This is a genomic window from Natrinema pellirubrum DSM 15624 (assembly GCF_000230735.2).
Lineage (GTDB): Archaea > Halobacteriota > Halobacteria > Halobacteriales > Natrialbaceae > Natrinema > Natrinema pellirubrum.
This window is the reverse complement of record NC_019967.1, coordinates 171,071-228,741: the sequence shown is the minus strand read 5'-3', so window position 1 is coordinate 228,741 and position 57,671 is coordinate 171,071. Positions and strand designations below refer to the sequence as shown.

The 57,671-nt window shown below is 54.3% G+C and carries 40 protein-coding genes and 7 pseudogenes; 30 read left to right on the top strand and 17 right to left on the bottom strand.

Translation table 11 applies throughout. The features are described from left to right. Positions 1 to 195: 195 nt before the first annotated feature. Complete coding sequence (locus tag NATPE_RS19410; RefSeq protein WP_015298633.1) at positions 196 to 1,011, bottom strand: IS5-like element ISNpe14 family transposase; 816 nt, start codon at positions 1,009 to 1,011, stop codon at positions 196 to 198. 508 nt (positions 1,012 to 1,519) lie between these two features. Between NATPE_RS19410 and NATPE_RS19405 the strand changes: the two genes are divergently transcribed. The 3 genes from NATPE_RS19405 (at position 1,520) to NATPE_RS19395 (ending at position 4,384) form a co-directional block, all read left to right on the top strand. Then, a complete protein-coding gene (locus tag NATPE_RS19405) occupies positions 1,520 to 2,785 on the top strand; it encodes a Cdc6/Cdc18 family protein (RefSeq protein ID WP_006180945.1) in 1,266 nt (421 codons plus the stop codon). A 244-nt stretch (positions 2,786 to 3,029) separates the two neighbouring features. Beyond that, positions 3,030 to 3,893, top strand: a complete 864-nt coding sequence (locus NATPE_RS19400) for a ParA family protein (RefSeq protein ID WP_006180944.1) — start codon at positions 3,030 to 3,032, stop codon at positions 3,891 to 3,893. Further along, positions 3,890 to 4,384 (top strand): hypothetical protein, encoded by a 495-nt coding sequence (locus NATPE_RS19395; protein ID WP_015310311.1) that lies wholly within the window; start codon positions 3,890 to 3,892, stop codon positions 4,382 to 4,384. Before NATPE_RS19400 ends, NATPE_RS19395 begins: the two co-directional genes overlap by 4 nt. A gap of 20 nt (positions 4,385 to 4,404) precedes the next feature. On the opposite strand, the gene NATPE_RS21775 is transcribed toward NATPE_RS19395, so the two are convergent. The 5 genes and pseudogenes from NATPE_RS21775 to NATPE_RS19370 form a co-directional block, all read right to left on the bottom strand. Then, positions 4,405 to 5,288 (bottom strand): IS1595-like element ISNpe28 family transposase gene (locus tag NATPE_RS21775; protein WP_015310310.1). Its coding sequence is split into 2 segments (ribosomal slippage): positions 4,405 to 4,826 and positions 4,826 to 5,288, totalling 885 coding nucleotides; the frame shifts between segments, so codons are not numbered across the junction. Between the two features lie 584 nt (positions 5,289 to 5,872). Continuing rightward, positions 5,873 to 6,224: pseudogene (locus NATPE_RS19380) on the bottom strand (helix-turn-helix transcriptional regulator). Between the two features lie 348 nt (positions 6,225 to 6,572). Then, a complete protein-coding gene (locus NATPE_RS21765; protein ID WP_006180942.1) occupies positions 6,573 to 7,550 on the bottom strand; it encodes a M48 family metallopeptidase in 978 nt (325 codons plus the stop codon). A gap of 5 nt (positions 7,551 to 7,555) precedes the next feature. Continuing rightward, on the bottom strand, positions 7,556 to 8,266 hold the full coding sequence (locus NATPE_RS19375; RefSeq protein ID WP_006180941.1) for a YIP1 family protein: 711 nt from the start codon (positions 8,264 to 8,266) through the stop codon (positions 7,556 to 7,558). Between the two features lie 270 nt (positions 8,267 to 8,536). Beyond that, on the bottom strand, positions 8,537 to 9,853 hold the full coding sequence (locus NATPE_RS19370; RefSeq protein ID WP_015310309.1) for an outer membrane protein assembly factor BamB family protein: 1,317 nt from the start codon (positions 9,851 to 9,853) through the stop codon (positions 8,537 to 8,539). A gap of 329 nt (positions 9,854 to 10,182) precedes the next feature. Here NATPE_RS19370 and NATPE_RS19365 point away from each other — a divergent pair, with 329 nt between their 5' ends. Further along, on the top strand, positions 10,183 to 11,661 hold the full coding sequence (locus NATPE_RS19365) for an IS66-like element ISNpe8 family transposase (protein ID WP_015298760.1): 1,479 nt from the start codon (positions 10,183 to 10,185) through the stop codon (positions 11,659 to 11,661). Between the two features lie 1,727 nt (positions 11,662 to 13,388). After that, complete coding sequence (locus NATPE_RS19355) at positions 13,389 to 15,119, top strand: M48 family metallopeptidase (RefSeq protein WP_006180939.1); 1,731 nt, start codon at positions 13,389 to 13,391, stop codon at positions 15,117 to 15,119. Between the two features lie 108 nt (positions 15,120 to 15,227). Here NATPE_RS19355 and NATPE_RS22475 read toward each other — a convergent pair whose 3' ends face one another. Next, a complete protein-coding gene (locus NATPE_RS22475) occupies positions 15,228 to 15,374 on the bottom strand; it encodes a hypothetical protein (RefSeq protein WP_015310307.1) in 147 nt (48 codons plus the stop codon). 185 nt (positions 15,375 to 15,559) lie between these two features. Here NATPE_RS22475 and NATPE_RS19350 point away from each other — a divergent pair, with 185 nt between their 5' ends. Then, complete coding sequence (locus NATPE_RS19350; RefSeq protein WP_015298760.1) at positions 15,560 to 17,038, top strand: IS66-like element ISNpe8 family transposase; 1,479 nt, start codon at positions 15,560 to 15,562, stop codon at positions 17,036 to 17,038. 332 nt (positions 17,039 to 17,370) lie between these two features. Next, a pseudogene (locus NATPE_RS19345) lies at positions 17,371 to 18,708 on the top strand (IS4-like element ISH32 family transposase). A gap of 454 nt (positions 18,709 to 19,162) precedes the next feature. On the opposite strand, the gene NATPE_RS19340 reads toward NATPE_RS19345, so the two are convergent. From NATPE_RS19340 to NATPE_RS19325, 4 genes and pseudogenes are all read right to left on the bottom strand, one after another. Continuing rightward, positions 19,163 to 20,641: an IS66-like element ISNpe8 family transposase gene (locus NATPE_RS19340; protein WP_015298760.1), complete on the bottom strand. Its 1,479-nt coding sequence runs from the start codon at positions 20,639 to 20,641 to the stop codon at positions 19,163 to 19,165. 141 nt (positions 20,642 to 20,782) lie between these two features. After that, a complete protein-coding gene (locus NATPE_RS19335) occupies positions 20,783 to 21,454 on the bottom strand; it encodes a hypothetical protein (protein ID WP_049804887.1) in 672 nt (223 codons plus the stop codon). Positions 21,455 to 21,604: 150 nt separating this feature from the next. Then, complete coding sequence (locus tag NATPE_RS19330) at positions 21,605 to 23,062, bottom strand: IS66-like element ISNpe25 family transposase (RefSeq protein WP_015310305.1); 1,458 nt, start codon at positions 23,060 to 23,062, stop codon at positions 21,605 to 21,607. Between the two features lie 159 nt (positions 23,063 to 23,221). After that, positions 23,222 to 23,764: pseudogene (locus NATPE_RS19325) on the bottom strand (transposase); the annotation flags it as partial. 55 nt (positions 23,765 to 23,819) lie between these two features. Here NATPE_RS19325 and NATPE_RS22855 point away from each other — a divergent pair. The 13 genes and pseudogenes from NATPE_RS22855 to NATPE_RS19265 all read left to right on the top strand — a co-directional run bounded on the left by NATPE_RS22855 (position 23,820) and on the right by NATPE_RS19265 (position 36,696). After that, positions 23,820 to 23,966, top strand: coding sequence for a hypothetical protein (locus tag NATPE_RS22855; RefSeq protein WP_006181042.1), 147 nt, complete (start codon positions 23,820 to 23,822; stop codon positions 23,964 to 23,966). 196 nt (positions 23,967 to 24,162) lie between these two features. Then, the gene (locus tag NATPE_RS19320; RefSeq protein WP_015298795.1) at positions 24,163 to 25,161 is read left to right on the top strand and encodes an IS5-like element ISNpe2 family transposase; all 999 of its coding nucleotides are present in this window, start codon (positions 24,163 to 24,165) and stop codon (positions 25,159 to 25,161) included. Between the two features lie 35 nt (positions 25,162 to 25,196). After that, positions 25,197 to 26,081 (top strand): IS1096 element passenger TnpR family protein, encoded by an 885-nt coding sequence (locus NATPE_RS19315; RefSeq protein WP_006183528.1) that lies wholly within the window; start codon positions 25,197 to 25,199, stop codon positions 26,079 to 26,081. 294 nt (positions 26,082 to 26,375) lie between these two features. Further along, on the top strand, positions 26,376 to 26,591 hold the full coding sequence (locus NATPE_RS19310; protein WP_049804984.1) for a hypothetical protein: 216 nt from the start codon (positions 26,376 to 26,378) through the stop codon (positions 26,589 to 26,591). A 61-nt stretch (positions 26,592 to 26,652) separates the two neighbouring features. Further along, complete coding sequence (locus NATPE_RS19305; protein ID WP_012289608.1) at positions 26,653 to 27,987, top strand: IS4-like element ISH32 family transposase; 1,335 nt, start codon at positions 26,653 to 26,655, stop codon at positions 27,985 to 27,987. 326 nt (positions 27,988 to 28,313) lie between these two features. Further along, positions 28,314 to 29,153: a tyrosine-type recombinase/integrase gene (locus NATPE_RS19300; protein WP_241432742.1), complete on the top strand. Its 840-nt coding sequence runs from the start codon at positions 28,314 to 28,316 to the stop codon at positions 29,151 to 29,153. Positions 29,154 to 29,642: 489 nt separating this feature from the next. After that, positions 29,643 to 30,386, top strand: a complete 744-nt coding sequence (locus NATPE_RS21755) for a hypothetical protein (RefSeq protein WP_015310304.1) — start codon at positions 29,643 to 29,645, stop codon at positions 30,384 to 30,386. An 83-nt stretch (positions 30,387 to 30,469) separates the two neighbouring features. Next, positions 30,470 to 30,694, top strand: a pseudogene (locus NATPE_RS19295) (hypothetical protein); the annotation flags it as partial. 292 nt (positions 30,695 to 30,986) lie between these two features. Then, positions 30,987 to 31,235 carry a hypothetical protein gene (locus tag NATPE_RS19290; RefSeq protein WP_152422574.1) on the top strand — a complete coding sequence of 83 codons (249 nt, stop codon included), beginning with the start codon at positions 30,987 to 30,989 and terminating at the stop codon, positions 31,233 to 31,235. Positions 31,236 to 31,774: 539 nt separating this feature from the next. Then, positions 31,775 to 32,773 carry an IS5-like element ISNpe2 family transposase gene (locus NATPE_RS19285; protein ID WP_015298795.1) on the top strand — a complete coding sequence of 333 codons (999 nt, stop codon included), beginning with the start codon at positions 31,775 to 31,777 and terminating at the stop codon, positions 32,771 to 32,773. A gap of 552 nt (positions 32,774 to 33,325) precedes the next feature. Next, the gene (locus NATPE_RS19280; protein WP_006181047.1) at positions 33,326 to 33,676 is read left to right on the top strand and encodes a calcium-binding protein; all 351 of its coding nucleotides are present in this window, start codon (positions 33,326 to 33,328) and stop codon (positions 33,674 to 33,676) included. 257 nt (positions 33,677 to 33,933) lie between these two features. Continuing rightward, positions 33,934 to 35,346 carry a DEAD/DEAH box helicase family protein gene (locus NATPE_RS19270; RefSeq protein ID WP_006181051.1) on the top strand — a complete coding sequence of 471 codons (1,413 nt, stop codon included), beginning with the start codon at positions 33,934 to 33,936 and terminating at the stop codon, positions 35,344 to 35,346. Next, positions 35,333 to 36,696 (top strand): annotated as a pseudogene (locus tag NATPE_RS19265) (DUF790 family protein). The gene NATPE_RS19270 and the pseudogene NATPE_RS19265 overlap by 14 nt, the downstream one beginning before the upstream one ends. A 49-nt stretch (positions 36,697 to 36,745) precedes the next feature. Here the strand turns inward: NATPE_RS19265 and NATPE_RS23345 are convergent. Next, on the bottom strand, positions 36,746 to 36,880 hold the full coding sequence (locus NATPE_RS23345; protein ID WP_280513032.1) for a hypothetical protein: 135 nt from the start codon (positions 36,878 to 36,880) through the stop codon (positions 36,746 to 36,748). Between the two features lie 505 nt (positions 36,881 to 37,385). Here NATPE_RS23345 and NATPE_RS19260 point away from each other — a divergent pair. From NATPE_RS19260 to NATPE_RS19240, 5 genes and pseudogenes are all read left to right on the top strand, one after another. After that, positions 37,386 to 37,841, top strand: coding sequence for a pilin (locus NATPE_RS19260; protein ID WP_015310299.1), 456 nt, complete (start codon positions 37,386 to 37,388; stop codon positions 37,839 to 37,841). A gap of 36 nt (positions 37,842 to 37,877) precedes the next feature. Continuing rightward, positions 37,878 to 39,638, top strand: a complete 1,761-nt coding sequence (locus NATPE_RS19255; protein WP_015310298.1) for a hypothetical protein — start codon at positions 37,878 to 37,880, stop codon at positions 39,636 to 39,638. Then, positions 39,635 to 40,504: a hypothetical protein gene (locus NATPE_RS19250; protein WP_015310297.1), complete on the top strand. Its 870-nt coding sequence runs from the start codon at positions 39,635 to 39,637 to the stop codon at positions 40,502 to 40,504. Before NATPE_RS19255 ends, NATPE_RS19250 begins: the two co-directional genes overlap by 4 nt. Continuing rightward, positions 40,505 to 41,713, top strand: coding sequence for a hypothetical protein (locus NATPE_RS19245; RefSeq protein WP_006181057.1), 1,209 nt, complete (start codon positions 40,505 to 40,507; stop codon positions 41,711 to 41,713). A gap of 5 nt (positions 41,714 to 41,718) precedes the next feature. Continuing rightward, positions 41,719 to 43,974, top strand: a pseudogene (locus NATPE_RS19240) (VirB4 family type IV secretion system protein); the annotation flags it as partial. Positions 43,975 to 44,190: 216 nt separating this feature from the next. Here the strand turns inward: NATPE_RS19240 and NATPE_RS19235 are convergent. Next, a complete protein-coding gene (locus NATPE_RS19235) occupies positions 44,191 to 45,525 on the bottom strand; it encodes an IS4-like element ISH32 family transposase (RefSeq protein WP_012289608.1) in 1,335 nt (444 codons plus the stop codon). A gap of 75 nt (positions 45,526 to 45,600) precedes the next feature. On the opposite strand from NATPE_RS19235, the pseudogene NATPE_RS19230 reads away from it, so the two are divergent. The 5 genes and pseudogenes from NATPE_RS19230 to NATPE_RS19210 form a co-directional block, all read left to right on the top strand. Then, positions 45,601 to 46,680, top strand: a pseudogene (locus NATPE_RS19230) (VirB4 family type IV secretion system protein); the annotation flags it as partial. Further along, positions 46,673 to 47,821, top strand: coding sequence for a hypothetical protein (locus NATPE_RS19225; protein WP_006181060.1), 1,149 nt, complete (start codon positions 46,673 to 46,675; stop codon positions 47,819 to 47,821). The pseudogene NATPE_RS19230 and the gene NATPE_RS19225, both read left to right, overlap by 8 nt. Continuing rightward, entirely contained in the window at positions 47,811 to 50,840 is a 3,030-nt protein-coding gene (locus NATPE_RS19220; RefSeq protein ID WP_015310295.1) for a TraM recognition domain-containing protein, read from the top strand. Before NATPE_RS19225 ends, NATPE_RS19220 begins: the two co-directional genes overlap by 11 nt. A gap of 354 nt (positions 50,841 to 51,194) precedes the next feature. Next, positions 51,195 to 52,457, top strand: a complete 1,263-nt coding sequence (locus NATPE_RS19215) for a phage NrS-1 polymerase family protein (RefSeq protein ID WP_015310294.1) — start codon at positions 51,195 to 51,197, stop codon at positions 52,455 to 52,457. Between the two features lie 599 nt (positions 52,458 to 53,056). Next, positions 53,057 to 53,842, top strand: coding sequence for a TIR domain-containing protein (locus NATPE_RS19210; RefSeq protein WP_006181063.1), 786 nt, complete (start codon positions 53,057 to 53,059; stop codon positions 53,840 to 53,842). A gap of 148 nt (positions 53,843 to 53,990) precedes the next feature. Here NATPE_RS19210 and NATPE_RS21735 read toward each other — a convergent pair whose 3' ends face one another. From NATPE_RS21735 to NATPE_RS19195, 4 genes are all read right to left on the bottom strand, one after another. Next, complete coding sequence (locus NATPE_RS21735) at positions 53,991 to 54,425, bottom strand: HIT family protein (RefSeq protein ID WP_006181064.1); 435 nt, start codon at positions 54,423 to 54,425, stop codon at positions 53,991 to 53,993. Between the two features lie 531 nt (positions 54,426 to 54,956). Next, complete coding sequence (locus NATPE_RS21730) at positions 54,957 to 55,442, bottom strand: TIR domain-containing protein (RefSeq protein WP_006181067.1); 486 nt, start codon at positions 55,440 to 55,442, stop codon at positions 54,957 to 54,959. Positions 55,443 to 55,868: 426 nt separating this feature from the next. Further along, positions 55,869 to 56,147 carry a DUF3006 domain-containing protein gene (locus NATPE_RS19200; protein WP_006181068.1) on the bottom strand — a complete coding sequence of 93 codons (279 nt, stop codon included), beginning with the start codon at positions 56,145 to 56,147 and terminating at the stop codon, positions 55,869 to 55,871. Between the two features lie 5 nt (positions 56,148 to 56,152). After that, positions 56,153 to 57,613 carry an MBL fold metallo-hydrolase gene (locus tag NATPE_RS19195; protein WP_006181069.1) on the bottom strand — a complete coding sequence of 487 codons (1,461 nt, stop codon included), beginning with the start codon at positions 57,611 to 57,613 and terminating at the stop codon, positions 56,153 to 56,155. Positions 57,614 to 57,671: the final 58 nt, after the last annotated feature.

The window sequence follows — 57,671 nt, the reverse complement described above, 5'->3', positions numbered from 1 at the left end:
TATTGAAATTTTGATATCCAGGTAGATGGCGTTAGAACTCCTGTACTGATTGTTTTGAGATCTGGATGATGTGGGAGGAGTACAGTTCGTTGATTCTGCAACCATCAGAATTAGGTCACTTTGTGAGAACCCGTACGTGGATGACGGCGATGTCTCTGGCGGATACGTCCAGAGAAAGAGAGCAGGCGGCGAGCCCTAACTCGCCGCCTGCGATAGGTTATGCACGATACACTTGCGCGTGAGCTCTCGGAACTGGCCGTGCCAGCTCCGAGAGCGTAACTTCTCACCGTCATCCTTCAGCAGTGAGAACGCAGTCTCACTCAGTGTCCGCTGATGGTACAGATCTTCGTCCATCCGAGCGTTATGCGCTTTCTTCAGCGCATTGTGCTCCCTGTGTTTGATTAGCGGTCGTGTCGCGCCAGCGCGACACTCCTCTCTGAGATCTGACCACGAATAGTTCGCATCTGCAAGGAACTCTTGCAGGTCTTCGGCGTTGCGCCGATAGACCTGCAAGCCGATGTGTCCGTCCCACTTGCGCTTCGTCGTGAAATGAACGTCTTTGATCGCCAGTGACTCTGTATCGACCAAAATCGTTGTCTTCAGCTTGTGAAACGAGAAGCCAGCACGATTCCGGTAATGATAGCTGGTTTGATCTCGCTGGAAGCCACTGGCGTCGATTGCTGCTGTTCCCGACCAGCCAGCCTGCTCCGCACTGCGGCGGAGCAGGCTGCGGAGTTCACGCATGTCGACCTGTTGCTCCCATCGACAGAGCGTGGTGTGATCCGGCGATTTGTCGATGTTAAGCTCTTCACGGATGGCTCTGGAGTCATTGAACCATGCTTCAGTCTCTCGGAAATCTTTGTCGAGTTCCGCATGCAAGAGGATAAACGCGATCTGAGTCCACTCGGCGAACCCGCTGGCGCCGTCCGGCGCAGCGGGTTCGTCAGGGTTATCCACGTGCTGTTTGGCAAGATTCTTACACTGCCGTATGATCGGCCGTTTCGACCTCATATCGCAAGACGGCGTCCAATTCCCCACAAGCCTCACGGAAATCAGCCGAGAACAAGGCTGAAACTGGTGCTATTCGACGCTGCAACAGAGCAACTCTCGCTGTATCTCTGTAGAAGTCCCTGTGGTGAGTAGCTCCCCCTCCCCACCGTGTCCGCATAATTCCTCCGAAGAGAGCAATAGTAAGAGAACAACACAAGAGGGACCCCCCACCGCGTCCGCATAATCTATCCGCAAGAGTGTCAGACGCTCCGCACTACAGCGGTTTTCGTTATATCATATTATTAATTAGTTGGATTTTCGCTAGTGCGGGTTTGGTTGTATCAGATTTAACTTAGTTCTTTCTCTTCTCTAGAGCCTTCGCTGGTTCTACGTGAAGCAGGGGTTCTTTCTCACAAGATTATGCGGACATGGTGGGGTGTGGGGGTATACAAAGAATCGAGTATGCGGACACACTGGACACACCGGACACGGGGGTTTATAATCACTCATTACATTGGTCCCACATGTAATGTCCGGCGACGGAGCGAATTCATCTGATACGGGCCTCAACAGCAATCCATACGGCAGTACAGTCGAGATATTTTCTGATGAGTCTGTCTTGAAAGAGGACTGGCAACCTGAGAAACTCCCAGAGAGGGAAAAAGAACTCGATGAAATCCGGAATGCGCTCGCCCCCGCAACACGCGGTGTTAACGCTCACAATCTATTTCTCTATGGTAAAACAGGTCAAGGTAAAACAGTCGCCATTGATCACGAACTTGATCTCCTAAACGAGTATGCGAACTCTCAGGACGACTTGGAATTAAGCGTCATCAAAACCAGCGCGAACAATCAATCAACATCCTATCAGCTCGCTGCGCACCTCATCAAGGAAATTCGTGACGGGTCTAAGAAGCCGAGCGGCATTGATCAACAGAGTATGTTTGACCTGCTCTATGATGAATTACGCGGCCTCAATGAAACAATCATTATTGTCATTGACGAGATCGACTCGATTGGTAGCAATGATGACCTTTTATACGAACTTCCGAGGGCCAGGAAGAACGGCCATCTTGGGAACCAATGGATTTCTGTTATTGGTATCAGCAATGATCTAGAGTTCCGTGACAATCTTTCTCCAAAAGTCAAAGATTCACTGTACGATAGCGAGATCGAGTTCGCACCATACAACGCTAATCAACTCACGAGTATTCTAGAACGCCGAGCCGAACGTGCATTTGTCGACGGTGTTCTTGATGGCGATGTCATCCCACTCTGCTCAGCATTTGCCGCTCAAGACGAAGGCAGTGCCCGGCAAGCGATCCGATTGCTGTACAAGGCAGGAGAACTCGCCCTAAACAACGATGATGAAGTGATTTGTGAATTACATGTTCGCGAAGCACGTGATATCTTAGAACGAAAGCGAATCGAAGAAGGAATGCGGAGCCTGACGACACAGGACCAGCTAGCGTTGCTTTCTGTTGTTGCCCTCGAGATAGACGAAGAAACACCGGCACGAACACGACAAGTCTATCAGAAATACAAGGATATCGCTGCTATTCTCGATTCAAATCAGCTTGTCGAACGACGGGTTCGCGATCACTTGCAATCTCTCGGGATGCAGGGGTTCCTTATCGTGGAAACACGGAACCGGGGGATTCAGGGCGGATCACACTACCGCTTTGAGGTGAAAACTGATTTGGAGGCAACATTAGATATTCTTGGAGAAGATAACCGGATTGATGATGTCGTTGAGGATTTAACAGACATCGCGACTGCCAAAAATCTCGTCTGATTGACACCCACCCCGCGCTGAAGCGGAGGCTTTGCGCCTGTTCATCCTATAACTGCGGCTATGATCTCTTCTTGACGCTTTATCAGCGAGTGGCGCTACTCTTGATTTCCTATAAACTTACTGACTGAAATGCTCGGACGTTCGTATTCTATTTTGGCTAGTAACACTGGGCAGTATTACTGGCCAGCAATACTGTCTTGTCTGGCTAGTATTTTTATATTGGGAGACCATCTGCTTAGCGTGTATGATTCCGTATACAGTCTGGTCCGAGGCGGGTGGCGTCGGAAAGACGACGCTTGCGGCTAACCTCATGCGTGCGCACGCGAATCAAGGAATGAAAGTTCTCGGGATCGATATGGATCCGCAGGATGGCGGCCTAACCAATCACTTCGGTCTCGATGATCTGAAAGCTGATAGCGAGGCTGACAATCTCGTGCTCCATATGGTTGACCGACCACGAGGCGATTTTCATGACCTCATCCAGTCGACTGAAGGCGTCGATCTCGTTCCAAGCCACAATAATCTCGGCAACCTTGCTGATCTCCTCACGACGGCCAAGGAACTCGAGGACCAGACGAGTCTCGAGGGGGAGTTTGAGAAGGAAAAGCAGCTCCGACAGGTCCTCGTCGACGCTGGTATTCCCTCAGAATACGACGTTATCATCATTGACCCACCAGCGTCTGAGGGACAACACCTGTACAACGCGGTTTACGCAACGTCGAACCTTCTCATCCCCTTCGAACCATCTCCGAAAGGCGAACGGAGTGTTCAGGGCCTCCGTGATGTGGTGAGCGGCCTCGAGACTGAACTCGGAGATATCGACGTCGGTGTTCTCGGTGCCGTCCCGAACAAGGTCAAAGGAACGAACGTGAACCAGAAATATCTCAATGCACTCCAGGAGGAGTCGCTACCGATCGCCCCTGTGTCGATCGGCGAGCGTGGATCGATGCTTGGTGATGCGTGGGACAACCAAGTGTCGATCTACGAACTCGCGGAGAATGATGACTACCGCGATCTTCGCGATTACGAAGAACCGACGCTCGAGAAGTTCGACGAGCTAGCCGAATTCATTGCCGATCAATTTGCGACGACAGAGGTCACAGCATGAAATCTGGTGGCCAAAACCCGTTTGCTGACGAGACTGAACAGAGTGACCAACCAGAGGAACAGGAAGAAGAAGTCAGTACTACTGGCCAGTCAGAAGAACAAAAAAAGATGGGCAGTAATACTGGTAATGCTGATCAGTCTGATTGGGATGGTGAGCAAAAAGATACAGTCAGTAATACTGGACAGACTGACCAGATCGATCAGGAAGAAAACCCGGCGCAGTCTGGAAGTAATACCAGTCAGTTTGACCGATCAGACTTACCACGAATAGTTGTTAGAGACTCAGTCAAAGAAGACCGTGATGGGGGTGTGCACCAACTGTTCGTCTACCAGGATACCGAGGATAAAGAGAAACAGGCACGCCGTGATCTTGAGGACCGATTTGACGATGATCTCTATAAGCTCGATGCTCGAGAAGCGATATACCTCGCCGGGATGCAAAATTTAGACGACGCTGAGGATATTCTCCGCGAGTGGGGTATGGATTTCTAACACTTTCTTTTCCTTAGCGCTCATCCCGATACATTGTAACATAGGAGTTTCTCGAACCAGCTATCTGGTTCGTTGAGTTTCAGTTCAAGGAAATTGAGATACCGTTGGAGATGATGTTTTGAGACACCTCTGAACTTCGCCAGCCACTGGCGAAGGAAGCTGTGGCGGTTCTCACAGGTGTTCGTGTGGGCATCGCCGATGACGTAGGTGTCGGAGTGGGTGACGGCCAGATGGCCGTCCACCCCCTCCTTCTCCTCGATCTCGTCGTAGATTGTGTAATCATCGGTACAGAGGATGACGCTTCCATCACCGTATTCAGCGATGTCTTCGTCGGCGTCTTGGAGATCCTTGCAGACGAGAAACCGAACTCGTCCGTCATCCCGACGGACGAGTGTCAACACCGGTGGTTTGTCTGATTCGAATCGTCCTCGTCCCTTTTTTTGAGTCCGCGCTTGCGCGGACTCTGATCCTCGTCTTCGATCCCTTTCTCACCAGCTGTTACGTAGATCTCGTCAGCTTCACAGACATCGTACAGCTCAAATTCATCGATCTCCCCGCTCACATCCTGGACTTTGTGAACGAAGTTGAGAACAGCTTCGTAGTCTCGGCCAAGGTCACGAGCGATCTGAGCGGTCGGCTCAGATCGCATCTCCTTGACGATATAGAACATCTCTTCCAGTTCGAAGCGATGTTGGCCGAAGATCGTGTTTGTGAGGTCGTTGAAGTACGTCTCACACCCCTTGCACCAGTACTGCTGGGCGTCTTTTCCGGTTGTTCCGCGCTTGACAACGTCGTCACTCTCGCAATGGACACACGTCACCGTCTCGCCGAAGCGGGCGAGACGGAGACGTTCAAAGCACCGCTCACGTGGTGGAAGGAACACTTGCGCAGACTTCTCGTCCATCTTGGAAGACACTTGGAGAGTAAGGAAAATTGATGTTACGACTTATCGAGATGAGCGTTCCTTAGACCGGCCAATCCGAAAGCTGACTGTGATGTGACTTGAGCACACCGTCATCGTGTCGCAACACCGATGAGGATCCCCCTTGTCAGAAGTGGCGTATCGAAGGTAGCAATCCCGATTACAGCAAGGCAGAATGTGAGGACGCCAGCAGTATCGACTGGGCTTGCAACTATTCCTCGAGAGGAAGAAGACCCGACGCCATCGGGAAGTAATACTGGCCAGTTAAACTGATCAGTATCACTCAAAACACTGTTAGGGTCTCTGTCAAAGAAGGCCGTGATGGGGCGTGATCAACTGTTCGTCTACCAAGATACCGTATAGCGTGTCATAGAATACGTCTCATACCCTCAACTTGGCGATTATACAGCTTCCAATTCGCGTGTAATCCTATGAATTTCGTCAGTCATGGGTTTTGCTCAAGGGCGAAACCGTGAACAACGCCTCCTGAGAACTATTCTATGACACGCTCTACCGTAGACAAAGAGAAATGGACCTGCCTCGATTTCGAGCGGCGATCGTGACTACTACTCCTCGTACGCGAGGTTCATGATCCACTGCGAGAAGGCGTCACTGTTAGGATCAATCATCTTCCTCACCGACAAACGGTGAGAGCATATTGCCGGCCATCAGCAGTCTGAAATCGAGGTCTCGTGCGGTCGGCGAGATGAAGTAGGTGTTGTGGCCCCTGTAAACGGTTTCCTCTCGATCGACCAGTTCCTTTTCAACGAGCGATTCGACGATCCGACTGCCCTTGTGCGAGGAGAATTCCAGTTCCTTCCAGAAATCGCTCTGGTGGATGCCGCCGGACTCGCGGATGAGCTCGAGACCCGCTCGCTCGTCCTCGTTGAGTTCGGCTTCGGCCGTGGAACTGCTCATGGTGGCCACCTCGCCGTATGTACTGCTATAGGCAGGAGTGCATCCATACTACATTCAAGACAAGGCGAGCCGTTAAAAAGCGCTTTTCGTCGACTGTCGATTCGACCGCGGTGCCACTCTCGAGTCTCTCGCCGTCTTGCTAGATGCAGTACACTCCAGCTAGCGTCAAGACCTTGAGAACACGGAGTCATGCTCGAGTGGACTATCAGAGTCTTATCGCCGACGATACCGAGTACGAGGAAAAGTACGCCGACGGTAGTCTTCTTGGGCGATAATACCGTCCCGAACACGGAAGACTGTAAGTCCTTCTTCTCTATAGGAAGGGCAGGCCGAGTGCCTCGAGGCGGTTCACTGTTTGCGCTCGAGTTCTGAGAGCGCCTTGATTCGTTCGTCGGTTGGTGGGTGTGTTCCAAAGAGATAGCGTTTGAGTCGGTGTGTCCACCGTCTGAGCCACCAATACGACGGCTCAGTGTCTCCGTCTGGTCCAAGCATGACTTTTTCAGGTTCCTTTGGATCAAGTGGCAGAACAGATAACGAAGAGACACTCGAAGCTTCACGAAGGTCACGAGTCGGTGTGTCTGCGATTTCGTCATCGAGTCGTTGGAGTGCGATGGCGAGGGCAGCAGGTGATCCGGTAACCTCCGTCGCTGCCTGATCTGCCGCTCGTTCTCTGGCTCGAGACAGACGAGCTGTGATCGTTCTCCCGACAACCCAAACGCCGGTTGATAAAAACCCAAGCGGTACGGTCACAATACCAACTGCCCCTGGATTTTCTATCTGTGTGATTCGTGATCGCAGTCCATTAGCGAGAACAACAGGAAGTGACACAACCGTCATGATCATCGCGTCTCGGTTTCTGACGTGAGCGAGTTCGTGCGCAATCACTGCCTCGAGTTCCTCCTGTCCATCCAGTGCCTTGATTGTCCCAAGAGAGAGCACCAGATGGATGTTTTCTGGTCGGAACCCAATCGCTAATGCTTCAGGTACATCTCGGTCTGAGATAGCAATCGTTGGGACAGGGACGTTGAGTTGGGCAGCAACTCGCGTTGTTATTTGATACAATTCCGGTGCCGTCTCTCGATCCACTGGATAGGCATCTGCACGTCGTTCGATCGTTTCGAGCTGCCTGTACTCGAGATAGCCGATCGTCACAAGCGTTGCAACAGTAACAATGACTGCTATCTGAAGGGCATTCGCAATCTCAAGAAGGACGAGCACACCGTAGAACACAACCCAAACACCCACAAGGAATCCAACTAAGACGAGGGCGAGTCCAAGGAGGGCAGCGACCATCCGTAATTGAAGAGTGGTTGGTCTGGAGGGCATGGTAGTTAAATGAGGGTGAGTAACCAGAAGACCAATGCTACACTTCCGGCCAGACCGGTCGCCTCTCCCGGTGCTAACCCTCGTTTGTGCAGAAGTCCAAATCGCCAGATTATCCCACTCCACAGAGTTGTGATTCCGGTGAATAGCGGTTTCAACTGTTCTAACGGTTTGAGGTCCGCTCGGAACTCGTCCATCCACACGGTCGGATTACTATCTGGCGTCACCGTCACAGGGTCAATCATCATGTAGAGGAGGCCAACACCGAGGAGAAGATTGAACAGGATCGGGACCAGCCCCCAGATCGCGACAGCGAATGATGTCGCTGCCCCGCCCTCACCGCCAAGCAACCATGACCCCGCATGGAGCAGACAGCCTGCTAGAACGATCACAATGAGTATGCCAAGGAAGACAAGTCCGATGACTTGACCAGTAGCCTCTGAGAGGAGAGTATCGACGTTTCGGTCAACCTGAGCGGGTGCATCACACCCTGTCTCTATTGATCCCGGGGAAGCCTTGCAGAAACTCTCTGACGGTCGGTTTGGATTATCGATCATAACTGTCCCGTCAATACGATCCTGGAGTATCCAACTGATACCCCATACCCCGATCGGGTGCGAGAAGACAAGTAGGAGACTGACGGCTATAATGCGTCTGGTGCGGAAGTCCCGCTCGGCGAAGAACCGATCAGGGTGGAAAAGTGGTGTGAAGGGCGGCATTGTGTTGAACGACTATTGGTTCCTGGTAAAGTGTTATGATATCTATATTATTGTCTTGACCTTAGGAACTATCGGATCGATACTTACAGCAGATGATGGCATCTTGCGTCAACTACGCCTGCTTATCAAGCAGCGAGGGTTCTATCTGGCTCGAGTGATGTCTACGGAAGCGTGCCGAATGGAGGGCGCAAGTCTGTCAGTATTTCGCCGGTCGGGGATGCTACTGACACCTGTTGCGCCACACATCTGGTGGCTATCCGTCCGTGTGCGTCAGCCAAACAGACAGCGACCGGCGATCTCGAACGAGCACTCGCCGAATGCGTAGAGATTCCCGTTGTTCGATCCGACGAAGACGAGGTCGGAGGTAACTGCTGGGGTCCCTGTCCTGGCTTGCTCGTTGTGGCCCATCTCCGCACGACCGAGTTCCTCGCCCGTTGCAGCGTCGACGACAAACAGGTGGACGTACGTCGTATCACGCTGGATCCACCCCAGCGCGTAGACTGCATCACCAGAAACGACCGGCGTAGAGTCGAGGCCCATATACGGTTTGTCCGGCGAGAACCTGCGCTGATCTTTGTCATCAACGTCGCCACCGAAGCGCCACACTCGCTCACCAGTCTCGAGCCGGCGGGCCTCGAGGCCGTAGTTTGCGACGTGATAGATCAACCCATCAGCGACGGTAAATTCCGCCTCGGCCCAGTGGACCCCGATCGACTGCCGCCAGCGAAGCGAGCGATCACGACGGTCTATTGCGACGAGCGTGTGCTCGTTGCCCCGTCGGAGTGGCACAAGTAGCAGGTCGTCGACGACGGTTGGGGTGCCGTTGAGAGGCCCTTTCCAGCGCCAGCGTTCCACACCTGTCGCCATATCGAGTGCAACAAGTCCGCCACTGTCGAACGCAACGTAGACCACGTTGTCGGTCCCAGCCAGTTGCCACATCCCGTCCCACTCGGAGAATGGCACGTTCCAGCGTTCGTTCCCGGTCGCGGGATCAATGCCGAAGACGATTTCCTCCTGACGGTCTTCGACGAGTGTATCGTACGTTCCCGTCACGACTATGTCGTCAGTCACGACGGGCGTGACGACATCAGGCTTTTGCTGGCCGCGATAGAGATTGTCGAAAGTCCACCGAATCTCACCATCGGTGGTGAGCATCGTCAGCCCAGGCTTGGTCTGGAGGAACAACCGGTCCTCATCGACGACCGTCGAGTCCGAGTGGTATAAATAGTGGCGCTCGTCGGTCCGGAAGAGTTCGGTCGTCCACCGAGAGTCGCCGGTCGCTGCGTCGAACGCCTCGATCCACGCCCCACCGCGTTTGTCACCTCGCGATGCCTGTGAGTAGGCAAAGTAGAGCACACCATCATCGACGACCGGTGAGGGATTGACTACGCTGCTGCGCTCTTGGTACCAGACTGTGTGGAGGTCCGTCGTCGGACCCTCTGTGGTCGAGTACCCAGTGTGGGCATTATTTAGCGTGCGTCTGGGCCAGTTGCCGTCGGCGGTCGGTTTCTCGGTCGAGATGCACCCTGCGAGTGCACCGATCCCGGTGGTACACGTTGCGAGAATCGACCGGCGGGTAGAGGGCATTGGTACAAGAGTGACAAAATTGTAAAATATATGTTTTGGTCGCACGTCACGAGCGTTGTCGGAGACGAGGACTCATCCGCCAGTAAGGTCTTCTCGAAGCCGGATACCACGGTTCCAGAACCTCGAGATGTTCGCGGACGCAGCGCTCGCGGTAACTACAGATGCTGTACGTGTTTAGCCCCGTCTGATTTCGTCACTGTCTCGTAGGTGGTGGCCTGTGACAGATACATGGTCTGTCAGCAGGGAGTCAGTCTACATTCTCAGGGATGGTCTCCGCTGCCCGGAGACCATCCCGTCGGCCCTGCTGTCGTCGTTTCGAGGTGGAATCGATGAGCTGGGACGATCTCTCCAAGGACGAACTCCTCTCGCGGTTTCTCCAGATGGAGGAGCGAATCGACGAGCTGGAAGAGAAGATTGCCCAGAAGGACAAGCGGATCGAGGAACAGAACGAACGGATCGAAGAGCAGCAAGAGCGGATCGAAGAGCAGCAAGAGCGGATCGAAGAACTCGAAACACGTCTCCGGAAGTACGAGAATCCACACACTCCACCCAGTAAGCGACGGTCGGGGACCGACGAGTCCCCGACCTCGCAGGACGACGAAGACGACGATGTCCGAACTGATGGTGGTACTCCCGGTCGAAAGGACGGTCACAACCCGGAGTGGCGCTCTCCGCCCGATCCTGATGAAGAAATCGAGGTCACCTCTGACTGTTGTCCCGAGTGTGGCGACCACTTCGACGAGTCGGTGGGCGTCAGCCCCCGACTCGTCGAGGAAGTCCCGGATCCACAGCCACCAGAAGTCACCCAGTACAACCGACACCGCTACCAATGCGACTCCTGTGGAACTGAGACGGTTGCGACTCACCCCGACTGCCCCGATGAGGGGCAGTTCGGGGTGAACGTCATCGCGCAATCTGCCCTGTCACGGTACGATCACCGCCTTCCCTACCGGAAAATCACGGACCGCTTCGAGCAACTTCACGGACTCGAACTCTCAGGTGCATCCGCGTGGCACGCGACCGAGCGCGCTGCGCGCGCCGGTCGCTGTGAGTACGAGCAGATCCGTCGAGAGATTCAGGAGGCTGAAATCGTCCACGTTGACGAAACCGGCATCAAGCGTGACGGTGACCAAGCGTGGATCTGGACGTTTCGGACGGACGAGCATACGCTGTACGCGGTCAGAGAGAGTCGTGGGAGTGATGTTCCCGCGGAAGTCCTTGGCGAGGACTTCGCGGGAACGGTCATCTGTGATGGGTGGACGGCGTATCCAGCGTTCAGCAGTACGCTTCAGCGGTGCTGGGCACATCTTCTCCGGGAGGCTGAAGACGTTGCTAGTGACCACGAGGAGGCAGAACCGGTGTACCGGTATCTCAAGCAGATGTTCGTCGGTCTCCAGTCGTGGCTGGAGACCGACCCAGATCCTCGTGCGAGAGCACAGATGCATCGAGCGTGTCAGGACGGCCTCAGATCGCTCGTTGAGCGGTCAGTGACCGACGAACCAGTGGCAACACTCCTCGGGAAGATCGAAGGTGGACTCGACCACTGGCTCACCTTCGTCGGTGAGCCAGCGGTCTCCCCGACGAACAATGCCGCAGAAAACGCCCTTCGTGAACCTGTTGTTCTCCGGAAAATCATCGGAACACTCCGGAACGACCGTGGCATGTTCGTTCACGAGACGATCTTGTCCCTGCTGGCGACGTGGCGCCAGCAGGGACGCAACCCATACGAGGAACTTACGCGGGTTGTCCACGACAACGAAATGATCTCACGAGAGCAGACTGTGCCGGTTGTTGAGACCTCGGGGTAAACACGTACCAGATGCTTATAGAACGGAACCGTAAAGGGCGGCGAACAACATCTTCATTTACCAATGAGTCAGATTCTAAATGCAATCGCTGGAATGCAATTGACCATCGCGGGTGTCTCTTTAGCTATCCTCTTCGATTTTCACGGGTTGTTCTGGCCTCTTGGAGTACTGTCAGTTCTGTTTGGAACGTTAATCGTCGGTGGTGAGATTTACCGTGAGGGTTCCGCCGAATAGTATTTGCAGTCACTACAGTGACTGATTCGTGTATCCTCTGTACTGACCGGTAACTACGTGTGCGTACTGTCCGAACATGGTATGCAAGGTTGAAGCTCATAAAACATTTAATATTGAGGTGATGACAAGGGAATATGAGTGTGGAACCCCTCCAAGAAAAGATTCCACGGTTTACTGTTCCCGCGATTATCGTGCTTCTTGCTGGAAGTCTATTCTACACCGTACTTACAACGACAGCGATATTCGCATGGCTTGTCTTTTGGGGTGGACTACTCTCGATAGGACTCTGGCTCGCTGTTGTCTATCTGCTTTACCGGCTTGTACTGGCAGTCGAGCAGTTTCCACTGAGGTGGCTGTCATCCTATTAGTGTCTATTCACGTATTTTCTTTATCTCCTTTGGCACTATTTCATTCACCACTACCGATATTATAATGGCCAAAATTAATATCAAATAAAAAGGTAAGCCAAAGATATTATTATCTATGTAAACTAGGATTAGTGCAATAATTGGAGCTCCAATCAAAGATCGTATTCTGCCCAACATTCCTACTCCTTTACTAGACATTATTTAACCAAATAGCTAACCAAACTTACAAATAATTATGCATAGGATATTCCTTCTCGTTAGCAGATAGCGTGATCTGGGAGAGCAAAGAATGTGGTGAAACCAGCTGCATTTTGAGAAGGTTTCCAAGAAGTCATCCCGCCTTTAATTGATCTCATTTTTGGTCGTGTCAAGCGTGTGATGGAGCTTCCCACAAGGAATTATTTTCATATGACATTCAGCGAACCAGTTGTTAGATCGAGCGTGCGAATCTCGAAGTATGTTATCTCCCAGTTCCTGCAGTGGAATCGCGTAGCACGGGAAAAGACGGTCCACTGGAATCACATTAAGTAATCATTTTGTATCTTTAACAGGAATACATCGACTATGGTCCCCTATATCAGCGACGTTCTGTTTAACGAGCCACAAGGCTGGCCCAGCTCACTCGTCCAGTTTGGCGCGTCGTTCTCCTTCTTGTGTATATTCGTGTATGCCTGGAGTGTCGGCGACGCTGGAGAAGTCCCGTGGGTACTATTCTTTATCGTCGGAACTGCGCTGTCCGGAATTGCTGAATCTCTTCCGAAAACTCGACGACGGGCGGCTGGTCTACTGCGTCTCACAGCCATCCTCGTATTGGTCTGTTTTCTCGCCATTATGTTCCTCGTTCCGGAGTACATCATTGGGTAATCGAAGGTCGCTCTTTGAATTCACAGTAGTGAGACTGATTGTTAGATTACCACTGGTGCTGTGAGCCAACCGGAGTTATCCTACTGAATTCACCCTCTATATCTAGCACTCCAAAAGGTACAAGGTACGAGAAGAGTTCTATGACACGCTCAATCGGTCGGGTATCTATTTGTCACTCGAGGTTAATTCTTGAAACGACATGCATTATCTTGGTTCCCCTCTAGTCCGTCCGGTTCTCAATTATTCGAGGTGAAATCCGTCATGACGTCGCTTCCAACTCGTGCTGGCCTTTTTGTCCGGACAGTCATCGCCGGTGTTAGCTGTCTGTTCCTCTCGAGTGGTGTCGTCGTCGCTGTCCTCTTGTTGATTGGCGTCCCGATCTACGCTGGGGTTCACTACGGTGTTGAGGTGCTTTCCTCACTAGCGATCCTCTCTGGTTCTGATTTCCGTCTCGCCGCCGAGCCACTCGCTGTAGCGCTCGTAGTTGCGGTCGGGATGCCTTGTTTGGCGGCCGTCGAATTGTCGCTGCGGACTGTTCGTACCGCTCGCGAGCGCTCCGCACCGGCTGGTGCACTTGCCCAGGGGATTGTCGAACTCGCCTCGTACGTGCTGTTACTTTCGTCGTTACTGATTGTACTAAGTACTCTGCCGTTCCTTCGTTCAGTACTGCCTGTTCCGCTGTTCGGGCTCTTGGTCCTGCTTGGCTTCTTTTACTTGCTGATGGCTGGGTACCTCTGGGCTGCCCACGAATGGATCCGTTCGAAAGACGATGTGAACGGTGAGCGCACGACCGGCGGTAATTGGCTCGTCATCGGGATTTTTATCGTCGGCTACCTCAGTATGGCCTATTGGGTTGGGTTCGCACTGCTCGTTGTCGCTGCACTTGTTTGGCTCGTTTTCGGATCGATTATCGTTCCCAATCATGTCGATGGGGTGCGGGACGCCATCGAGCACCGCGCCGCCGAAATCGCCGAGGAGGAACCTGTCGACCCAGCAGCCGCCTACGGCATCACGGACGAGGTCAAATGGGTGCGTACCAAACTTGAGCAAACTACAGATCTACGACCGACCATTCTAGTGACCGTCACAGGAATCGTTATAGTCGGAGCCAGTTACTGGGCAGCAACTCTCGTATCAGTCGAAACTGTTGTCGTCTCAGTGGCCGCCGTGAGTGCTGCCGCGTTCGTTGGCATCCATGTCGGCGCTACAATCCGCACAGAGTTCACAGGCAACAACGCTGTTCTCCGAGATCTCGAGGACCGATTCGATCTCGAGACGCTCACGGTCACGGACATCGAGTCGGTCGATCAGATTGCCGGTACAGCGGGATCTAATTCTGACCGAAAAGTCGATGTGAATGCATCCCTCGAGTCGATTGTTACTCGACTCGCTGGTCAGGTCGACCTGCCGCCGCCCGAGATTCGAGTACTCGAGCACGGAACACCCGTCGCACTGACAGTGGGCTATCGTCCCGCTGTCTCGACACTTGTTCTCTCTAGGGGGTTGATCGAGACGCTTGAGTACCACGAACTCGAGGCTGCTATCGCTCACGAACTCGCCCACATTGCCAACCGAGACGCCGCGGTGCTCACTGCGCTATCAGCGCCCAGTGCTGTTGCACGGCTCGCTCGTAGTCGATACGGCTACAACCCTGTCGTCGAACCACTAGCAATGTTGGTTGGAACCATCAGCCGGTGGTACGTCGCTCTCGTCTCCCGTGGCCGAGAGTACGCTGCCGACGACGGCGCGGTCGCGATTACTGGCGACCCAGCCGCACTCGCAAGCGCGCTTGAGTCGCTTGACGCTGACCTCGAGCGTCGCCCATCGACGGATCTTCGCGAGCGGGATACGGCTACTGCGTTCGCTATTGTCCCGCCACCGTGGGAGAAACATCCATTCTTCGATCGGACGCGACGATTTATTGCGCGTCGGGTCTTCGGTACGCATCCGCCAACCGAGAAGCGTATCGACCGGCTTCGCGCTCGAGTGTGACCGACACTTGATTGTCACTCGACGAACCAACACGGTCTGGTTGGACGGTTGTGGGAGAGGGATTAGGCAGGAGAGACGGGAAGCGCTCGTTGGCATCCGTAGAGACCGTCAGATGACGAACTGTTCGATAAGAACCCAAAGCGTTACTACCAGCACGAAGACCGTCACACCAAGAAACGTCAGGTCATCGTCTCGTCGTACGAACGCACCGCCTTCGTGGCGGAACCAGTCGCGGCCGATGAACCAGAGAAGCATTACCCCACTCAAAAGAAATATCGTACGTGTTTAGCCCCGTCTGATTTCGTCACTGTCTCGTAGGTGGTGGCCTGTGACAGATACATGGTCTGTCAGCAGGGAGTCAGTCTACATTCTCAGGGATGGTCTCCGCTGCCCGGAGACCATCCCGTCGGCCCTGCTGTCGTCGTTTCGAGGTGGAATCGATGAGCTGGGACGATCTCTCCAAGGACGAACTCCTCTCGCGGTTTCTCCAGATGGAGGAGCGAATCGACGAGCTGGAAGAGAAGATTGCCCAGAAGGACAAGCGGATCGAGGAACAGAACGAACGGATCGAAGAGCAGCAAGAGCGGATCGAAGAGCAGCAAGAGCGGATCGAAGAACTCGAAACACGTCTCCGGAAGTACGAGAATCCACACACTCCACCCAGTAAGCGACGGTCGGGGACCGACGAGTCCCCGACCTCGCAGGACGACGAAGACGACGATGTCCGAACTGATGGTGGTACTCCCGGTCGAAAGGACGGTCACAACCCGGAGTGGCGCTCTCCGCCCGATCCTGATGAAGAAATCGAGGTCACCTCTGACTGTTGTCCCGAGTGTGGCGACCACTTCGACGAGTCGGTGGGCGTCAGCCCCCGACTCGTCGAGGAAGTCCCGGATCCACAGCCACCAGAAGTCACCCAGTACAACCGACACCGCTACCAATGCGACTCCTGTGGAACTGAGACGGTTGCGACTCACCCCGACTGCCCCGATGAGGGGCAGTTCGGGGTGAACGTCATCGCGCAATCTGCCCTGTCACGGTACGATCACCGCCTTCCCTACCGGAAAATCACGGACCGCTTCGAGCAACTTCACGGACTCGAACTCTCAGGTGCATCCGCGTGGCACGCGACCGAGCGCGCTGCGCGCGCCGGTCGCTGTGAGTACGAGCAGATCCGTCGAGAGATTCAGGAGGCTGAAATCGTCCACGTTGACGAAACCGGCATCAAGCGTGACGGTGACCAAGCGTGGATCTGGACGTTTCGGACGGACGAGCATACGCTGTACGCGGTCAGAGAGAGTCGTGGGAGTGATGTTCCCGCGGAAGTCCTTGGCGAGGACTTCGCGGGAACGGTCATCTGTGATGGGTGGACGGCGTATCCAGCGTTCAGCAGTACGCTTCAGCGGTGCTGGGCACATCTTCTCCGGGAGGCTGAAGACGTTGCTAGTGACCACGAGGAGGCAGAACCGGTGTACCGGTATCTCAAGCAGATGTTCGTCGGTCTCCAGTCGTGGCTGGAGACCGACCCAGATCCTCGTGCGAGAGCACAGATGCATCGAGCGTGTCAGGACGGCCTCAGATCGCTCGTTGAGCGGTCAGTGACCGACGAACCAGTGGCAACACTCCTCGGGAAGATCGAAGGTGGACTCGACCACTGGCTCACCTTCGTCGGTGAGCCAGCGGTCTCCCCGACGAACAATGCCGCAGAAAACGCCCTTCGTGAACCTGTTGTTCTCCGGAAAATCATCGGAACACTCCGGAACGACCGTGGCATGTTCGTTCACGAGACGATCTTGTCCCTGCTGGCGACGTGGCGCCAGCAGGGACGCAACCCATACGAGGAACTTACGCGGGTTGTCCACGACAACGAAATGATCTCACGAGAGCAGACTGTGCCGGTTGTTGAGACCTCGGGGTAAACACGTACGAAATATCCAGGCGTCCTCGAATCCTTCCTGCACGAAATCCAACGTTGCCAGCGCCGTAATTACTAGCGCGATCCCTCCCCAGATGACGAATAGTATCGTGGGGCGATTGAAACCCGCTGTTGGCTGCTCGCCGGTATGGGTCGCGTCTGTCACTTCACACTCATTTTCACAACCTATCTCCTTAAATATTAAAGATGGTACATACTCTGTTCGATATCCAACCGGTTCTGGGGTGTCGCCCCTTTTGAACCATCCGTTCTAGGTTAGCAGAGTGTACCGTCGTCTGATTAGATATCGTTGTAACTACCAGTCAGAGAAATCCGGTGGATAGTGTGACTTACTCCCCACCGGATTCAGTGATTGTTGATCGGATTCAAAGAGCGTTTCCCTCCGATGAGTTGCGCGAGCGCGCTCGCGCAACGAATCTCGTCGAGCGTGAACGGAAATTCGACGCTGTTGCGCTGTTCTACACGCTTTCACTTGGCTTCGCTGCTGGGTCAGACCGATCTGTACAGGCTTTTCTCGAACGATTCGTCGAAATGTCCGACTGCGATGAACTCTCCTATGCAACCTTCCACGGGTGGTTCTCTCCACCGTTCGTTGCACTCCTTCGAGAGATTCTCGATGATGCCATCGAGAATCTCGATACCAGAAATGCCGACCTTAGCGGACGTCTCGAACGCTTTCGAGACGTCCTCATTGCCGATGGGAGCATTGTTTCTCTCTATCAAGACGCCGCGGATGTGTACGCTGCGACCGGTGACGATCAGGCCGGTCTGAAACTTCACCTAACAGAATCACTCTCAACTGGCCTTCCAACACGGTACCGAACAACTGACGCTAAAACCCAAGAACGGAGCCAGCTACCCACCGGCGAGTGGGTAGCTGGCGCACTTGTCTTGCTCGATCTCGGTTTCTACGACTTCTGGTTGTTCGACCGCATCGACCAGAATAACGGCTGGTTCGTCTCCCGTGTGAAAGACGACGCAAACTTCGAGATCGTCGAAGAGCTCCGGACGTGGCGGGGGAACAGTATCCCGCCCGAAGGAGAGTCGCTGCAGGACGTCCTTGACGACCTGCAGCGACAGGAAATCGATGTTCGCATCACCCTCTCGTTCGAGCGAAAGCGAGGGTCGTGCACCAGCACGACCCCGAACGTTCCGACTGGTCGGTGTTTGGAACGAGGATACTGAAGAGTACCATCTCTATTTGACAAATCTCTCGAAAGACGACTATAGTGCGCCCGATATCGCACAGCTCTATCGGGCGCGCTGGGAAATAGAATTATTGTTCAAAGAACTGAAATCACGCTTCGGACTTGACGAAATCAACACGACCGATCCGTACATCATCGAAGCTCTGGTCATCATGGCCGCAATCTCACTGCTGATGAGCCGTGTTATCGTCGATGAACTCCGGGAAACTGGACGTGAAACAACGGGAAAGCGCCGACCGACGCCACAGCGTCGTCGCCGCAACTTCCTCGTCGACGATGTTCTCACGCTGTCGAACGCCATTCACACCTGATTCAGTTGTACGTGATGCTCGATTTAGGGTACGAACTTCCGGATTTAGATGAGTTGTTGCTGTGGGCTTCACGTGATCCAAATCCGCATCGACCGCGGTTACGTGAGCAGGTTGAGTCAGGCGAGTTCTGGTAACGAACTCGCCTGACGACCGGGGAAGCACCTGTGTCGATAGCGGCAGCGCTGGAACGGCGACGCACTCACGGCTGTGAGTGCGCCGCCTCGAAGGTATCACACAACAAATCAGCGACTGCCTGCTCCAGCGAACCCAGTCTCCTGAGCTAATCCGCCTCAATTCGGTATAGTCTCCGCTGAGATCCTGCTTCACTCCGTCACTAAACTAGAACAGATGCCTTTTGAACAGAATCTCCACGAACTCAGTGAATACCCCTGCTACTCTCCATCACCGTTGCTGGAACGGTTAATCGACGATGCTCAGAAGATACACCAGTAACGGCCGATACTCCAAGGAGGCTCGCTACCGCTACACGACCGAGGTCTGAGGCTTAATTAATGACAAATAAGAAATGATATATGAAGAGTCTCTGCATCCTATGGTGATATAATGCTATTCAGATACCGTACGTGTTTACCCCGAGGTCTCAACAACCGGCACAGTCTGCTCTCGTGAGATCATTTCGTTGTCGTGGACAACCCGCGTAAGTTCCTCGTATGGGTTGCGTCCCTGCTGGCGCCACGTCGCCAGCAGGGACAAGATCGTCTCGTGAACGAACATGCCACGGTCGTTCCGGAGTGTTCCGATGATTTTCCGGAGAACAACAGGTTCACGAAGGGCGTTTTCTGCGGCATTGTTCGTCGGGGAGACCGCTGGCTCACCGACGAAGGTGAGCCAGTGGTCGAGTCCACCTTCGATCTTCCCGAGGAGTGTTGCCACTGGTTCGTCGGTCACTGACCGCTCAACGAGCGATCTGAGGCCGTCCTGACACGCTCGATGCATCTGTGCTCTCGCACGAGGATCTGGGTCGGTCTCCAGCCACGACTGGAGACCGACGAACATCTGCTTGAGATACCGGTACACCGGTTCTGCCTCCTCGTGGTCACTAGCAACGTCTTCAGCCTCCCGGAGAAGATGTGCCCAGCACCGCTGAAGCGTACTGCTGAACGCTGGATACGCCGTCCACCCATCACAGATGACCGTTCCCGCGAAGTCCTCGCCAAGGACTTCCGCGGGAACATCACTCCCACGACTCTCTCTGACCGCGTACAGCGTATGCTCGTCCGTCCGAAACGTCCAGATCCACGCTTGGTCACCGTCACGCTTGATGCCGGTTTCGTCAACGTGGACGATTTCAGCCTCCTGAATCTCTCGACGGATCTGCTCGTACTCACAGCGACCGGCGCGCGCAGCGCGCTCGGTCGCGTGCCACGCGGATGCACCTGAGAGTTCGAGTCCGTGAAGTTGCTCGAAGCGGTCCGTGATTTTCCGGTAGGGAAGGCGGTGATCGTACCGTGACAGGGCAGATTGCGCGATGACGTTCACCCCGAACTGCCCCTCATCGGGGCAGTCGGGGTGAGTCGCAACCGTCTCAGTTCCACAGGAGTCGCATTGGTAGCGGTGTCGGTTGTACTGGGTGACTTCTGGTGGCTGTGGATCCGGGACTTCCTCGACGAGTCGGGGGCTGACGCCCACCGACTCGTCGAAGTGGTCGCCACACTCGGGACAACAGTCAGAGGTGACCTCGATTTCTTCATCAGGATCGGGCGGAGAGCGCCACTCCGGGTTGTGACCGTCCTTTCGACCGGGAGTACCACCATCAGTTCGGACATCGTCGTCTTCGTCGTCCTGCGAGGTCGGGGACTCGTCGGTCCCCGACCGTCGCTTACTGGGTGGAGTGTGTGGATTCTCGTACTTCCGGAGACGTGTTTCGAGTTCTTCGATCCGCTCTTGCTGCTCTTCGATCCGCTCTTGCTGCTCTTCGATCCGTTCGTTCTGTTCCTCGATCCGCTTGTCCTTCTGGGCAATCTTCTCTTCCAGCTCGTCGATTCGCTCCTCCATCTGGAGAAACCGCGAGAGGAGTTCGTCCTTGGAGAGATCGTCCCAGCTCATCGATTCCACCTCGAAACGACGACAGCAGGGCCGACGGGATGGTCTCCGGGCAGCGGAGACCATCCCTGAGAATGTAGACTGACTCCCTGCTGACAGACCATGTATCTGTCACAGGCCACCACCTACGAGACAGTGACGAAATCAGACGGGGCTAAACACGTACCAGATACCGAAATGTGACTCACGCTCAACGACTGTGTATCCTTGCGCTGTGAGTGCATCATCGCGGTACTGTTCTGCGAAGAACTGCTGTGGGATGCGTCGTAGTCCGAAGCGTCGATCCGATGTATACTCAACGTCGACGATTGTCTCGCCGTTTTGGCGACTAATCGTTGCTGTATACGTCGCCCATGGCTGATTGTTCGCCATGATCTCCAACTCGACTCGGTGGATTCCACCTGGTGTATCTTCCGTCTGTGTCTGGACGGTCACCACAGCAGATCGGAGGCCGAATAGATACGAGGTGCGGTATTGTACTGTGTCGCCTTCGTCTGATACCTTGTCTGCAATTCCCCACTGGAACGCGAGCACCGGCGGTGTCGGGCCAGTAAACGCCTCGACAACGGTCTCGAGATCAGCATCAGTTCGGAGTTGAACTGTCCCACGAGACTGCAGAATCGGAGCGCGAGCAACGACGAGTAACCCAACTGCGACGATGACCGCTGGCAGCAGTGATGTCATCAAGTATGTCCCAAGGAACAGCGACACTGCGATCACGACAACAAGAGCACTCAGAGGGCGTTCACGGTCGAGGTATCGGTTTGCAACCGTGACCGCCTCCTGTGGGCGTTCAATGTCGTTTATGTAGGGCATGTAGAAACATCCTTGCAGGATACAGTTAGCTCTAATGATGATTTCCACATTCCTTGTGGATGGGTTTGGTGCGTGTAGTTCAGTCCTGCTAACTGACCTATGTGTCATCGCTCAGTGACGAGATCGACGGCTTAGAACAGCGGTATGAGTTTACCCCGAAGTCTCGACAGCCGGCACAGCGTGATCCCGTGAGAGCATCTCATTGTTGTTGACGACTCGACGAAGTTCTTCGTATGGATTGCGTCCCTGCTGGCGCCATGTCGCCAGCAGGGACAAGATCGTCTCGTGAACGAACATACCTCGATCGTTACGAAGTGTCCCGATGATTTTCCGGAGAACGACTGGTTCACGAAGTGCGTTCTCAGCTGCGTTGTTCGTCTGGGAGACCGCTGGCTCACCGACGAAGGTGAGCCAGTGGTCGATCCCTCCTTCGATCTTCCCGAGTAGTGTTGCCACTGCCTCGTCGGTTACTGACCGCTCAACGAGCGATCTAAGCCCGTTCTGGCATGATCGGTGCATCTGTGCTCTCTCACGAGGACTCGGGTCGGTCTCCAGCCACGACTGGAGACCGACGAACATCTGTTTGAGATACCGGTGAACCGGCTCTGCCTCCTCGTGGTCACTAGCAATGTCCTCGGCTTCCCGGAGAAGATGTGCCCAGCACCGCTGAAGATTACTGGTGAACGCTGGATACGCCGTCCACCCATCGCAGATGACCGTTCCCGCGAAGTCCTCGCCGAGGACTTCCGCGGGGACATCGCTCCCACGACTCTCTCTTACGGCGTACAGCGTGTGCTCTCCCGTCCGAAACGTCCAGATCCATGCTTGCTCACCCTCGCGTTTGATACCAGTTTCGTCGACGTGAACGATCTCTGCTTGCTGAATCTGTCTTCGAATCTGTTCATATTCGCAGCGACCGGCGCGCGCAGCGCGCTCGGTCGCGTGCCATGCGGACGCGCCTGAGAGTTCTAACCCGTGCAGTTGCTCGAAGCGATCAGCGATTTTCCGGTAGGGAAGGCGGTGATCGTACCGAGAAAGTGCTGCTTGGGAGATGACGTTCACCCCGAACTGCCCCTCATCGGGGCAGTCGGGGTGTTTAGCAACAGTTTCTGTTCCACAAGAGTCGCACTGGTAGCAGTGGCGATTGTACTGGGTGACTTCAGGAGGCTGCGGATCAGGAACCTCCTCGACGAGTCGGGGGCTGACGCCCACCGACTCGTCGAAGTGTTCGCCACATTCGGGACAACAGTCACGGGTGACTTTGATCTCTTTGTCGGGACCAGCTGTTACACGCCACTCTGGATCATGGCCGTCCTTCCGTCCAGGAGTGCCGCCGTCGGTTCGAACATTCTCGTCTTCGTCGTCCTGCGAGGTCGGGGACTCGTCAGTCCCCGACCGTCGCTTACTGGGCGGTGTATGCGGATTTTCGTATTTGCGAAGACGTGTTTCGAGTTCTTCTATCCGCTCGTCCTTCTGGTCAAGTTGCTCTTGCAACTGATCGATCTTCTTGTCCTTCCGCTTGTTTTCTTGCTCAAGTTCTTCGACCCGCTGCTCAAGCTGAAGCAACCGAGAAAATAGCTCTTCTTTGGTGAAATCGTCTGCGTTCACAGACTCCACCAACCAGTTATGACAGCAGAGGCAACGGGATGGGCTCCGCTGCGGAGCCCATCCCTGAGAGTCGTATCCGATGTCTGCTGCCTGTTCATGTCGCGTCCGTTGAACGCTTCCTACGAGACAGTACCGAAATCAGCTCGGGCTAAACACATACTCGAAACCAATTCGACTCGGGTCACCCGGTGTATCTGGTTCGGCTACCTCATACTCGACGGTGACGTGTAGCACCCAGTTCGTGCGGTGCTGTTGGAGTCGAAACTCGCCAACCGTCACGCTCTCGTCGAGCAGGTCGAACCAGAGCGATTCCTGTTCGGGATCGATCTGGAGCGGAATCCAGAAAGCGTTCCCACGTCCGGCCTGTGGAACGCGCCAGCAGAACTCGTGTGTACGTTCGTCGGAATGGTCGAGGGTGAACCCACGGTTCGTGAACCGAACCGGGTGGTCGTCGGCCAACTCCGACGCGTTGTACGTATCCCGAAGTTTCGGGACGTAGTTCTTGAGCGCATCCTTCGCATAGGACGTGAGCGTGTACGGCGTGACGATATCGTTGACCGCCGTCTGCGTCTCCACACCACTCTCGAAGGTGTCCGAGAGTGCACGACGGTAGGTCGCCACGGTACGCTCAAGGCGTTGCTCTTTGCCCGTAGTGGGCGGGGCGAGCGTGGCTTCGAGCGTTTTCGTGGCGGTCGTCGTCACAACTACGAGTACGGCACCGTGAGTTATAAACGAAACGGAAATAGTGCAGATATGTGTGCGCTACATAAAGATAGAGATCGACGACGAGGAACAGTACGAACGACTGAGCGAGATAAAGGACTCGCACGGAATGACGTGGAAAGGGGTCTTACTCCGAGGTGCGAAGGGGTTGGATTCCGACGGGCCGTTGAGCGAGGACTGACTAACCGAGTGACGCGCTTCCTCCACGCCCTAAAGGGCGTGGTATCCGCGCTGTGGTATCTATGAGTGGGAGTTCCGCGGTGCCTACCTCTCGTCGCCGACGAGAGGTCCCCCTGCGCCCGCGGGTAGTGGCTAGATCACGGTCTACGAGCGTGTCATAGAAAGCGTCACGTACGAAGCAGCAGGGTGCGGAAAGTGTGTCCAGCACAACCGCGACCCTGCAAGACGTTGCTTCGGTCGATGAGTTTTTGAATGCAGCGGCTACGGAAACAGTTCCGCTGTTTGAGTATCTTGAGTTCGAGTTTCTACTGGAGTACGACGTGTTCGCCCCCGCTCGCCGGGGGCGAACACGAGTTCACCAGCCACCTGATCTCTTTCGCGCCTTTCTCCATTGCTACTACAAGAACATCTACGGAACACGCCCAGTCACGCGAGAACTCCAGCACGGCCTTGTCTGGTACTACTGCGGACTCGACAAACCGCCATCGAGAGACACCATTGACCGGTTTCTCACTGATCTCGAACACATTATCAACGATGTCTTCGACAGGCTCGTCGAGCAGGCCGCCGTCCGCGGCCTGCTCGACTCGACGTACTCTATCGATTCGACGCACATCGAGGCGATCCAGTACAACGACGCTGCCTCATGGAACTACGATCCAACAGCCGAAGAGTACTACTACGGCTTCGGCTGTACGATCGTTTCAACCGGTGCAAAGATCCCGATAGCAGCGGAGTTCACACAGGCCAAACAAGCAGACCAAGAGACGGCGATGCGCGTCACGGGTGACGCGCTCGCCGTCGATACACCGATCTGGATGCTTGGAGACAGCGCCTACGACATCCTCGATTGGCACGACTACCTGCTGACCGCAGGAGTCGTGCCAATCGCTCCGTACAACCCGCGAAACACTGACGACCCGAAAGACATCGAGTACAGGGTCGAAGACCGCATTGAGGAACACAGCGAGGACGTTCAGCTGAAACGATCCATCTTGGACGAGACGTTCAACAACCGGACAGGAATCGAACGAACCAACGACGCAGTCAAGGACTGCGGCCTCGGGCACGTCCGCGCCCGAGGCCGCGTCCACGCACGAACAGAAGTGTTCGTTGCGCTATGTCTTCGGATCGTCATTGCAATCACCAACTACGAGCGAGGACACGATCCAGGACGTGAGATGCTCAAGCTATGAGTTGGATTCTATGACACGCTCACAGAGTTCAAAGGATGACTGCCTACCGCTTTCGCATCAAATTCGATCCGGATCCTACGTCGCTGTGGCGGGATATCGTCGTCGGCGCAGACAGAACGATCACCGAGTTGCAGTCGTTGATCAACCCCGCAGTCGGACTTGATCAGGGCCATCTTTGGTTCGTTGGAGAGGATGAGGACTACTGGGACAGTGCTGTCAAATACCAGTGTCCGCAGGAATACGAGGAGTCACTCAATGGCGACCCACTGTTGCGTACCGAGCGGATCGAGAACGCTGGAGACGTGACGATCGGCGAGATGACCCGCCAACTCGGGCTTGAACAGTACGATCGAATATGCTATCTGTATGACTACGGCGATGAGTGGCGGTTCTACGCCATTTTGAAAGAGGTCCTCAGCGACGAGTCGAGTGACAAAGAGCCGGACATCGTGAAAGAGAAAGGCGATCCAATCAATGACCAGTACGATCCGCCGGAAACCGGTGAGAGCGGTTCTCCCCTTCCTGAACCACTTTATTCAGTGCTCCCCGAAACCGCTGTCCCTGTTGCGGATCTTCGTGAGCTGGAAGAGCGCGATCATGTCGTCCACGTCATTCCGCTACTTAGTCTCGAAACTGGGTTTGGGGCAGTCTGCGAGCGATTCGCAATTCAGCTTGAGAACACGGGGTACGTCATCGAAAACTTTCAGCCGGGATGGCAGATAGTTGAGGAAGTTGATGGAGTAGAACAGACTGAGGAAGAACTTCTAGCAGCCCTTGCGGACGCAGTGCGTGAGTGGCACGCTGAAATCGCGGAGATCTCTGGTGCAGTGACGGGACAGCATTTCGACGAGGAGACTGTCGAAGCGATGCATGTCGAACTGGAAGTAGAACTCGAACGCAAAGGGTACGACCATCTTTAAGGATCATTTCGATGTGAGAATTAGGTACGGAATCTGATTCTGTTCAGATCTCGTACTCGAGCGCGTGCGCGAGAAACACGACGTCATTCAGGTCTTCTGATTTGAGATCCGAAACTGTGGATCGCCGCCGAGAAAAATCTATACAGCTGTATTTGGTTTATGAAATGTGATTTTGCACGCTCAAGTACCCGAGACTACCGAGATCAACCGCGAGAGCTGTTTTCATATTTACTTGGTCAAATACCAGTTTAACCAAGGGAACTTACTAGGGTCGACACTGTACCCCACATACGAATGTTTGGATCAACGGATCGACGGGCTACACGCGGGGGCACAACCGTCCACGAGGCCATCGAGAGCTACCTGCGTTATAAGATCAACGCCGACGGCTCGAAGACAACCATGCGCTCACCACTGCGTGAGTTCGCCGACCACTGTCGAGACGAGCGTGACCTCAAGTTCGTCGACGAGCTCACACCCCACGATGTCCGCAGTTACCATCCGTTCTAGTTTAGCAGAGTGTACCGTCGTCTGATTAGATATCGTTGTAACTACCAGTCAGAGAAATCCGGTGGATAGTGTGACTTACTCCCCACCGGATTCAGTGATTGTTGATCGGATTCAAAGAGCGTTTCCCTCCGATGAGTTGCGCGAGCGCGCTCGCGCAACGAATCTCGTCGAGCGTGAACGGAAATTCGACGCTGTTGCGCTGTTCTACACGCTTTCACTTGGCTTCGCTGCTGGGTCAGACCGATCTGTACAGGCTTTTCTCGAACGATTCGTCGAAATGTCCGACTGCGATGAACTCTCCTATGCAACCTTCCACGGGTGGTTCTCTCCACCGTTCGTTGCACTCCTTCGAGAGATTCTCGATGATGCCATCGAGAATCTCGATACCAGAAATGCCGACCTTAGCGGACGTCTCGAACGCTTTCGAGACGTCCTCATTGCCGATGGGAGCATTGTTTCTCTCTATCAAGACGCCGCGGATGTGTACGCTGCGACCGGTGACGATCAGGCCGGTCTGAAACTTCACCTAACAGAATCACTCTCAACTGGCCTTCCAACACGGTACCGAACAACTGACGCTAAAACCCAAGAACGGAGCCAGCTACCCACCGGCGAGTGGGTAGCTGGCGCACTTGTCTTGCTCGATCTCGGTTTCTACGACTTCTGGTTGTTCGACCGCATCGACCAGAATAACGGCTGGTTCGTCTCCCGTGTGAAAGACGACGCAAACTTCGAGATCGTCGAAGAGCTCCGGACGTGGCGGGGGAACAGTATCCCGCTCGAAGGAGAGTCGCTGCAGGACGTCCTTGACGACCTGCAGCGACAGGAAATCGATGTTCGCATCACCCTCTCGTTCGAGCGAAAGCGAGGGTCGTGCACCAGCACGACCCGAACGTTCCGACTGGTCGGTGTTTGGAACGAGGATACTGAAGAGTACCATCTCTATTTGACAAATCTCTCGAAAGACGACTATAGTGCGCCCGATATCGCACAGCTCTATCGGGCGCGCTGGGAAATAGAATTATTGTTCAAAGAACTGAAATCACGCTTCGGACTTGACGAAATCAACACGACCGATCCGTACATCATCGAAGCTCTGGTCATCATGGCCGCAATCTCACTGCTGATGAGCCGTGTTATCGTCGATGAACTCCGGAAACTGGACGTGAAACAACGGGAAAGCGCCGACGACGCCACAGCGTCGTCGCCGCAACTTCCTCGTCGACGATGTTCTCACGCTGTCGAACGCCATTCACACCTGATTCAGTTGTACGTGATGCTCGATTTAGGGTACGAACTTCCGGATTTAGATGAGTTGTTGCTGTGGGCTTCACGTGATCCAAATCCGCATCGACCGCGGTTACGTGAGCAGGTTGAGTCAGGCGAGTTCTGGTAACGAACTCGCCTGACGACCGGGGAAGCACCTGTGTCGATAGCGGCAGCGCTGGAACGGCGACGCACTCACGGCTGTGAGTGCGCCGCCTCGAAGGTATCACACAACAAATCAGCGACTGCCTGCTCCAGCGAACCCAGTCTCCTGAGCTAATCCGCCTCAATTCGGTATAGTCTCCGCTGAGATCCTGCTTCACTCCGTCACTAAACTAGAACAGATGCCGCAGTTACAGCGAGCACCTCTACGACCGCGTCGTAATCGACGAGGACCTGGCGGCTTCAACCTCTCACAACTACTTCGCCTATGTCCGGGCCTTTCTCTCCTGGTCGGTGCGAGAACAACACCTCGAGTCGAACCCGGCAAATACGAACACCGCGATGGACCCGCTGCCAGAGGACGATGGGAAACGCAAGCGCCAGTACTGGAGCGCCGAGGACCGCGAGACGTTGCTCGAGTACGCCACCAAGCGTGTGGACATGGCTCTCGAGGGAACCATCCGGACCGACGCCGAGACAGCCTTCCGTGACCGGGCGATCGTCGTCATGCTCGACGGGACAGGGGCGCGTGGTGCTGAGTTGTTCGCTGATCCGAAAGACGACAAGCGTAACGGCCTCCAGTGGAAGGACGTCGATTTCGACGAACGGCTGATCGAAGTCTACGGCAAGTCCCGTGAGTACGAACAGGCCCCGTTTCCTGCGAGTGTCCACGATGTCCTCAAGCGATGGTACCGGGTGCAAGAGCCGATGACCGAGGCATGGCCCGTCTTTCCGACCGGTCACTACAGCTCGAAAAAGCGCACGCTCGAGGATGCACTCGGCGAGAAGGCAGTCTCTCGGGCCCTCGAGGATAGAGGTGACGCCGGGAAGACCGAGGTGCTTGACCGTCTACACCGCGAGCACGAGGTACCGCCGCCGTCGATCTCGAAAGAGGGCGTTCGCCGGCTGTTGAAACGGTTCACCGACGAAGCTGGGATCGATCCAGATGGGGAGTACGACTATCTTACCTTGCACGGCGCTCGCCGAGCACTCGGACGCGACCTCTATACCAGCGGGATGTCCGAAAAGGCTCAGGAAGCGTTACGACACAACTCAATTGAGACTACCCACGAGGCCTACGCCGACGTCAAGATGAAGGATGTCTCCGATTCGATTGATGACGTGCGTGGGTGAGAACGAACTCGAGTTACTTCCTGATATCCGGAATGATTCTGCGGTGTTTGCTGATGAACTACTCGATGATAATTAATAAACGGCGGTGGGGCAGAAGTCTTCACAATCTCTGTACGTGCCGATCTTGGTTCTACGGATGATCAAATTTTCCACTGCTGATCTACTGATTAATATCCTCCGCGCTCTCGACGATCAACGGTGAGATCTCCCACTTGAGACTTTTCTAATAAACGACAATATTGAGGGAGGACAATATGGATCTGACACGGCTTGACCACGTGGACAAATCCGATCTCGAGAAAACAAGAAACGTATATGATGTCTGGGTAAGACCCCCAGAAAAAGACCAGTTGACAGAGTACGAAGGGCAACAATCGGGTCAAAAACTTGTCCTGTCACAAAGTGATTGAAAAACTTTCATGCATTTTCAACACGGAACAAAAGGAACCACGATGATTATTCGATACCCCATCAAAGCCTAACATAGTGATGACCGAAAATGAATTTGAAACTGCTGAAGATATAACTGGTGTTAATCATGCAGAGACCGTTTTGGATGTGGGTCGTGATCCTACTGAACGAGAAGTTAGGTCCGCTTTTAAAGAGAAGTCTATGGGCAGCGATGGAGAAGAATACTGGAAATTAGTGAAAGCACGTGAGATTGCAATAGCTAAAGGAGTTATAAACGGTACCGCAACATATAAAATATTACGTCAAAATCCGCGTGTAGATGATATCTATTCATTGGCGCAAGCAGAAAAGTTGTTGCAGGCTCAGAAAATGTCGCCGGGACAAGTTGGTTCTAGTAGATACAATAGAATTATACGTAAGACTCATAAATACATTCAGAATCGTCTTGAAGACCTCATGGAGAGGGGTGAATCCTCAATTGATTCACAGACTGTTCAAGCAATAGAGATCTGCTATCATTCACTTCGCTTTCAAGATCTTGAAAAAGGAAAGAGATGGGTTATTGGAGATCAATCCAAATCCGATGAAAATGAGTTAATAACTGGATGGAAATATAGTCTGGATCTAAATGATAACTCTGAATATTACACAAATCAACAAGAAGACCTGATTATAATGGTCACCCCGATTAAATCAGAATCGAAAAGCGGATATGAGGTTTCTGTTACACGAGATGGGGTACAACTTACTTCAAAAATCCACTCTCGATATGGGAATGCTAAACGTCAAGTGAGACGTTGGATGGTTGAGGGCGTGAGTTAACCAGTTACCAGTTCATTTTCTAATTCTCCCCATATTAATTAGAATTGTTTTACATTTGTTGGGTTTAGGACCTGTTCGTGGTCCTGCTGGAGAACCTGTGGCTTGTGCTGCGATGGGCGGTCGTCGCCCGTCCGCGATGGGGCGAGCGCGACCTGCCCAAGCAGTTTACGTTCACGACGTTCTGTGATTGGATTCCCCACGAACTGGAAGCAGAATTTGCCCGGCGGTGGGAGATCGAGATGAACGGTGTTGGCGTGTCCGACGCATACGCCTCGGGCCAGCGATTCGCCAGCAGCAGCACCCCTTAGAATTAGCTGAAGAACCGTTCTCATCACAGTCTCTGCTTCTTTGAGACTGACGCCTCAGTTCACTCAGCTACTGCCCCGAGGTTGAACGGCCCACGCCGATTCAACTCCATTCCAGAATCTTCGATCGGGAAGTACCGACAATAGTAGAATAAGTGCGCTATTAGGGATTGGGACAATTCGCTATGCTGAACCGAACTCTAACGAATTTAGGGTTGGATTTGTGTATGAAACATCACAACTAAGGTGAGTGGACTTATCGGGTCATAAAGGGTCGCGCCACATGGTACTCTACATGGATCAGAATGATGACGGCGACGTGAGAGTGATGTTCGAACGAGATATGATCTATGTTCGTGATACAGATCGAGGACTCCTGTTTTCAGCGAATGGGTTCGAAGATGAAGATGGGTGGGTAATCAAAACTGGGCCTATCGGTGAGGAACGGGAAAAGACAATAGAAGTGGAGACTCGAGAACAAGCTCTCGAAAAATATTTCATTTGGTCAGTCGGGGCTTGTGAGTTTAATGAAGAGAATAGTTAAACTATAGATCTGTGACACTATTCACTTGACTGTAACTTTGAGGATTCAGTGATGACGGACTACTTGGTAGGCCTCGCAAAGCACCAGATCATCAGCAGGGATTTGATTGCTGTTCCGTACAGACATTCACAAACGAAATTCATAATAAGTGATTAAGAGCGCTCATGAAAAACATCATGACAGTAACTTCTCCCAAGTACTATACGGATATCCTGATTGTCCCAATACAGAACTGATGGTTGAAACCGAAAATCTTGACCATCCTGCAGTTGAAGTTACATTACCTGTTGATCGTGAGCACCACCAGTATGAGGTGCCACAGCATACAACGCTGTTTTTTTGGACGACGCTTGCTGCAGGCACTCCAGAACGACTTCCGCAGATCCAGTCACCATTGGGAAGTTGTCTATTCAACGAGATATGTAATTCGCGCGAGCAAATGACGTGGTCCGTTTCAATTAATGGTGAGTCAGTTCCGCTTCTTACTGATGAGCGTGTCATAGAAAGCGTCACGTACGAAGCAGCAGGGTGCGGAAAGTGTGTCCAGCACAACCGCGACCCTGCAAGACGTTGCTTCGGTCGATGAGTTTTTGAATGCAGCGGCTACGGAAACAGTTCCGCTGTTTGAGTATCTTGAGTTCGAGTTTCTACTGGAGTACGACGTGTTCGCCCCCGCTCGCCGGGGGCGAACACGAGTTCACCAGCCACCTGATCTCTTTCGCGCCTTTCTCCATTGCTACTACAAGAACATCTACGGAACACGCCCAGTCACGCGAGAACTCCAGCACGGCCTTGTCTGGTACTACTGCGGACTCGACAAACCGCCATCGAGAGACACCATTGACCGGTTTCTCACTGATCTCGAACACATTATCAACGATGTCTTCGACAGGCTCGTCGAGCAGGCCGCCGTCCGCGGCCTGCTCGACTCGACGTACTCTATCGATTCGACGCACATCGAGGCGATCCAGTACAACGACGCTGCCTCATGGAACTACGATCCAACAGCCGAAGAGTACTACTACGGCTTCGGCTGTACGATCGTTTCAACCGGTGCAAAGATCCCGATAGCAGCGGAGTTCACACAGGCCAAACAAGCAGACCAAGAGACGGCGATGCGCGTCACGGGTGACGCGCTCGCCGTCGATACACCGATCTGGATGCTTGGAGACAGCGCCTACGACATCCTCGATTGGCACGACTACCTGCTGACCGCAGGAGTCGTGCCAATCGCTCCGTACAACCCGCGAAACACTGACGACCCGAAAGACATCGAGTACAGGGTCGAAGACCGCATTGAGGAACACAGCGAGGACGTTCAGCTGAAACGATCCATCTTGGACGAGACGTTCAACAACCGGACAGGAATCGAACGAACCAACGACGCAGTCAAGGACTGCGGCCTCGGGCACGTCCGCGCCCGAGGCCGCGTCCACGCACGAACAGAAGTGTTCGTTGCGCTATGTCTTCGGATCGTCATTGCAATCACCAACTACGAGCGAGGACACGATCCAGGACGTGAGATGCTCAAGCTATGAGTTGGATTCTATGACACGCTCTACTGATTCCTATTACAGGTGCGATGGATACACAGGACTTGCATGGTGGATTGCACTTGGATCTGTAGACTTACCAGCTACAGTCTGTGTGGAGTTCGAAACGACCGGTACCCAACCCACAGTTCAGGGACACCCGCTCGTTTTCTGGACAGACCGAGGCGAAATGCTCCAGTGGGGAACAACAACTGAGAGTACGGTCGACCTCATCCCGTCTGACTCTCCGCCTAGTACGTTTCCAACTCGTCAGGAACAACTGTGGGAACGACTCACAGTATACAAACCACGGGATGGTATTGAGTGATCAACATCGATCTGTCCAAGAGAATCAGTGGAGTGCGAAATGACGATATTGACGGCTGAATCCCTGGGTTGCGTCGCAAAACCGTTTAGACTGCTCACCAGCCCTCTGGACCTTGACTACATTGTAGACTGCGACAGCGAGCGTAGTCTCTCGGAACTGGCTTGTCTCAGTCTGTGAGAACTGAAGGTACCTCCAGAACGCCTTACCTTCGAGCCGACCTACTGCTAACCATGGCAGATAGAGACGAAGAGCGTGAGGAACGCATCAAGATGGAGATAATCGTCGATGCCTACACTCAAGGCGAGCAGGCCGTGGGCTGGATAACCTATCTGGAGGAGACCATGGACTTTCCCTTTGAAGCGCAGTGTATCGAAGAGCACGAGGTATCTCCGCTAAAGGAAGGCGAAACAGTGAGCGTGCTCGGGATGCCCTCGGTAGAGCCGTCGCTCCGTCAGCAGTTCGTAACCATCGAGTGGAACGACAGAGAACTCGGAGTCCCACTGAAACAACTCGAACCTCTCGAAGCCAGCGATGATACTGAACAGGCAGTCGCCGACTGGCACTACTGGCTCAACCGATAACGAGTGATGAAAAAAGTTGTACTGCCTCAGCAAGCCTTACTCACAGGGAGTACCACGTCTCGGTAATGAGGGTCTCGCGTCGCAAAGCCATCTCGAACTCGCTCGTTTGTTTCAGTGTAGTTGAATAACCACCAACTCTCAGAACGCTTCTTGAGTCATCTTGGTGAACGCCTTCATAGCACGCCCGGCGGTCGAATATCGTCGAGCGATAGCCAGCAAACCCAAGTACGGCGTCGGTCGTAGACGTTTGTAGTTGCATGCGCCTGACGTTCGATGATGGAACGCTGCTACTCGAGGACGCCCCCGACAGTGCTCCCTACGCAGAGTGGGATGACCGCGTCGATGAGTATCGAGCGCAAGCCTATCGCTATCACGACCTCCATCAGTGGGCAACTCCCTCCAGTCGCGACCAGCAGACTCTCGCACAGGCCACGATGGCTAGCGAACCCCTTGAAGACGATGCCAGAGCCTACAGTGACCTTGCCCTCTCACCTGCCGTCGCGATCGAACCTCGAGGCTACCAGCAAGCCGCCCTCGAGGCCTGGATCGATCACGACCGCCGGGGGAGTGTCGTCCTCCCGACCGGCAGTGGGAAAACTTTCCTCGCGATCCAGGCGATCGCCGACGCTGACGTCAGTACGCTCGTGGTTGTCCCCACAATCGATCTGCTCAACCAGTGGCATGCGACGCTCACCAACGCCTTCGGAGACCAACTTCCCGACGACGTTGGCGTTCTTGGTGGGGGAAGCCACACGATCACGGACGTGACGGTGACGACCTACGATTCCGCCTATCGGTACATCAACGAGTACGGCGACCGGTTCGGTCTGCTGGTCGTCGACGAGGTCCATCACTTGCCTGCCCCGACCTACCAGCAGATTCCCGAGATGACGATCGCGCCCTATCGGCTCGGATTGACTGCCACCTACGAACGAGCTGACGACCAACACGAGGTCCTCGACGAGTTACTTGGTCCCGTCGTCTACAAGGAAGATGTCGACGAACTCACCGGCGAGTACCTCAGCGATTACGAGACGATTCACCTCGAGGTTGAGCTCACCACCGACGAGCGCAATCAGTACGAAGAGGAATACCAGCTATATCGCGACTACGTCGACTCCCACGACTTCGACATCTGGAAGGAACGGGGCTACCAAGAGTTCCTCAAGCGCAGTTCCTACGATCCACAGGGGCGACGAGCCCTAGTCGCCAAACAGCGGGCCGAAGAGATCGCTCGAACTGCTGAGAAAAAGCTCGAAACCCTGGATAACCTCCTGAAACGCCACTACGACGACCGGACGATCATCTTCACAGCGAATAATGACTTCGCCTACGAGATTTCCCAGGAGTTCATCATCCCGTGTATTACTCACCAAACGGCTACCGAGGAACGCACAGACCTTCTCGACAGATTCCGGACCGGGGAGTACTCGATGCTCGTGACCTCACAGGTCCTCGACGAGGGTATCGACGTACCGGCGGCGAACGTCGGGATCATCCTCTCGGGAAGTGCCTCGAAACGCCAGTACGCCCAGCGGCTTGGGCGGATCCTTCGCCCGACTGACGACCGCCAGCCAGCACGCCTCTACGAGATCATCGCGGCCAATACCAAGGAAACGTATGTCTCTCAACACCGTCGCCAAGGGGTAGGAACCGATGCTGACAGCTGATCTCGCTCGCTCGCGCACGCGAAACGGATCTGTTGAGCCACTGTTTACGGCCCTGCCGAGTCTCGATACCGAGAGACGGCTCAGCAACTCATCGACATCTTCGAAGACCACATAGGTGAACCCAAAGGTGACCTCGAGGAGACGATCGACCAACTGACGATCGACGATACCGACTACAAGATCGTCCAAGGGCTGGCGAAGCTCCTTACGGATGAGTGCGAGTTCGAGACGGTGGCTGCGGCTGATCCTCAGGAAATCCGTCAGGCGTTGTTCGCGAAAGCCAACGAGTCGTATCCGATCGTCCGACAGCCCACCCTTGGAGATGACACTCAGCGCCTCGAGGTCTACAGTGTCGTCGCTGACCAGCTTGGACTTAGTCTCGAAGAGTGTTACCGAGGGATGTACGCCGATCTCGAGGACAACAAGCTGCTGGTGCGATTTGGCGATCTGTGCGTTGACGAATACACCGATGAGGGCCGTTCGTCAACGACCCGCCTGACCGGGGATAGCGAGGAGACATACGCTGAGGACACGATCAGCGTTGACTGGCTTCTCACGCGGTACAACCTCGCGCTGGCTCAGGCGGTCCTGTACGACGCAACTCAGATGCGGATCCGTGTGTGGGACCACTTCAACACGGTGTTCAGCTACGTCAAGTTGTTCGGGTTGATGCACCGGATCTATCCAATCGATGAAACCGGCGAGCGGGTCGAGTCGACAGATATCGCTGCAGGCTACGAGGCAATTCTGGATGGGCCTGCGTCGTTGTTCTCGAAATCCCGGAAGTACGGTATTCGGATGGCGAATTTCCTGCCAGCACTGCCGCTGTGTGACCGCTGGGAGATGACGGCAGAAGTCCTCGATGGGGACGGAGGATCGACAAACAATGAATCACTGACGTTTAAACTCGACCAGACCGATGGATTGTCCTCTCACTACAGCGCCCAGGACGAGTTCGACAGCGATCTTGAACGAACACTGGCCCAGAAGTGGGAACGGGCGACCACCGACTGGGAGTTACGTCGCGAGGACGACGTGCTGGATTTGGGTGCCGAGGTGATGATCCCCGACTTCGCAGTTGAGCATCCAGACGGGCGACGGGCGATTCTCGAGATCGTGGGCTTCTGGACGCCCGAGTACCTCAAGGAGAAGCTCGCGAAGATCGAGGCCGCCGAGCTTGACAATCTCTTGATCGCGGTTTCTGATCGACTCGAGTGTTCGGCGACCGATATCGAGAAGGTGAGCGATCAGGTGCTGTGGTTCAAGTCCGGGATTCATGTCTACGATGTTGTTGATCTTGCAGAGGAGTATGCTCTCGAGACAGATGGACAAAAGCTCCATTCAGATTAACCGTACGCGAGAAAGTTGGCATATTTCACACGCTAACACACAGTGAAGGTCATGCATTGGCGCACTTGAACTCGGCGGGCAGCGTGACGATCACCGCTGTCTGTGGTTCGGTTTCGACTTTCTGGATCGTGTAGCGCACGGACTCCGTGTTCACCGAGAGATTGCGCTCGTTTTTGACAATCAAGAAACCAAAGACCCTGCTACTCTAGACGTGTTTGAGACACAGCCTGATCGATTGCGTGTTCGAATGGGTCGCTGTCGGGAGAGATCTTCGATGCGGAACTCGCTATAGCGCTCGATAGCGATGCCTTCGTCGAGGGGAGGAGAAGTCTTGAGCGTGGTAGCGGGTTTTGAGGATTGAAACTCACTCCATTAGTAAGTTCCACCGGAAATTTTTATATAGTATATTCAATAAGTGTTCTGTGTGTTCAACTCCCATGGTGAATGAACCATGCAAAATACAGACACTATGAGTGGCTTGGTCCAACTGATCGACGCAGTATCAGTCCTCCCGCAACCCGAGCCACATCCGCCTACTAGGTCCCAAGACGGACTGGTCGAGCAGACGCCCTTCGACGAGACTCGCTCTCGGAGCCCTCGAGGTGAGGTGAGTGACCGAACTGAAGCGGCCCCCGTTAGTATGGCTCTCGAGGCGCTGTTCGAAACATTCCATGCAGACCATTCCACCAATGACTACCAATTCACCGCGTAAGTCGCCAGATGCGTCGACTGAATGCCCTGATTTGCTGGCTGGGTTCCGACAAGCGTGTAGGCGAGTCGTGCCGGCAGTGACCTCACTCACAGTCTGGCTGGCCTTCATCGCCCTCGCTTCCGGATCAGCAGCTGCCCAGTCGAATGTGGGTGACGTCTACTGTGGAACCGGTGTCGAGACCGGCATTGGCATCGTCTTCGGAGCTGTTGCTGGTCTCGGTCTTCCAGCAACGGGATTCTACGTCGGTCGAGCTGGCCTCTCGTACATGCGTGCCGGTGGGAATCCCGAAAAGAAGAATCAGGCCAAAGAGAGACTCGTGATGTCGGGTATTGGGTTCGGGATCATCGTCCTCGCGCTGATCTCACCTGAACTGATTGACAAGGTTGGAAGTCAGATGGGATTCGGCTTCTCAGACTGTGTCAAACCGTTCTGACCCACCAGAGCAGAGCCTGCGATTGCCTGAATCCCAATGACCACACCACGTGCGATCAACGCCGCCCTCATGCTTCTCGTCGCAAGCGGAGGCGCTGTGTTCTTGGCGGTCGGTGTCGCTGTTGCCGAGCCGAATCCAAGTTCGGACACATCGATTCCTGCGGATGGGCCAGATTACGGCGTGAACGAGACACGGTTCCCACTGTTATGGTCGGACGACCTCGATCAGCAAAACCGCTCGAGTGACGAGTTCGAAGAGACGGTTTCCTCTGCACCAGAGTTTTCGACCCGGCTTGCAGGGTCGACAGACGTCCCGTTCGAGAAGCCAATCGAAGACGTCGAGAGGTGGAACAGCGGTGATCTCCAGGACTTTGATCCTGGCGGCGAGAAAACCTCTGTCTATCCCGAACGGGCACACCTCGAGGATGGGCTCTACATTCGGGATGCATACACGAGCATCGTTGCAGTCCAGCCGTCGACGGTGCTGCACTCGGGGAACACCTCGACGCGGTACATCACGCCAGACGGCGAGGTCCTTGCGATCGCCGATTACCGGGTCCGTGTCCCAGACGATGACACGAGCGGCTCGGTTCGCCATTATTGGTCGATTGCAGACACTGCCGTTGACACGGTTGTCCTACAGACAGAGAGCTGGACACTCGATGCTGATCATGGCCATCGCTCCACGCTCGAGTACAGGAGACTATCGGGAGCGCAGAATCTGACCGTTGAAGCGACAGTTACCGCTCGCCTTCGGCATGAAACCCGGACGTGCACTGACTACAATAGCACGATCGGCTCCTGTGAGGGTTCGTGGGAGACAGAGGTCGACTATCCAACAGAACAGGTAACAGCAACTGATTCACGCCATGCAGTTGTCTCGCAGATTGACGACAGAGGCGGGAAGCGCGTTACGTTCGAAAACGATCCAACACACACTGGTGTCGTCATCCACCCTGGAACTCGGTGGGCTGCAATCGATGTTGGCAGTGATGCGCGCTTGCGTGGAAACTGGCGGTTCTATTCGGCGGGAGTAGATGGCTGGCAGACGATGGTGTCTCGGACGGAAACAGAGACGACTCGGACGAATTCGTCTGTTCGTCCAGCACAGCTCCACGCTATCCCCACGCAGAAACGGCCGGATATGCCGAGCAAGGCAACAGAGGATGCTGAGCCGCCGTTAGTGATCGAAGAGGCGTGGGGGAGCAAACACGCTGGCCCGTCCCTCTCGAGTGCAATCGCCATTCCGACGGTTGACAATTATACGAATGCGACATCGATCGCCGTTCGATCAGAGACGCTTCCAGCAGCCACCTTCGACGAGGTGACCGTCCACGGGATCGTTCGTGGCCAGTCAGAGACGATTTCGGTCCCCGACAACGGAACCGTTCGTGACACAACTCTCGAGTTGATCGTTCTCGAGGCGAACTCGTCGGGAATACTCGTTCAGGCAACCGTCACGGAGACAACGACCGGTGATCCGGTCACGACTGGGCGAGTCGAAATCGGCAATCAATCGGCTACGCTGAACGCGAGTGGAATGGCTGTCCTTGAACTCGAGAAGCGGTCGTCGTCGCTCATCGATGGCCAGTACGTTCCCGCAGACTGGTGGCGTGCAGACCAGCTGTACTCAGCAGCCGAGGATCGGGTGACGGTTCCCCCGAACTACCCCGCGTTTCAGAAGCTTGTTCAGTTGCTTCTGGTGACGCTGCTCTGGTTCCTCCCGGTTGCTCTGGCTGTCTACGGCTTTGACTACCTGACTGGCGGTGCGGTCCTTGGACTACGAGACTATCCATGACAGAAAACACCAATCGAGATGACAGCGGTATCGCTCGCCGAGCAGTCCTTGCCAGCTTGGGTCTAAGTACAGCTGCCCTTGCTGGCTGTACGTCGGGGACGTCCACAGACCCATCGAACACCAGTAACAGTACGGATGGCAACGGAATTAGTGCGGAAGGGAGTGACGTCTTCACCTCTGTCGAGATGGGTGATGCCAACCTCGAGATCGAAGTTACCGATGATGTGTCGGTAGAGTTCATCAACCTCATCGATCCGAACGGCGAGTTGTTCGACCAACAGCGTCTCGCAAGCGGTGAGACCACGACATCGTTCGAAGTTCTCGGTCGCGATCAGGACAGTATCCTCACTGGGGACTACGAACTGATTGCTCTCGATGGAGGCGAGCAGGTCGATACGACGACACTCACGCTTGAGGCGGAGTGTACGATTACGGATGTGCTGTGGGCAGTAGAGAACCCCGACATGGAGTGGGACAAGAATTCGCCTGTCTGGGATGAGTACGCAGCGGTCGTTATTGAGAATACAGGCACGATTCCGTCGTTACTCACCGAACTTCAGTGGAAGGGTTCACCAGTTGCCCGACTACTGTCGAAGGAATCGCAGTCATACTACCACGAGACACACTTGCCGCCGGGAAAGACTACAGTCTACTCTAAGGGATCTGTCTATGCGACAGATGGTGCAGTACACTCGCTAGACTGTGATGAACTCGGTACGGAACCAATGACTGTCACAGCTCATGTCCAAGTCGGATCAAACCCCTCGTACACCCAGCAAATCAAGTACGGAGATAGTCAGTCATGTGAGCTTACTATCGTTGATGGTAGCTCTGATGAACCCATATCTAGCGGGGGTGAGAATTAGATGGCGTGGTTGCAAGAGGAGGTTGAGAACGCAATTAAGAACGTCATTGAGGATTTCACTGATGCTCTTCTCAGCCTTGTCAATGATATCTATGAAGCGATTCTAGAACCTATTGTCGGTGTTCCTGCTCCAGAATCGGACTCTGAATATATGGTCATCGGATCCCCAGACAACGCGCCATGGGAGAGCTTGTACCAGGACGTATACCTTTCATATATTCTCCCACTTTCCATCATGATGATAGTTATCGCCTTTGCTTTCGTTGGTCTCCGGTCGGGCTCCATGAGCGAGTACCGGCGAAAACAGCTCCTACGACGGCTTGGGCTTGTATTTATGGGTACCTTCGTCTGGTTCCCACTGGTATCGATCCCGCTGCAGTTCTTCGACGCAGTAGGTATGACGATCGCTCCAACTGATGAAATGTCTGCGGGGCTCGGTGGCCTTATTCGGTCCTCTCTTGGTGGAACATTTGCTATTCTAGCAATGGTCGTCGTATCGAACTTCTTTTTGGTCGTTGCAGGGTTCGTCGTCGCTTTCCGGTGGATCGCTCTCTATGTGCTAACACCGATTATGCCGCTATTGGGTGTCCTCTGGTCGATGGAGGTGTGGCCATTTAGTCCAGCGGCAAACATGGCGCGTCGTGCTTCAGGCATCTATCCTGGATTAGTGCTTGCTGGGATTCCACCAGCGATCCTCTTCCGGATTGGATGGGAGGTTGGTGGTCTCGAGACTTCTGTGAAAGGGCTCTTCTCCTTGTTTATCGGATTGACGCTGATCCCTGCGGCGATTATCGCGATGGTCATGACCGTCTACTGGAGTAGCCCAGCGATGCGGACGATCGCCCAGAAAGGGGCTACTGCAACGAATCCTGCAGCGGCCAAAGCTGGCGCTGCAAAGGCAAAACGGACCTCTGGAAAAGCTGTCCGTGGAGCCCGAAACGTCCACCGTGGATACGCAGATAACCAGGTCGGCCCCGTAACGAGGAGCGGCCAGACGACACTCGGGACCGGCGACTCGAAAGCGTACAAGCTTGGATCCTCGGCTCGCTCAACGAAGGATCACGCCGGCCGCTACAATAACTTGCGGAAGTCGAAGACAGGACGGATGCGCGATAAGGCCGCTGATGACGCTCGCAAAGCTACACAGAAGGCGTCGACTCGAGCGAAGCGTGGGCTCAAAAACACGAAAGAGAAGGTCTCAAGGTGGTGAGTTTGATGAGTACGAACACTGAGGATCACGAGTATAATGCGCGAAAGATCCACCAGTCATTAGGTGGCACAACGGCCTTTTTCCAGGGCTATACGATCGGCGAACTCATGCTGTTTCTCGCAGTCGCGTTCGTCACGGTCGTTGTAGCGACGTTCGTCCCATCAGAACTGACAATCCCGGTGCTGGGATTCGGACTTATGCTTACGACGCTGCTGTTCTTGCTCCATAAGGTCAAGCCCGGATATTTGTGGCTCACCGAGTGGCTCGCTGCTCGTCTTAGCTGGGCGATCAAGAACAAGGAGTACACGCACGGCGGCGACGACAATAGTGAGGTACGGTATCTGACTCGCCTCCAGCGAGTGTACCCGCATGCCATCGAACGAACGGATGGCGCACTCGTTGGGGCGATGAAAGTCGAGCCCGCGAACATGGCTCTTGAGGACGACGACGCGTGGGCGAAGGCTGTTCAGTCACTCTCGGAGTTCGCCAACTCGACTGTCGACTTTCCAGTGAAGATCTACGTCACTAGCCGCGAGGTCGATGACGACGAGATCGTCCGTGCACATCAGAACCGACTTGCTGACGCTGATGTTCGCTCACGCCCCGTGTTGAAACGGCTGCTCGAGAAATACGTTGCGGCGAATACGACTGACAACGGTGAAATCGACTCTGAGACGACCACGATCCGCGAGTACTACCTCATCACCGCGGTGAACGACGATGATATCGAGCACTTCGATAAAACGGACGACAGTGTCCTCGCCTATCTTGCTGACCTTCCTGCTATTGGACGGCTCTTCGGTCGGTTCCAAACTGACGACCTGACCAACGCCGAGCGAGAGCAATTCAAAGAAGAACACCTCGAGTCACGACTCACACAACTCCGTCGTGGTGGGTCGTCGCTCTATCGGTGTTCGATCAGCCCCGTCGATGCCTACGATCTCGCTCGGATCACGAAGGAGTACTGGACGTGCCATCCCGAAGAGTACGCCGATATCACGAATGCACTCGGGACGTTCCCAGTCGTTTCCCACGGGATAAGCGACGGTGTCCCAGCAACGCCCGATCCCGATGATGTCCTCGATGCGATGGATGAGCACGACAGTCCGTCAGATACGGCTTCGAGCGATCATAGAGAAAATACCGTTGTCGAAGACACTGTCGTCGATCCATCGGTTCCGTCTGATGATCAACTGCCAGACACGTCGACGATGCACCAGTCGATGATTGCGCCGTCGACGGTCGACTGGGAAACGACTTACGCAGTGATCAACGACGAGACGTACGTTCGCACGTTCTGGATTGAACAGTTCCCCGAAGAACCCCCGGATGGCCTTCTCGAGCGACTGTTACTCGACACGGAGTTGCAGACCGACATCAGCATCCATCTCGATCCGTTCGATAGCCAGTCGGCTCAGGACATGATGGCAGACTGGATCTCGGATTTGAAGATCAACCAGCACGACTCGAATAGCCTCAAATCCGAGGATCTCCAGGCAGACATCGATCAGGCGAAGTATATGCGGTCGCTCGTCCGCGCGAACAAAGCATCGTTCTATCGCGGTGGTGTGTTCATTCGCCTCGCCGCTGATAGTCAACAGGAACTCGATAATCACACGACGCGCCTGCGGTCGATCATCAAGGATGCGCCGGCGAATTGTACGCTCAAGGTTGCGAGTCGCTGGCAGGAACGCGGGCTCGCAACAGTGTCACCGCTTGGCGCGAACGAACTTGGCCGTGACCGCATGTCGACGCTGACGAACCAAGCCGTCGGCGCGATGTTCCCGTTCTCGTCGAACTACCTGATGATGGACGAGGGTATCGAGTACGGCTATCACGGCCACAACAGCTCTCCAATCCGGATCAACCCGTGGGCGCTCGAGACGGGTCACAGTGAACTCGTCGTCGGAATGCCAGGCGCTGGGAAGACGTTCGGCGACATCATGCGCCACCTTCGGATGATGAAACGCCGCACCGATACCATGCTCGTTCTCGTCGATCCAGTTGGTGGCTTCCGCGGGATCGCAGACGCGCTGAACGCAAAGACGATCACTGTCGGTGGCGATACGAAGCTCAACCCACTCGAAATCCGCGAGACGCCCCAACACGTCCTCGACTCTAGTGACGGGATTTCGCCCCTTTCAGCGAAGAAAGACGAGGTCTACGCTGTCCTCGAGAACTTCCTCGACGCTCGCGATATCGAACTCGGAACCGAGACGGGCGTCCTCTCATACGTCATCGACGAAGCCTACCGGCAAGCCATCTGTTCTAGTTTAGTGACGGAGTGAAGCAGGATCTCAGCGGAGACTATACCGAATTGAGGCGGATTAGCTCAGGAGACTGGGTTCGCTGGAGCAGGCAGTCGCTGATTTGTTGTGTGATACCTTCGAGGCGGCGCACTCACAGCCGTGAGTGCGTCGCCGTTCCAGCGCTGCCGCTATCGACACAGGTGCTTCCCCGGTCGTCAGGCGAGTTCGTTACCAGAACTCGCCTGACTCAACCTGCTCACGTAACCGCGGTCGATGCGGATTTGGATCACGTGAAGCCCACAGCAACAACTCATCTAAATCCGGAAGTTCGTACCCTAAATCGAGCATCACGTACAACTGAATCAGGTGTGAATGGCGTTCGACAGCGTGAGAACATCGTCGACGAGGAAGTTGCGGCGACGACGCTGTGGCGTCGTCGGCGCTTTCCCGTTGTTTCACGTCCAGTTTCCGGAGTTCATCGACGATAACACGGCTCATCAGCAGTGAGATTGCGGCCATGATGACCAGAGCTTCGATGATGTACGGATCGGTCGTGTTGATTTCGTCAAGTCCGAAGCGTGATTTCAGTTCTTTGAACAATAATTCTATTTCCCAGCGCGCCCGATAGAGCTGTGCGATATCGGGCGCACTATAGTCGTCTTTCGAGAGATTTGTCAAATAGAGATGGTACTCTTCAGTATCCTCGTTCCAAACACCGACCAGTCGGAACGTTCGGGTCGTGCTGGTGCACGACCCTCGCTTTCGCTCGAACGAGAGGGTGATGCGAACATCGATTTCCTGTCGCTGCAGGTCGTCAAGGACGTCCTGCAGCGACTCTCCTTCGAGCGGGATACTGTTCCCCCGCCACGTCCGGAGCTCTTCGACGATCTCGAAGTTTGCGTCGTCTTTCACACGGGAGACGAACCAGCCGTTATTCTGGTCGATGCGGTCGAACAACCAGAAGTCGTAGAAACCGAGATCGAGCAAGACAAGTGCGCCAGCTACCCACTCGCCGGTGGGTAGCTGGCTCCGTTCTTGGGTTTTAGCGTCAGTTGTTCGGTACCGTGTTGGAAGGCCAGTTGAGAGTGATTCTGTTAGGTGAAGTTTCAGACCGGCCTGATCGTCACCGGTCGCAGCGTACACATCCGCGGCGTCTTGATAGAGAGAAACAATGCTCCCATCGGCAATGAGGACGTCTCGAAAGCGTTCGAGACGTCCGCTAAGGTCGGCATTTCTGGTATCGAGATTCTCGATGGCATCATCGAGAATCTCTCGAAGGAGTGCAACGAACGGTGGAGAGAACCACCCGTGGAAGGTTGCATAGGAGAGTTCATCGCAGTCGGACATTTCGACGAATCGTTCGAGAAAAGCCTGTACAGATCGGTCTGACCCAGCAGCGAAGCCAAGTGAAAGCGTGTAGAACAGCGCAACAGCGTCGAATTTCCGTTCACGCTCGACGAGATTCGTTGCGCGAGCGCGCTCGCGCAACTCATCGGAGGGAAACGCTCTTTGAATCCGATCAACAATCACTGAATCCGGTGGGGAGTAAGTCACACTATCCACCGGATTTCTCTGACTGGTAGTTACAACGATATCTAATCAGACGACGGTACACTCTGCTAAACTAGAACGGATGACCGGCAAGCAGGGATCGTCGAGGACGATGTCTCGACGCACACATCGGCGAATTCACCGACAATGCAGGATGTCCATCGGATCCTCTGTGATATCGCTGAGAACCCGGACGAGCACAATATCGCGAAATCTGACTCCGCTCGCGAGCGTGCCGCACAGTATGCAGATGAACTCGCGATTGCGTTCCAGCCATTCCGTGAGGGCGGCTCCTACGAAAACCTCTCTCACCACTCCGAGATCGATATCCTCGAGGGCGACAACAAGGTCGTCTATATTGACCTCGGTCAGATCGAAGGGAGTGCATCGGGGATCGATCGCCAGACGTTCCTGATGCAACTGCTGCTGTCAACGATCTACCAGCAGGCGAAAAACACTCAGCGAAACGTCGAACTCGCGATCGACGAAGCCCACTATCTCTTCGAGGATCAAGCGAATCTCGATTTCCTCGAGACAGCGTTCCGGCACCAACGCCATGCAGGGCTTCGGATGGTGTTACTCTCTCAGACGGCCCAGGAATTCTACGAAACTGAGCAGGCGGAGAAGATCATCGGCATGTGCCCGATCAAGGTCCTCCACAAACTCCCCGAACTGGATGATCGGACAGCGGACAAGATCGGCCTCACGGAAGAGCAGCGCCGGTACGTCAGAGGTGCCGACGCCGGCAACGAAGACCTTGGCTACAGTCAGGCACTCGTTCGCGTCGAAGAACACGGAACGTACCCGCTGCATATCGTTGCTGACGACTTCGAGAAACGGGTTATCGACTACGAGCCCGAGGACCAGGCCTTCATCGAGCAGGCGATTCGCGACGAGCCTGCAGAGTTGCTCACCTTCGAAGAGTTCGTCGAGAACGAAGCCCAGCGCAACGCGCTTGCAACGCGTCTCGATCTCAGTGCAGATGCGGTCAGACAGCTTCTCGAGGCAGATCTCACGAAAGAGGAGGTTCTCGATGCAGTCGTCGAGCATTCCCTCGAGACAGACGGTGAGAAATCGTCTGTCCGGCCTGATGGTGGAGAATCGAGGGAGTCAGCTACTGCAGAGGATACGACTGAAACCAAGTGTGGTACGAAAGACCATGACTAGGCTCAACCAAATCAAGACGATCATAGACTCGTCGCCACGGTACGAGGCGACGCAACTCAACTTCGGAGAGCACGATTCGTTCGTCCAACGGCAAGCGGATACGCCAGGCACGCTGCTTCGGATCCGACCCTACAAAGAGAACAACGGTATCGCGGATGGGGCTGGAGTCCTCCAGTCGGTCCACGATGTGACGACGAACTTCCGTGGGAAGAATACGAGTGACCATCACTCGTTCGAGGTCTGGTTCGACGAAGGCAAAATCAAGTTCTACATGCACGCTGCCACCGAGGCAGCTGCGGACAAGTTCCGCCGTCGTGTCGGGAACAACTACGCCAACAGTGAGGTCTTCCCTGTCGAGGAGGGCTATGCGTTCCCCGTCATCGACGCTGATGAGTACGTTGCCGGCGCGTGGCTCGAGATGGAGAAGATCCCTTACTATCCGATCCGCCATCACAACAGTGAGGGCTTCGAGACGGATCCCTACGGCGAGATTACGAGCGAGATGCTGTCACTCGATGAGAGTACCGTCGTTACGCAGGTCGTCTTCCGACCTGCGAAACAGTCGTGGACTGACGGCGACCGGTTCAAGCACAATAGCGTCGACGAACTCGCGCACGCGCTTCGTCAAGGGACATCCGTCGGCTGGCTCAATCCCCGCACGCGACCGCCAAGCGAGAAGGACAAACAGGCTGCGAAAACCATCGAACAGCAACGTGGACAACAGGCCTTTCACGTGAACATTCGCGTGCTTGCTGCCTCGAGCGAACAGGCCGAAGCCGAGGCCCGTGCTCGTGGCGTCGCGGGGATGTTCAGGAAGTACTACAACGCAATCACTGAGCAGGGCCTCGACGACAAGCCTGTCTGGCATCGCCGAGAGAGCAAACGCGCAACGCGGCTTCGACAGTTCGTTGAGCGAATGCGTGACCGCGAGTGGATCGATCGGCACATGATTATGACCGTCGACGAACTCGCCGGCGTCGCACATATCCCCAATGCGGAGATTGAGACGCCGAATATCGACTGGCGATATACCCGACGTGGTGACCGCGCCCCTGCCGATCTCGGCCAATACGAACAGTCCACCAGTAGCAGCGCTTCCACTGAACACAACGTTACTAACAGAGGATACGATGGTGTTTGATCGATTCTTTGACCGCAGCAAATCCGAAGAGGGTATGGAGACCGAGCCAGCGACACAAGCTACTGGTGACGGTGACTCTCCGCTCGATTCACCACCGGCTCCCCAATCCCAACTCGGCGAGACATACGATATCGATGAGCAGAAGACCAGTTCCATCGGAGGGAAGCAAGCTATCACCGAAACGGCTCAGGAGGGCACTGTTGCAGGACCATTTGTCCGCGAGATGTTCGAGGCAGGTGTCGAGACACCGTCTGCACCACTCTGGATCGGCTACGATAAGGACCCACAGCGCGGCTTCCGTGAAGTTCCGCTCCGCTTTGATTCGCTTTTCCGCCATATCTGGATTACGGGCACCACTGGCTACGGGAAAACCACGGAACTGCTGAATATGATGGTCCAGTGGGCCTACTCCGGCTATGGCTTCACGTACTTCGATCCGAAAGGCCGAGACTCTCGAGAGCTCCTGCGCAAACTCCCTGAACATCGACTCGAGGACGTGGTCTGGATTGAACCCGGTTCGACCACCCATGAGAAGACGATCGGGATGAACTTCCTCGAGGTGCCCGAGTGTGAGACGACCGAAGAACTCGAGAACGAGATCGAAAACCGAGTCGAGAACCTGAAAGCGGTCTTCGACACCTCTGACTACTGGGGCATCAACATGGAGGCGATCACCGAGTCAATGGCTCGGGCGATGATGAAATCGGAGAAACCGTTCTCGATCATCGATATGTACTTCACGTTGCTCAACGCCGAGCGGCGTGAAGACTTCGCCCTCGACGTTGAGGATCCCTACATCAGGGAGTTCTGCCTCGAGATTGCGAATATGGAGGAGGAGACGATCCGTCCCCTCCTGAAACGGATCAAATCGTGGGTCGAGAATTCGGTGATTCGTCGGATCATTGCCCATCGTGAGAGTACGATCGATTTCCGAGACATCATCGACAACGATCGGATCGTCATCGTTCGAACGCCCGTCGAGAATACAGATATCAAGAAGATGGTCACGCTCGGTGTGATGCGCAACCTCTGGAGTGCCATTCAGCACCGGTCGTACGAACGTGATACCGATCCAGACCCCTATTTTGTCCTGTGTGACGAGTTCGACGACATTGCTAGCGACAATCTTGATATCGAGTCAATGCTGGCCCGTGCTCGCTCGATGCGACTATCGGTGACGCTCGCTTCCCAGTACCCCTCGCAGTTCGATGAGGATACGCTGAAAGCGATGCAGAACAACTGTGATAACCTTCTTGCCTTCTCGGTCAACGACGTCGACGACGCCCAACTGCTGATGAAGCGGTTTCAGGGTTACACGGCGGAGGATTTGATCTCGACTGATCAGTACAAGGCCTGGACGAAACTTCCGCTCGAGGGTGGGCGCTATTCTGAGCCGGTCCTCATCAACTCGTTCCCGCCGTATCCACCGCTTCGGTCGACTGAGACTGTCGATGATATCATCGAACAGAGTTTAGAGCGCTACGGAACTGAGCCGCTAACGGACGCAGAGATCCTCCAGAACCTCATCTACAGCGACGCCAATGAAGCCGCCAATCCGACGAAGATACTGGGTGAGACAATGGCCGAAGCGGTTCGAGCGATGCAGCTACGGGAGGGCGTTCGAGACGAGAATGGCTGGGTGGACGTCACCGCCGTCGACGAGGAACTCTTGATCCGCCTCGAGAATAGCCAAGCAGACATCGACTACGAGTACGAGGACCTCCCCGATGTACGTGACGCGTCGCGGTTAATCGAGGTCGAGTTACAGGATGACGACATCGTGACGCGGCTCTCCGACGATGGGGAAACGGCGGTACAGCCCGAAACGGGCGCTGTCGAATCGGCAGGCGGATCCGACCACGATGCGGTGCTTATGGATACCGAGCGGGCACTCACCGAGCGCGGATTCAGCGTCGATGTTCTCGAACAGGATGGGAGCGAACAACCCGACGCCACCGCGACGCACCCAGACCACGACGTCGTGTTCAACATCGAGGCCGAGACGACGACGCCTGACCGGCCTGCAAAAGTCTTGCAGAACCTCACACGAGCGCACGAAGCTGATCGCGTCCCGCTCTTCGTCGTCCGGCCCGGTGACCCCGAGACAGAGTGGGCGACGCGACTCGAGAATATTCTCTCGCCGCCACTCCGAGAGCGAGCAGACGGCACCGAGCAGTTCTATAACTGCGACGAGGTCGTGACCTTCGGCGGTGGGGCGACCGCCCACGGTGGGGTAACCGCCGTTCGCCCCCGGACGGCCGACACGAATCGGACAGTCTGGACGCGTGACGACGGTGAGCGTGTGCTCTCAGACGGTGAAACGGAGTTCGCCCGTGTTCCAGATGAGGGGCCGCTCTCGAAAGACGGCGTCCCGGCCTACTACAGCTACGACCACGAAACCGGGCAGTACACCGTCCACAAACCCGGCGAGACTCGCGTCTACGACTCGAAAGACGAGTTCGAAACGGAGTGGACGCCGATCAAGCGACCGTTCATTCCCGATATCGAACTCCCAGATGCGGACTATTCGCGCGACAGCTACATTGTGCTAGTGCTCCCGGAGGACGGTGCTCCCAAAATATTCCAGCAAGGGGAACTGTATACACTCTCCGAGAACCCAGACGAGGAGGACTTGTGGCCGGACGCCGCCACTAGTGAGCACGCACAGGCTACAATATCGATGGATGCCGATGAGGAGACACCATCGACGGGGTCTAGCCCACCAACGGATGGGTCGGAGGGGATCGATCCGAGTGGTGACGGTATCGAGGCGTTCGCAGCGATGTACATCAGAGAAGCTGATGGAGCGCAAGTCCCAAAGGAAACGCTGTTTCAGGCGTACTCGGCCTGGACTGATCAGCACGATATTGACGGACTAAACGCAGTCTGGTTCAGTCGGAAGCTCGGGAACGTCGTCGAATATGAAAGTGGCCGTGTCAGAAAAAACGGCGATGATTTGGTGACAGTCTACACCGGTATCGACCTGACACCAGGGGGCTCCCAGCTACTTGATCAATGAATTATATCAGAATTATGGGCAAATATGAGTCAAATGAATCATATGAACAACTGGCTCAGAACTCAAATCACAAATCAGGCGCGTATAGTCATCAGGACCTTGGTTTGGGTTTCATACTACACTCTGTTCAGGGTAAAACAAATGTTCAGGGTAAACCCTCCACCCGTGTTCAGGGTAAAAACCGCATCACGGGAGCAGTGTTCAGGGTAAATCCCGGGTCAAAACCAACTAGTATAGAAGGGGTAGCCCCCGTTGGACAGGGTAGCGAACAGCCCACTGGATTTCGGTGTGTTTGTCAGCATCGTGATAGTGGATGCACGATGTCCAACTGGACGCATATTACGAGGTCGATCGATGATGTCTGAGAGTGCTGTCTCGGTACTCCCCGAGGAACTACGTGAGCGCGACCAGTGGGTCTGCTGGAAAGAAGAACCCCGAGATGGGAAGCCGACGAAGATACCAGTGACGCCAGGGAGTGGTGCCTTCGCGTCATCGACGGATCCCGAAACATGGGTGTCGTTCGAGACAGCGTTCGAGTACGCCGGCACGGAGAACGCCGATGGCATCGGCTTCGTCTTTACCGACGACGATCCCATCGTCGGCGTGGATCTGGATGATTGTCGGGATCCCGAAAGCGGCGACGTCGACGACACAGCGCAGGATATCATCGAGCGACTCGATTCCTATACGGAGATCTCTCCATCAGGCACTGGATTTCATGTGCTCATTGAGGGAGAACTCCCAGATGGACGGAACCGCCGTGGCAGTATTGAACTGTACGACACTGCCCGGTTTTTCACTGTGACCGGCGACCATCTCGAGGACATGCCAACTCGCGTTGCACGTCGGCAGGACGCGCTCGTCGCGATCCATCGTGAGTACGTCCAAGATTCTAAGCCGGACTCAGAGTACGAATCTGGGAACCGTCGCACTAGGGACGAGACGGAAACGAGGGACAGTGCAGCCGATACCAACGTCGACCTCGAGGATCAGGAGCTGCTCGAGCGAGCACGGAACGCATCGAACAGTGAGAAATTCGAGCGGTTGTGGCGTGGCTCGACTGCCGGTTACGAGAGTCAGTCGGAAGCAGATATGGCGCTGTGTTGTTTGCTGGCGTTCTGGACTGGCGGGGATCAGCAGCAGATGGACCGGCTCTTCCGCCAATCGGGGCTGCTTCGAGACAAGTGGGACGAAGTCCACTACGCGGATGGCTCTACGTACGGCGAGAAGACCATCGAACGTGCGATTGCGAATACTTCCGAGTTCTACGACCCGGACACTCGAGAGGTGTCAACCGAATCTGTTCTCAGAACGAGCGAGTCGTCGACCACTGCCAGCCGTGACGAATCGGAACGGAATAGGAACCGTGCGTATCTGGTCGAGAAGAACCGACTGTTGACCGACCGTATCGACGAACTGGAGACCACGCTCGAACAGAAAAATGAGCGTATCGATTGCCTCGAGGCAACGATCGACGATCTCAAAGCCGAACTTGCAGAGCGTGACCGAGAGATCGAGCAGACTCGAGAAGAACAAGCCGGGACGACGTCCAACTGTGATACCGCTTCGGAGACAGCCTCTCTGTGGAGACGATTATTCGGCGATAGTTCGAAATAGCAATCGTTGGGAAGATCGTTTCCTCAATTCAGAGTAAGCTATGATAGGGACACCCGATTCGGTCACTACGCGTGCGGGTTTAATACTGTCAGTTATGTCAAATATTGATGGTATTGGCAGAGTTGTGCTGAATACAGCGCGCGAATTGACCACAGTACCCATGGTTGGAGATGAACTATTGCGTCGGTAGATACCGGCAAAGATTTGTTCACTTTGAAGGCACAAATCGGATGAGCATACTGTGTGGGAATGGCCCAAATTTTAGTCTTCGGTAGACTCTACCTCATTATCAAGAGTTCCGGAATGGGTTGATCTCTCAAAGACGTCGTCGAAATTGATCCAGTAGTTCGCAAGGCCGGATATCGAACCGATCAACAAAATGTACGACCTTCTGAAGTACGCAGTAGACAATTCTTCAATCACCCTAGCCAGTGAGTTGGCGTGAGCGATTCTCACCGGGATGATTTAGAGAAGAAACTAATCGACATCTAAAAAGTGGATTACACAAAGGATCTTTGAACCTTCTCTCTCCTTTACTTTCACTATGGTGGCGGAATTTTGATACTGGTGGGTATTCAACTGGGCTACAAGTTCATAGCATGGTTCGGAGAGTATTCTTTAGCTTCCACTACGAGAGAGACAAGTGGCGAGTCAACCCGGTTAGAAATGCGTGGGTGACGCAGGGGAGAGAAGCCGCTGGTTTTGAGGATGCTGCGGACTGGGAGGAAGTCAAGAAGCAAAGCGAGGAAGAGATCAAGAACTGGATAGACGACCAGCTACACGGTACCTCAGTAACAGCGGTTCTGATCGGTAACGAAACCGCGGGCCGGAAATACGTCAACTACGAGATTAAGGAGAGCGTCAGGCAGGGTAACGGAATAATCGGCATCAAGATACACCGGTTGAAAGACAAGGACGACGGTCAGGATTTCCAAGGCGCAAACCCGTTGAAGTGTTTTGTCATCGAAACCAAAAGCGGAGTGAAGAAACTCTCTAACGTATTTGAGACGTACGAATGGAAGAGAGATGATGGCTGGGATAACATTGGGGACTGGGTTGAAGATGCCAAACAACAGGCCGACCAGCTCACTGAGGAAGAGAAGAGGTCGGTCAGAGAGATAACTAGCGGAGAGAAGTTTGTGAAGGGCCTTCAATCTGCAGGTAAGATAGGGGGAATCGTCGGGGGAGGCTATCTACTGTACAAATGGCTGCAGACCGCCAATAACGACTCTACTCCTGTTCAGAAGCAGAATGGGCCTGAACTACCGAACAACTCTCAGCAAAACATGGGTGACATCGATGTAGAGTCTATCGGAGAGGATTTAGCTAACTCTGGGATTGACCTCATAAATCAGGACGACGATGACAACGACCGGTTGATCTGAGACCGCTGAACGAACACTTTCCTCCGATTCAGATATTCGCAGAAGTAGCGTGCGAGATACAGAGAATGAAGTCAGCAGACGACAAGAGTTCTATTCAAAAAACCGATTCAGTTGTTGGAATGACCGTGCGTCCTGACCAAGAATGGAATTAAAATTCGTGTTCACCTCCATTAAACTGTTCTTTGATGATTTCCGCATCGGAGTCCATCTCTGAGCGATTTAAGCCCAATCGCGGTCCTTCCAAACGAATTCCGTCTGTTTCTGACCTTGGCAATACGTGAAGATGAACGTGAAATACTTCCTGACCGGCTGATTTCCCGTCTGCTAGCCAAAAGTTGATCCCTTCACTCTCTATTTCTGAAGCTCTGAGCGCCTCAGCTATTTTCATCCCCACCTCAAACAACTCTCCTCCAGTCTCGTATTCCATCTCTGACAGTGAGGCTGCATGTTTTTTTGGTATCACAAGAATATGACCTCTGGCCATTGGCCGAAGAGTCATCATAGCCAAAGTACGGTCATTCTGATAAACAACACTGCTTGGCGCGTCTCCGGATACGATCTTACAAAACTCACAATCTCCCATAGTATTAGTGTTACAGTCAGAGGTCATTATTCGTTCTCCCATTTGTTAATAGGTACCGCCAAAATACATCAAATTTAATAGAGAATATTAAGGGAATTGACTATAATACAACACACAGTTTAGGAAACAACCACAATAGGAAGACAAGCACCGAATATATTAATAGTAGAATGAAAATTGTTCCGTGGAAAAGCGCTAGCGATTTTGAAAGCATCAATTTCGAGATTGAGTCTACACTATACGCAGATGAGTCCATCTCGAACTGGTCCCTATCTTTGTTCCCTGTCCTTGCGTCCTTGTACATAGATCGGTATCTTCGCTCAAGTTTGAGGTAGTATGCGTCCAATGTCCAGAATCCGAAAAGAGGTATAAATGCAACCAAGAGGTGCAGATCTCTAGTCCGAAAAAGAAGGACTACCACAATAAGAGTGGTTGACCAGCCTTTAATTTTAAATGAGTTTTCAGATAAGCGGGTGATAATATCTTGAATGAACTCAAGATCTTTTGTATGAAGGTCGTCGTCGTCGCCCATTACCGGTTAGCAATTTGAGCCGCTTCCTCCACCCAATTCCCTAAATTCTCGCGTCCATTATCACTCACCCAATCATAGGTATTAAAAATAGAAGACAGACTTTCACCTGTGTTCGAATCTTGATATTTTGATAACGGGTTTTTACCACGCCGATCTCTGTTTTCATCTTTATCTCGTATTTTGTGAATCCTAACGCCGACTAATCCCATGTCTTCTTGATAACTTTTTTCAATTTCGTAATTCACCCACTTTCTATCGTATGTTTCGCTGCCAATTAAAACGACCGTCACAGAACAGCCCTTCATATTTCTATTAATCCAGTCTCGAACTGCATCATCTCCATCACGTTTTATTGATTCCCAACTTGCGCCATCAATAAATCCAGATTCGTCAATACTATCATTAACGACATCTGAATTCCGGACCTGACTAGCTCTCCAGATATCGTTATCGTAGTGGAAACTGAAGAACGTCGTTCGTGCCATATGTCCCCATTCAATTAACACCCATTATATTCTTTGGTTAGTTTCGATTGACACGCTAAAGTAGAAACACCTCAGGAGCCACATTCGCGCTCTGTATTCAGCACGACTCTCTGAAGAGATACACTGGTTGGGAGGAATCCCAGCGGTCAATAAGCAGGCTCGACAAACGACTGATTCATTGGTTCCAACACGAAACAAATGTAGCCGTCGTACTGAAACTATCCTCTCTATTCAGCACGCAGTTTCTGCTATCTTCCAGATAGATCAGTCGTCGCTCCGTTACCTACTTGCCCTGTACTTACCGTTCGTCGGGTAGGCTCAGAGTGGTTATGTAAACCGTTCTGTGACCTCCTCGAATGAACAGTACAGCAAGTACAGGGAGGCGTTGAGCACGTCCGATTCTTTGTTCGTCAACGAATAGTCTCCTCACTCCTCACGATCGGATAACCGCTCGGACAACCGATCCAACTTCTCCTGAACAGATTCACGGCGCTCTCGCGTTGCGTCCGGTCGGTACTCCATCGACACGACCTCACTATCCTCGAGCGTCACCGACAGCACGCCACCGTCCGTTCGGGCGGGCTCTGGGAGTCGATCAGCGGGGATATCCACTTGCTCAATCACCTGCTCGTCTTCTTCAAGCAAGATTACGGCAATCTCACCGTCCTCAATTCGATCGACAACGCCAGTGTACGTCCCATCCATCTTTCTCACCCCATAGCAGGAGCGACAGCTCCATCAATTCCACTGGCGACACTACCTGCAGTAAGCTGAGGGGGTGCCAGTGCATTCGTCTCGTCGTCGGAATCAGGTGTCTCCGCAAGGATATCCTCTGGGTCCGTCGAGAACGACTCTCTCGACTCTACGTCGACCGACGTGCCGTCAGTGCGAACCACAATATCGCCGTGGACTCCCGTCCAGTACGTTTTGATCTCTCGGTCGGCAAACCGTTCGAGGACCTCATCGCTTGGGTGCCCGTACTGTGAGTCGTAGGCACTCGAGATGATGGCCGTCTCAGGACCGATGGCGTCTACGAAGGCGTCACTCGAGGAGGTCGATGAGCCGTGATGGCCGGCCTTGTAGATGTCGCTCTCGAGGTCGCTTCCCCACTCGTCGACCAGCCGCTGCTCGACACCAGTATCGACATCGCCGGGCGCTAAATACTGGAAGTCGCCAAACTCGAACGCCAGCACCACACTGTTATCGTTAACATCGCTCCCAGCGTCCCCAGCAGGCGGGTTCATCACCTGGGCAGAAACGTCGCCCTCAAGCGGCAGTTCATCACCGCTTTCGACGATGAGCAGGTCGACGCCGTACTCGTCGACGGTATCGAGATAGTTCTCATAGGTAGCTGAATCCGATGGGACACCCGAATCGTACACGGCTCCAACGCCCTCACCAGTCGTCTCGAAGTGCTCGATCACAGCGGCGTGGCCACCGATGTGGTCGGCGTCGGCATGCGTCGCGACGAGGTGGTCGATCCGATCGATCCCCTGGGCCTCGAGATAGGCGATGACCTCACTGCCGTCCTGTCGCCAGTCGCCAGTATCGATCAGGATCGTCTCATTGGCTGGCGTGATGATGAGAGTCGAATCGCCTTGTCCAACGTCGATGTGGTGAATCTCGAGTTCGCCCTCGACAGCACTCTCGCCGTCTCCATCGCTCTCGTCACCAGTGCCGCCATCTACATCGCCGTCCGACTCAGACTCATCGAGATTGATATCGCCGTAAGCGTGCTCGAGCACGACTTGGCCATTGGCGTCGGCGACCCGAACCACGTCGCCATCGTCTCGCCAGATATTCACGTTGTACCCCCAGTACAGTTCGGTCTCCGTTGAGTCGCCTTCACCGGTCGTTATCCTCACCGTCTCCCCGGACTCGAGGATGAACCCACTTGGAAACGAAAACGGTGAGAGGCCGCCATCGACCTGCCCATCCTCCCGATCTCGGAGTTCAAACCCGGACAAATCGACGGGCTCATCGGCGGTGTTCTCGAGGACAATGTACTCTTCATCGGGCGATACGTCTGCAACGTTCAGTTCGACGACATCGAGGGCATCTCCAACCGACTGCGAGTCGTCGATCGCGTCCTCGGCTCCTTCGGTGCCGCCCGCACATCCTGCAAGAACGACAAGGAGCGTCACGAAGACTACGAGGATCGCTCGGTCCATATCTGTTCATGTCAAAGGAGGCGTTTGAGTGTTCCGTCAGTGGGATAGTACCGTCAAC

Coding starts and splice junctions, on each gene's coding strand:
- NATPE_RS19410 (WP_015298633.1), bottom strand. CDS start 1,011: ATGAGGTCGAAACGGCCGATCATACGGCAGTGTAAGAATCTTGCCAAA.
- NATPE_RS19405 (WP_006180945.1), top strand. CDS start 1,520: ATGTCCGGCGACGGAGCGAATTCATCTGATACGGGCCTCAACAGCAAT.
- NATPE_RS19400 (WP_006180944.1), top strand. CDS start 3,030: ATGATTCCGTATACAGTCTGGTCCGAGGCGGGTGGCGTCGGAAAGACG.
- NATPE_RS19395 (WP_015310311.1), top strand. CDS start 3,890: ATGAAATCTGGTGGCCAAAACCCGTTTGCTGACGAGACTGAACAGAGT.
- NATPE_RS21765 (WP_006180942.1), bottom strand. CDS start 7,550: ATGCCCTCCAGACCAACCACTCTTCAATTACGGATGGTCGCTGCCCTC.
- NATPE_RS19375 (WP_006180941.1), bottom strand. CDS start 8,266: ATGCCGCCCTTCACACCACTTTTCCACCCTGATCGGTTCTTCGCCGAG.
- NATPE_RS19370 (WP_015310309.1), bottom strand. CDS start 9,853: ATGCCCTCTACCCGCCGGTCGATTCTCGCAACGTGTACCACCGGGATC.
- NATPE_RS19365 (WP_015298760.1), top strand. CDS start 10,183: ATGAGCTGGGACGATCTCTCCAAGGACGAACTCCTCTCGCGGTTTCTC.
- NATPE_RS19355 (WP_006180939.1), top strand. CDS start 13,389: ATGACGTCGCTTCCAACTCGTGCTGGCCTTTTTGTCCGGACAGTCATC.
- NATPE_RS22475 (WP_015310307.1), bottom strand. CDS start 15,374: ATGCTTCTCTGGTTCATCGGCCGCGACTGGTTCCGCCACGAAGGCGGT.
- NATPE_RS19350 (WP_015298760.1), top strand. CDS start 15,560: ATGAGCTGGGACGATCTCTCCAAGGACGAACTCCTCTCGCGGTTTCTC.
- NATPE_RS19340 (WP_015298760.1), bottom strand. CDS start 20,641: ATGAGCTGGGACGATCTCTCCAAGGACGAACTCCTCTCGCGGTTTCTC.
- NATPE_RS19335 (WP_049804887.1), bottom strand. CDS start 21,454: ATGCCCTACATAAACGACATTGAACGCCCACAGGAGGCGGTCACGGTT.
- NATPE_RS19315 (WP_006183528.1), top strand. CDS start 25,197: ATGACTGCCTACCGCTTTCGCATCAAATTCGATCCGGATCCTACGTCG.
- NATPE_RS19310 (WP_049804984.1), top strand. CDS start 26,376: ATGTTTGGATCAACGGATCGACGGGCTACACGCGGGGGCACAACCGTC.
- NATPE_RS21755 (WP_015310304.1), top strand. CDS start 29,643: ATGACCGAAAATGAATTTGAAACTGCTGAAGATATAACTGGTGTTAAT.
- NATPE_RS19290 (WP_152422574.1), top strand. CDS start 30,987: ATGGATCAGAATGATGACGGCGACGTGAGAGTGATGTTCGAACGAGAT.
- NATPE_RS19280 (WP_006181047.1), top strand. CDS start 33,326: ATGGCAGATAGAGACGAAGAGCGTGAGGAACGCATCAAGATGGAGATA.
- NATPE_RS19270 (WP_006181051.1), top strand. CDS start 33,934: ATGCGCCTGACGTTCGATGATGGAACGCTGCTACTCGAGGACGCCCCC.
- NATPE_RS19260 (WP_015310299.1), top strand. CDS start 37,386: ATGACTACCAATTCACCGCGTAAGTCGCCAGATGCGTCGACTGAATGC.
- NATPE_RS19255 (WP_015310298.1), top strand. CDS start 37,878: ATGACCACACCACGTGCGATCAACGCCGCCCTCATGCTTCTCGTCGCA.
- NATPE_RS19250 (WP_015310297.1), top strand. CDS start 39,635: ATGACAGAAAACACCAATCGAGATGACAGCGGTATCGCTCGCCGAGCA.
- NATPE_RS19245 (WP_006181057.1), top strand. CDS start 40,505: ATGGCGTGGTTGCAAGAGGAGGTTGAGAACGCAATTAAGAACGTCATT.
- NATPE_RS19225 (WP_006181060.1), top strand. CDS start 46,673: ATGACTAGGCTCAACCAAATCAAGACGATCATAGACTCGTCGCCACGG.
- NATPE_RS19220 (WP_015310295.1), top strand. CDS start 47,811: ATGGTGTTTGATCGATTCTTTGACCGCAGCAAATCCGAAGAGGGTATG.
- NATPE_RS19215 (WP_015310294.1), top strand. CDS start 51,195: ATGATGTCTGAGAGTGCTGTCTCGGTACTCCCCGAGGAACTACGTGAG.
- NATPE_RS19210 (WP_006181063.1), top strand. CDS start 53,057: ATGGTTCGGAGAGTATTCTTTAGCTTCCACTACGAGAGAGACAAGTGG.
- NATPE_RS21735 (WP_006181064.1), bottom strand. CDS start 54,425: ATGGGAGATTGTGAGTTTTGTAAGATCGTATCCGGAGACGCGCCAAGC.
- NATPE_RS21730 (WP_006181067.1), bottom strand. CDS start 55,442: ATGGCACGAACGACGTTCTTCAGTTTCCACTACGATAACGATATCTGG.
- NATPE_RS19200 (WP_006181068.1), bottom strand. CDS start 56,147: ATGGATGGGACGTACACTGGCGTTGTCGATCGAATTGAGGACGGTGAG.
- NATPE_RS19195 (WP_006181069.1), bottom strand. CDS start 57,613: ATGGACCGAGCGATCCTCGTAGTCTTCGTGACGCTCCTTGTCGTTCTT.